The following is a 57671-nucleotide window of genomic DNA, read 5'->3' as shown; positions in this document are numbered from 1 at the left end:
TTCAGAAAAAGGTGCTGACCTTTGAGTTCCCATACGCCCTGATACCCACACTGTGCCTGGTTTTTCAACTTCAGACGCAGTTCATCAGCAGCATAGAGTTTTTCCAGTGGGCTACTATCTACGTCATGGGGTACACCATCGACAATAAACTGATCCGCTTTTTGCACAGCCGCCAGACTGACAGTGCTAAAGCACAACAACAGACTCAAACAAAAATAATGCATGAAAACTCCCCTGTGGCTCTGATTCGACACTGCGGTTGTAAAAACAGGCACGATCTAGTTGTAGCCTTAATTCTGCACCAGTTGCAACCTCAGTTCTGTTATTTATTTTTAATCTTTACGCCTTATTTCAGTTTAGGGTTCACGGATAGATTGCACCTTGTTGTGCCACTGGTTTAGAGTGAACTAATGAACTATGCGGAGTATCTGATTTTTGAGTCAGTCCCTAAGCACTTCCACAACTGAGCTAAAGCGTCAGCTCAGCGCTATCAGGCACAAGTTTACTAACTCGTTGTGGCGTAGCTTTGCCCTGATTGCGCTGATTGGTGTCCCTCTGTCTGTTGTCCGCTCGTTAAATACCGGTTGGCTACCGGTTTATACCGTTCATGCGTTAGTCGGCCTGGCTTTAGTCGTAGGGGCTTTTGCCTGTCATAAAATGCCGCTGCATCCGAAAGGGGTATTGCTGATCCTGGTATTTTGGCTGATAGGCTTACCCGGTGCTTTAACTTTTGGTTTTGCTTCTCCCGGCGTTTGGTGGCTGGTGTTAAGTTGTGTAGTCGGCTACGTGCTTTACAACGCCAAAGTCGCCATGGCGCTGGCGTTAGCCACCTTATTCAGCCTGATTGGCACAGCTATGGGGTTTATGCTGGGTTATCTGCAAATTCCGGTCAGCGTGACCCGTTATATGGCAGATCCAGCCTCTTGGGCGACTTATCTGATCGTAAACTTTATCGCTTTTTTTGTCGTGATCCGTACTTTTATCACTTACACCGAATCTTTACAGGCCACTACTCAACACAAGTTCCGGCAGTGGATAGATGATTTGCCAATGGGTGTGGTGGTAACGGGGAAAGATCAACAGCCCTATTACAGCAATAAAGCTGCTGAAGAATTATTGGGGCCGGCACCGGCACAGCCTCTGGCTTTTGTTGCAGGTACAGACAACATTTATCCAGCCGCGCAAATGCCTGCAGCTAAGGCTTTGGCTGGGGAAACTTGTCAGTCAGACGATATGGAAATCGAACAGGATGGAGTTCGTCGTCATATGCAGGCCTGGGGGCGGCCCGGCTACAACGAACATGGTGAACTGACCTTCGGTATCGCAGTGTACGAGGATATCAGCGCCCGTAAACAGCTGGATTTGCTGAAAAACCGTTTTGTTTCTACCGTCAGCCACGAACTGCGTACGCCTTTAACCTCTATCCACGGCGCTTTGGGCTTAATTTTGGGTAATGCTTTGGGCGAACCCAACGCTAAAATACGCGCCATGCTGGAACTTGCAGAGCAAAATAGTCAGCGTTTGATCCGGCTGATTAACGACATTCTGGACATGCAAAAAATTGAAGCAGGCCAGATGAGTTTCAGTTTACGAAAGTCCAACTCGCTCCCCTGCTACGCTGTGCCGTTAACCAAATGGCGGCTTATGCTCAGCAGCATAAAGTGAGTCTAGAATTGGAGCCTGTATCTGAAGACTTGTGGGTATGGGCAGACAGCAATCGTCTGATACAAGTGCTGGCCAATTTGTTATCCAATGCTGCTAAGTTTTCTTTTGCTGACTCTGTAGTTCAGTTACAGGTACAGCAGCAGGAGCAACTGATTCGAATCACGATCACCGATCAGGGTCCAGGTATAGACGAAGCATTTAAAGCGGTAATATTCCGACCTTTCAGCCAATCGGACACCTCAGACGTGCGCAACTTTGGTGGCACAGGTTTAGGCTTGAGTATCAGCAAATCTATTGTGGAAAGACATGGTGGCACCTTAACTTTTGACAGCACCGCAGGTGTTGGCAGCAGTTTTTATATCGACTTGCCGGGGTCAGAGTCTTGACTCTGCCCCCTATATTGATTGCTTAATCAGACTAAATCTCTGCACAAGCCTGATCAAAGGGTCGGAGCCAAAGCTCCGACCCTTTTTTTAGTTTTGCCAGATTTGCAGCTGATGTGCATTCAGCTCTGGGGTTTCACCTTCCTGCCAAGTCACTGTCATGCCTGCAGGTACTAAATCAGCGGGTACGGCCAGAGTCTCAGCCGACAAGTTCAGCAGCATCAGGCTTTGTTTATCGCCTTTGGATCGGACTATTTTCAGTAACTTACCTTCGGCTAAAAACTCTGCTTTGTAATCACCCGCTATACCAAACTCAGCACGATCGGCCTTTTGCTGGATCAGGAATTTATACAAAGACCAGACCGACTTCGCATCTGCCTGCTGTGCTGCGACGTTGTTCGGCCCTTGTTGCTGAGCCGCTAAAAACGGTGCCCACCAGCTGCTTTCGGCCTGAGGTGGGAATAAATCATCCCGTTGCACCCAGACTTTTTCGGCCGTACTAAAGCCAGCCTGAGCACTGTTATCCCAGAACATAGGCGAGCGGCGGTGTAAGTGCTCTTTGTCCGACGCCTGGGTCAACGCAATTTCTTCGCCGTAATAGATGTAGGTCGTGCCCGGTGAGCTAAACAGCAAAGCCGCAGCCAGCTTAGCTTTGTTAAAATCCTGACCTATTTGCCAGCTTAAACGCGGCTGATCATGATTAGTCAGGAAAGGGCTGAAAAACTCCATAGGCGCAGAGGTGGTTTTGCGTTGTTGCAGGTTCGCCATCAGCAGATTGTCTGTGGATGAAGCGCTTTGCTGCATAGTGCCAAACTCGGCGTTTTGTTTGCCAGCGTTTAGCAGCTCTAGCACTTTGTAACCAAATTCAAAATCGAAACCCGCATCCAGCCCTTTACCATCCCCCCAGTATTTAGCTGCTACAGGCAAGTCAACCCAGGCTTCGGCCACCAGATAAGCGTCCGGCTTTACGCTTTTGACATACTGGGTAAAGTCGACCCAATAGTCGATCGTGCCCTGGGTATCAGCCCTTTGTTGTGGGCCATCTTCCTGCACATAACGCACAGCGTCTAAACGGAAGCCCGCGACTCCTTTGTCCAGCCAGAATTTAGCCATTTTTTTCATTTCAGCAATGACATCAGGGTGTTTTAAATTCAGATCCGGTTGTGAGGCACCAAAAGCAGCATAGTAATAGGCCTTGCGCTCCTCGTTATAATGCCAAACCGCTTCAGGTTTTACTTCAGTACTCCAGGCCGGTCCCCAGCCATCGCTCGGCAATTCGTCACGCCAGACAAAATAATCTTTATAAGGGGCTTCGCCTTTGGCTGAACGTTGAAACCATTCATGTTTGTCAGAGATATGGTTAATGACTAAATCGAGGATAATATTAATATTTTTAGCTTTGGCTGCCTGCACCAACTGCTCAAAATCCTGCATAGAACCGTAATCTTGTTCTACCTGATAAAATTCGGTGAAGTCGTAACCATGGTAAGAAGGAGCTTCGAACATAGGCGTGAGCCAAATGGCGTTAATACCTAAATCCTGTAAGTAAGGCAGCTTGGCTTCAATACCTTTGAAATCACCAGTGCCATCGCCGTTGGTGTCATAAAAACTGCGGGGCCAGATTTGATAAAACACAGCATCCTGCCACCAGGGATTTGTCGCTTGCGCAAGCTGGGTCACAGCGGCCTGAGTTTCAACGGAAGCGGTGTTGGTGGTTTGTTCCGGCGCTTTGCCACAACCAGTTAAAGCTAAGGCTAACGCCAGCGTAAGCAATGATTTATTCAGCATTCGAAGATCCCTGTTTTTTGAGTTTGACCCAGCTTAGTCAAATTCCGGCCACAGGACCAGACTGCATACGAATGCACCCCACTGGTGCATTCAATTTAGTACTGAATAGGCTTACTGGTTGGTTAAACGCTTGCCAAAAGAGATGGCGTAAGCAGGTGAACGCATTTGTAACACTCTGTCGCCGCTTGCACGCAGACCGCTGCTCAAGACATTGGGGTCAAAATTAACACCGGTGCAGGCTTCGCCACCTTGCTCTGTGATAGACAATAAGCCTATATCCAGAGTTTTACGCTCTTTAGGCCATAACACCGAAGGATCAGTTTCGGTATCGCCTGCTTCCCCCAGCACCAGCTGCATGGTCCACTGAGTTGGGCCTTTGGCTAAACGCTCCGCCAGACGCTGTTGCAAAAACTCTGTTGGCGGTGCTTTGATTTCAGCTTCAGTTAAACCTTTCACACCATCTTTAGGTACAAATTGCCAACGTACTTTTTGCTCCACACCACTATTGTCTTTGATAAAGAAAGTGTGAATACCAAAATATGGCGTAGTGGCGTAGCTCCAGGGTGGAGAGTTTTTCGCTAAATACTCAGCCTGAGGTTGAGTATCCGGATGAGCCGCACGGAAGGCCTGAATTTTAGCCATGTCAGGCTTGCCAGTGGCCGGGTCTGGAATTTGAGTTTGCAACAGGCCTAAAAAGTTTTCCGGATCTTTAGCGCCAAACACAGGTGTGGTTAACATAGCAAAATGCTGGATTTGACCATTGGCTGTTTTTAGCTGCAAACCTAAACCCCGGGGAGAGCGAGCATTTTCCGGCGCTTTAGGATTACCACCCGCCATAGAGAAACGCGCAGTCACAGGCACAGTTTCACCTGATAACCAGGCCACTGAACTGAAGTTTTTTGCATCAGGTAAAGCCTGAAAACTGCCAACAGCACAAAAACCTTTGGCATGACCTTTACGCTCGCCTTTATGTTCACCAAAAATTTTGGCAAACACATCGATAAATTGATTCGGTGTGGCCTGTTCAGCGGCAGACAAAGCCGGGCTCAACGCCAGTAATAGCGACAAAGTAATTTTGTTCATGGACCATCCTTTTTGGATCAGTGACTAGATACTATGGACAAAGACAGGGCGAGCAAGCAAAAACTTTCAAAAAGAAAATAAAAAAAGATTTTTGAACATAGCAGCAATGCGACTATGGCCTGAAGGCTGCACTGCAAGACAGCAGAGCATAAAAAATGGCCACCGAGGACTACAAAACAGTGGCCACTGGGAAATCAAAGTAGTTAGAACATTGCAGCGGCGTTGACTGCAAGAACGACGGGTTAAAGGATGCCAGAGATTGAGCGCATCAAACCTTTAACCAGTTCTGGTTCAGCTTCGGCGTATTCCATATTGACCTGATTGGCTGTCGATAAAATACGGGTCTGGTAACGTTTCCACTCCGTCTCTTCAGTGGAGCTGACATTTTTATAGCCACTGTTACCTTGTTTTAAGCTGGCTTTATTTTCTTCCAGTACCACCACGCCTTTTTTCGCGCGCTCAGAAATTTGCAGGTCAGTGATGATGCTGTAATGCACATCTTTTACCAGCGCATCAGCAGCTAAACCTATTAAAGCGCCACCAACAGTTGCTGCGGCACGACCACTGCCACTACCAAACTGGTTACCTATAGCACCACCGACTAAAGCTCCACCAAAACCACCACCTAAGAGTTCATTCTGGCTACGTAAATCAGTTTCACCGGCTTGTAACACGTTAGCCTGTAATAAGAAGTTAGCTTGCTCAGGGTCACGCACTACGCGGTAACCTTTAGCCTGAACTGCTTCGATGATCTGAGGCTCAATAGATAAACCTTGTTGATCCGAAGTATTACGCACCTGGATAAACACGGTACGTTTGTCATCTGCAACAGGGTCTAAAAAGATGGTGTCACTCATCTTGGTCTGAACTTGCAAATTCCTTTTGCTGATCGCCGTATGAGTGGCCGAACAGCCTGACAACATCAAAGCACCAATAGCTAAAGCAGCAACAGCGATTTTCATTTTTGACATACAAACTCCATAACACGAAGTGAAATTAGACCTGCGTAGTTTAACGGACAGCACGCTGCAGACCAAGGCGAAGTGTTCATACATCAGGTTAAAAGTTGTAACAGACTATGCCGTTTTATGCTTCTGCTGCCGTATCGATAGGAAGTATAGGCCGAAAGACTGAATTGCAGATGAACTAACAGGGACAGCTCACATTTTAAATTGATTGAGTTAAAGTACAGCCATAAAGTTCAAGCAAAGAGCCGTACAAGTGACACTAGACAACCTTCCCTATTGGCGCCTATCCAGCTTTTACTTTTTTAACTGCGTTGCTTTAGGTTTGATGCTGCCCTTTTGGGGCCTTTATATGCACTCTCTTGGTTATCATGCTGCAGAAATAGGTTTTGTCACCTCTCTGTTGATGATTACTAATATTTTTTCACCGCCACTCTGGGGCTGGTGGGCGGATAAAACAGGTCATCGTCTGGCCTTAATCCGCTGGGGAGCTGCGGCCAGTGTGTTGTGCTTTGCCTGGCTGCTGAAAGACTTTGGCCTGGCGGGGATGACTCTGGCCATTATTGCCTGTGGAATTTGTTGGCAAGGTATTAACGCTCAGTTTGAAACTATTACTCTGGATTATTTACGTGAGAACAGCAGGGATTACAGCAGGATCAGACTGTGGGGCTCAGTAGGCTTCGTTTGCGCGGTGAGTGGCGGCGGCTGGTTATTTGATCGGGTTCAGCTGAGCCTGCTGCCCACATTGATAGTCTTCGCTTTAGCCTTGATGTGGGGCAGCACCCTCACGATCAGGGAAGCTACTAAAACGACAAAACTTCGGCCTCAAACCCAAAGTCTGTGGCGACGTATTCGCCAACCTGCACTAATCACGCTATTGCTAGGCCTCATGCTGGCCTATTTTAGTCACGGTAGTTATTACAGTTTTTATAGTATTTATCTGGAGCAACTAAAACACGATAAAACTACTATGGGTTTACTCTGGTCTTTAGCTGTTCTGGCTGAACTGCTGGTTTTTGCTCTGATGCCTTTGTTACTAAAGCGTTTTTCAGTGGCGACCATTTTACTTGTCAGCGTGTGCGCAACCTCCTTGCGTTGGCTGGGTATAGCGTTTGGCGCAGACTGGATAGGTATCCTGGTGTTTTGCCAGTTGTTGCACGGACTGAGTTTCAGCGCTGTACACGCCTGCGCCATTGAGTTGCTTTATCGCTACTTTGGCAATGATTACCAAGGCCGCGGTCAGGCTTTGTATTACTCCCTTTGTGTCGGCGCAGGGCAAGCAACTGGTGCACTTGTCAGTGGCTGGCTATGGGAGTTAAATCCAACAACCAGCTTTGTTGTATCAGCCTCTGCTGCGGGTATCGCTGCAATGCTGATTCTTGCTGCTTTGTATCAACCTTCCTTGTCATTACTTAGGCGCAGGCCCGGTACTGGCGCGAATGAGCAACTGGTGAGGCAAGATATGAACTAATTTTTCTGGCTGCTTACCTTCAATCAGGTCGATTAATAAGGTAGCACAATACTCGCCAATCAGAGTTAAAGGTTGAGCTACTGTGGTTAAAGGCGGAGCGCTGTATTGCGACAGTGCAATACCATCTACACCTATCACCGAAACATCTTCAGGCACCCTGTACCCCAACTCACGCAAGGCGTGCAAAGCACCAATGGCAACCTGATCGCCAAAACAGAAAAATGCGGTAGGCCGATCTTTCAGTTGCATAATAGCCTGCACTCCTGCCACCCCAGATTCACAGGAATAGTCCCCCTGATACAGCAACTTTTCGTCAAAATGCACTTTTGCCTGCTGTAATGCTGTTCTGAAGCCCCTTTCCCTTTGCTGACTGCTCAGAATATGTGATGTTCCTGTGATCATTGCGATACGGCTATGACCAAAACTCAACAAATGTTCAGCTGCATCTTTGCCTATAGCCACATTATCGACCCCAACTTTAGGTATGCCCTCTAAGTCGCAAAACTCAGACGCATTCACTATTGGCGGTAATTGCTCGTGTAAAGGCAGCTTTGGATCAACATCAAAAGGGATACGCTGCGAGTTGGTAATGATGCCATCCACTTGTCGGGTCTTTACCATTTCAGCAAAAGATCGCTCCAGCACAGGATCGTCCTGAGTATCTTTCAGAATGACGGAATAACCTCTGGCCAGCGAAATTTGCTCTATGGTCCGGACTATAGGTGAAAAATAGGGATTGGTAATATCAGGCAACATAATGGCGATATTGCGTGAACGCCCTTGTCGTAAACTGGCAGCCAGACGATTAGGGATATACCCCATATCTTCAACAACTTTCATCACCAGATCACGGGTTTTCTCTGAAACCCGATCAGGATTGTTTAATGTACGGGATACTGTAGCCATGCAAACGCCGGCTTTTTTGGCGATGTCTCCCATAGCCAAATGTTTAAACTGATTGTTCGACATAAACTAACAACCCCTTGGTCATATCCACTGCATCAACTCTACATGCAGCGCCAAAGCCTGATAACAAGCTCACTTAAACTCATGATTTTTATAATTCTTAAGCGTTTTAACTGCATTGGAAATCGTTTTCACAAATGCTTTCTAAATTCATAAAAATGCGCTAAAAAACAGCCTTTACAGCGAAAACATCTCATTTTTCCAGGATTTTTTCTGTCAGAAATGTAACCCATTGCGGCACAACATCCTAGAAAAATATACCTCGGAAATTTACTGTATAGGTATATGTACTCAAATTTATTGTGTAACAAATAATCAAAAGCAATTTTCATTTTGCAAAAACAATCTCAAAAATACACTTAAACCACTGTTATATATAAAATATAAGCAGATTTCATATAAAATAAACAGGCTTGACACCTTGAAAACAAAAAGTTATTTTTTAAACAATTAAGAATTCAGGTGGTTGCTGCATACCATCGAGAAATTGGAAAAATGTCCGTTCAGGATATTTTTTTAGCACTAAATGGAAATCGATTTCCAACACATAACAAAATAAAACCAAAGCAGTAGCGGGCGCGCAAATACGCACTCAACAGGGATAAGACGATGAAAAATAAAACACACTGGTTCCGGCGCAATGCGCTGTCTTTTGCTGTTGCCAGCACTTTATTAGGCGGCGTGGTACCTGCCGCTTTTGCTCAGATAGAAGGCTCGACTATAGCGGGTAAAGTGATCCAACAAAGCGCAGAGCGCAAAGCTGGCGGAGTAACAGTTACAGCCACAGACAAAGACAGGGGCTACAGTAAAACGACTCAAACCCGCGAAGATGGTTCTTATGTCTTCGTTGGCCTGAAACCCGGTATTTATCTGATCAAAGTAGGTGATAACGCGACAGAACCAGTAGAGCTGCGGATTGGTCAAAAAGCGACTGTGGACATCACATTAGAAGCGCCCAGTGACGATAACATCGAACGCATAGCTGTGAGTGGCGTGCGTATTGAAAGCTTTTCCGGGGGCGAAGTGGGCACCAACATTACCCCGGAAATGATTGCCCGCCTGCCACAAAACAACAGAAATTTCTTATCTTTTGCCGATCTTGCGCCTGGCGTGCAACTCAATACCGATGGTCAGGGTAACGTGAGTATCCGCGGTGGTGCTCAGCACCAGCGTAATGTGAACGTGTTCCTCGATGGGGTCAGCCAAAAAGATTATGTCCTCAAAGGCGGTGTGACAGGTCAGGATTCCAGTCGTGGTAATCCCTTCCCACAAAATGCTATTGGTGAATACAAAGTCATTACCCAGAATTACAAGGCAGAATTTGACCAGGTTGGCAGTGTGGCCATTACAGCAGTCACCCGCTCCGGCACAAACGAATTTGAAGGCGATGTTTTTGTAGACTACACCAATGAAAGTTTGCGTGAAGCTGAACCTAACGAGCAAAACGGTAAAACTGAGTCACTGACCCGCCATGCTGGTATGTTGTTGTCGGGCCCTATTGTGACAGACAAGCTGCATTTTTTAATGTCGTATGAACGTAAAGAAATTCAGGAGCCTGTGGATATCCCTGGCGGCGCCGGTGTGAATCTGGTGACTCTGCCCGCTGAGCTGGAAGCCATGTTGGGCCGGGAAACCTCAGGTTTTGACGAAGATTTATTTTTTGGCAAACTGGACTGGGCGATCAACGATGACAACTCGCTGGAAGCTTCCGTCAAATTAAGAGATGAAAGCGATGTTGCCGATTTCGGTGGTGCCAATACGCTGAGTTATGGGGTAAACCGCGAAGTCAAAGACCACAGATACAACGTCAAGCATGTGTACTATATGGATCATGGTCAGAACGAATTCCGCCTGACTTACGAAGACGCCAGCTGGAACCCAAAACCTTATACAGATGGCCCTGGTATTGTGCTGCAAACTGCAACCCGTCAATCCATTTTGAATATGGGAGGCGGCCGTAATTTTCAGGACAAAGGCCAAAAAGGTTGGGCAGTGCAAAATGACTACACTCTGCTGGATTTAGAATGGCAGGGTAACCATGTAATTAAAGCTGGTATTAAATACAAGGAGATCACCCTCAACACCCTGCAACAGCAACCCTACAACCCGCAATATTTTTATAATGTTGAAATAAATGGTCCAGGCACTTTTGCGATAGATCAGCCTTACATGGTGGAATGGGGTGTGCCTGCCACCGGCTCAGTGGGCGGTAATGTGGAATCCGAAAATACCCAGCTAGGCTTGTTTATTCAGGACGATTGGGAAGTGACAGACCGATTAACACTGAACCCTGGTGTACGCTGGGATTATGAAGAAACGCCAAGCTATAAAAACTACCAGACGCCACCAGAATTGGTAGCGGCATTACGTGGTTGGTCTAATCTGGACAACGCTAATTACAACATTGAAGACTACATCAGCACAGGCAAAGAACGCAGTTATTTCAAAGGTGCATGGCAACCAAGATTTGGTTTTAGCTATGTGATGGACGATAGCCGCAGCCATACAGTATTTGGTGGCTATGGCCGATCTTACGACCGTCAGCAATTCGATTTTGTGCAGTTGGAAGAAAGCAGGGGCTCCTTTGCACAGGTCAGTTATCTGTTTAACGGTGATCCAGCGAATCCATGTGGCCCGACTGCAACAAACTGTACCAGTTGGGACCCTGCGTATTTAACTCAGGCTGGTCTGGATAGCTTATTGTCGAGCATTGATGTGAAAGGTGAACGTTTCCTGCTGAATAATGATCTGAAAACCCCTTATTCCGATCAATTTAGCGTGGGACTGCGCAGCAACTGGGATGAATGGAACACCGAAGTCAGTATTGCGCATACCGAGTCCAAAGACGGTTTTAACTGGCTGCTCGGTAACAGGAGACCGGATGGCAAATTCCTGCAGGATGGTACCACTTGGGGTCAGCCCTGGGCCTTTGGCGTTCCAGGCTGGGGTAACCTAATACTGTCATCTAATGATGGTCAGACCCGCATCAAAAATATCTTCGTGAAGATTGATCGGCCACACAGAGATTACTGGGGAATTAACCTGGCTTATACCTTCAGCGATGCTGAAGAAAACCGGGTATTCAGTGAAGTTTTTGCGCTGGATTATGAAAGCGTAGCCGACTATGGCTGGAAGAAATCTGTAGGCGTACCAGAACACCGTATTGTGTTATCAGGTAGTTACGATCTGCCATGGGAAATGTTTGCTGCCTTTAAATACACCTGGGCTTCAAAAACCACCTATGAATATCTGGACTGCAGACAAGGCGGCAGTGCCTGCTTCTTTGACCGTACCGATCCTGCGAAAAGTGATTACCAACGTTTTGACCTGTCGTTAAGCAAAGAGTTGGTAGCAGCTATCTGGTCGATGGATCTAAGTTCAGAGTTCGCTTCGATATCCAGAATCTGTTTAACCAAAATAATTACAACAACTTCAACTTAAACCCTGACTCAGCAGAATTTGCTATGCCGAACGCCTTTACCTCCACCAACGGCGGTAAGCGTCAGCTAAAACTTTCTGCGGGCTGGAGCTTCTAGAGCATGTTGATGACTGTGCCTGAAATTTTCGGGCACAGTTTTTTGTTGTAATGGAGAATCTGATGTTATTCGCAAAGTTACTGAACACTTTACTGCTGAGTTCTGCAGTTTTATTGGTTAGTGTTGGCTGCCAGGCTGCAGCTTTTAACGCAACCGGCTACGACAGTCATGTTGAATTGCAGTGTATTGAGTTATGTAAAGCAGAGCAAAAGTACCAGCTCAAGGTATCCATCAATAATGGTGCATGGCAAAACCGGGGAGAGTTCCAGGGTCAGTCACAATTAGACTTTACCAGGGACTTAGGTCGTAATTTAACATTGCGTTATCAGCTATTGTCGGCTGATCAAAAAGAAGTGCTGGCAAGCGCTCAGACCCAAACCAGAGACTTTTCTGACGACGAGTTACTGGAAATGGTGCAGCGTTACACCTTCCGTTATTTCTGGGATCATGCGGATCCAATCACAGGCTGGGCCAAAGAACGCATGCCGAACCCACGCGATGGTGACATTATTACTAGTGGTGGAACAGGCTTTGGTATAGCCGCTTTAATCACTGCCTCAGAACGTGGTTGGGTCAGTCGCGAAGCCGCTGTGGATCGTATGCTGAAAATCACTGCTGCTTCGCAACAGTTAGAGCGTTTCCACGGTATGTGGGCTCACTGGTACAATCCGACGACCGGCAAAGTGCATAACTTTAGTAAATACGACGATGGTGGAGACATAGTTGAATCCGCTTTTCTGGCACAGGGGTTGCTGACAGCCCGGCAATATTTCAATCAAGCCAATGCAAAAGAGCAACAGCTGCGACAAGACATCGGCCGTCTGTGGCAAACCATGGAGTGGAGCTGGTACACCAAAGGCGAAAACATTCTGTACTGGCACTGGTCAAAACGTCACGGCTGGGCCATGAATCATCCGATTAAAGGCTACAACGAGGCCCTTATTGTCTATGTATTAGCCGCAGCCTCTCCGACTCATTCCATCAGCGACGCTCCCTACCACAAGGGCTGGGCGGCAAGCACGGTACACACCTTCCGTAACGGCGACGATTATTATGGCATGAGTCTGCCTTTGGGCGATAAAAGTCAAAAAGGTGGTCCGCTGTTTTTTGCGCATTACTCTTTTATGGGGCTTGACCCACGAGGTTTGCAGGACAGATACGCCAACTACTGGCAACAGAATGTGCGTCATACCCTGATTAACAGAGCCTATAGCATAGACAACCCTTTTGGCTGGAAAGGTTATGGCGAGGATTTATGGGGCCTGACGGCAGGTGATCACGTCCCGGATGGTTATGGTGCTCATGCTCCGGGCATGTACAGCGACAGAGGAACCATAGCGCCCACCGCAGCTTTATCTTCGATGCCTTACACACCAGAACATTCCATGCGGGTGCTGAAGAACCTGTACTACAACCATGGAAAAAATCTGTTTGGCCCTGCCGGTTTTTACGATGCCATAAACCTCAGCGCCAGTTCGGATCCGGTCAAACAGGTGCGCCGGACTTATCTGGCCATCGATCAAGGCCCTATTGTTGGCATGATTGAAAATTACAGAACAGCCTTGTTGTGGAACTACTTTATGCAAGACCCGGATGTGCGCAATGGACTGCATAAACTTGGCTTCACTCTTTATGGAAAACCCATTCAACAGCTCCAGATTGAATCTCAGCCCGCGGCAAAGTCAAAGGAATAAAAGATGACATTGATCACCTATTCAAAAATCGCCAGTGCTGTGGTTCTGGCATTAGCTCTGAGCGCTTGTAATCCGAGCACAATGCAGCAAACAACAGGCTCAGCTCAGCAACAAGCCAAGGGCTCTTCAGCTGCGGTTTCTTCAGAACAAAAGACTATGGATCAGTTTATCAATGAGCTGATCAGCAAAATGACCATTGAGGAAAAAGTCGGCCAGCTGAATTTACTCAGCAGTGATTGGGATAAAACTGGCCCAACCTTGTCCGCCGATTATCAGCAGCAGATAAAAGCGGGCAAAGTAGGAGCTGTATTTAATGCCTATACAGCAAGCTTTACCCGTGACCTGCAGAAGTTAGCAGTAGAACAAACCCGCCTCGGCATTCCTTTGCTTTTTGGTTATGACGTTATTCATGGCCACCGCACTATTTTTCCTATTTCTTTAGGTGAAGCCGCGTCCTGGGATCTGGCCTCTGTGAAAGCAAGTGCCAGAGTTGCGGCAACCGAAGCTTCTGCTGAAGGTTTACACTGGACTTTTGCACCCATGGTCGATATCAGCCGCGACCCGCGTTGGGGCCGGATCTCTGAAGGTTCAGGTGAAGATGTGTTTCTCGCTACCGAATTGGCTAAAGCCAGAGTTCATGGTTTTCAGGGCGACGATTTAAAAGCGACAGACACAGTGCTGGCCTGCGCCAAACATTATGCCGCTTATGGTCAGGCTCAGGCTGGTCGCGATTACCACTCGACAGATATGTCGGAACGTGAACTCTGGGAAACTTATCTGCCGCCTTTTAAAGCCACGGTAGATGCAGGGGTCGCTAGTTTTATGACAGCTTTTAACGATTTGAATGGTGTGCCAGCGACCGCAAATCAGTATCTCATCAAGGATATCCTGAAACATCGTTGGGGTTTTGATGGTTTTGTGGTGACGGATTACACCTCCATCAATGAACTGGTGCCTCATGGTATAGCGGAAAATTTAGCTCAGGCAGGGCAATTAGCGATCAACGCCGGTGTAGATATGGACATGCAAGGCGCTGTGTACAGCCAACACCTGCCGGAACTATTGGCACAGGGAAAAGTATCAGAAGCACAACTGGATCAGGCTGTACGTCGTATTCTGGAAATGAAATACAAACTAGGCTTGTTTGAAGACCCCTACCGTTATTCGGATGAGCAACGTCAGGCAAACCAGGTCTACAAAGCTGAACATCTGGAGGCAGCCCGTGATGGCGCCCGTAAATCTTTTGTATTGCTGAAAAATGAAAACAAAGTTCTGCCTTTATCAGCCAAACAATCTATAGCCTTGATAGGACCTCTGGCCGATTCTAAGGCCGATATGATTGGCTCCTGGTCCGCAGCAGGTGACCGTGCCACTAAACCCGTGACTTTACGTGAAGCCTTAGTCGAGCGATTAGGGCCTGATACCCCTATCCATTATGCCAAGGGTGCAGGTTACGAATTTACTGATACAGACCAGTCTGGTTTTGCTGAAGCTATAGCTGCAGCTAAAAAAGCGGATGTCATCATTCTGGCTATGGGCGAAAAGTGGGATATGACAGGAGAAGCGGCTAGCCGGGTTGAACTGGGCTTCCCTGGCACTCAGGATGCCCTGATGAAAGAGCTGAAAAAGCTTGGTAAACCCATTGTCTTAGTCTTGATGAGTGGCCGTCCTATGACCATCAACTGGGCGAACGACAATCTCGATTCAATACTACACACCTGGTATGCGGGAACTCAGGGCGGTCATGCTATTGCAGACGTGCTTTACGGCGACTATAACCCTGCAGGTAAGTTACCTGTTACTTTCCCACGTCACGTGGGGCAAATCCCTATTTATTACAATATGAAAAACACCGGACGGCCTTACGAACCTGAAGGTCCGGAACAAAAGTACCGCTCCCGTTACCTGGATTCGTCTAATCAGCCACTTTACCCTTTTGGCTTTGGTTTAAGTTATACCAGTTTTAGTTACTCCGCTGTGACTTTGAACTCAGCACAACTGACCCCAACTGGAGAAATAACGGCATCAGTCAATGTGACTAATACAGGTGACAGGGCGGGTGAAGAAGTGGTGCAGCTGTATATCCAGGATAAAACAGCCTCTGTTACCCGCCCTGTGCGCGAGCTGAAAGGTTTCCAAAAAGTAATGCTCGATAAGGGGGAAAGTAAAACTGTGCAATTCAGTATCAAAGCCGCAGATTTAGCCTTTTACAATCTGGATATGGCGTATGTCGCAGAAGCCGGAGAATTTAATCTATTTATTGGCACGGATTCAACCGCATCAAATCAGGCAACATTTCGCCTGACCGACACAGTGCAGTTGCAATCTGCTATGGTCCGCCCCTAGCTCAATAACAGAGTAGCCCTCGTTGGAATTGGGGCTACTCTGTTTATTGCTTACACTAACTCAACGAAACAAAGCGACTTCTTCGTCAGTTAAATAACGGTACTCACCTTCCTCTAAATCCGGGTCCAGTGGCAGAGCGCCGATTTGTTCGCGGTGCAGCTTCTCTACTTTATTGCCGATAGCAGCAAACATGCGCTTGACCTGATGGTAACGCCCCTCGCTAATGGTCAACAACGCCTGATGTGGCTCGACAATCACCAACTCTGCTGGCTTGGTTAAGTCTTTTTCACCACGCAGCATAATACCTTCTGCAAACTGTGCTATCGCAGATTCAGGCACAGGATCGGCCAGCCAGACACGATAGGTTTTAGCACAATGATGTTTAGGCGAACTGATTTTATGCGACCACTGACCATCGTCTGTGATCAGCACCATACCTGTGGTATCCAAATCCAGACGGCCTACTGTATGTAAGCGCTCCATTAAAGGTTCATCCATTAAGGCAAATACAGTATCGTGGTCTGGATCGTCGGTTGAGCAAATATAACCTGCAGGCTTGTGCATCATGATGTAACGCAGCCCAATCAGCTCTAACTCTTCGCCATCCAAAGAGACTTTGTCAGTAGTTTTCAGTTGCAAGGCTGGCTGTTTGGCCAGTTCGCCATTGACTGTCACCAGTTTTTGCCGTATTACCTTGCCGGCCTGACTGCGGGTCAGACCGGTGCAATCACAAATAAACTTATCTAAACGCATATTGAATTTCCTGGATTTTCTATTTCCAGTGTAACCAGATCAGGGGGCAGACTCCAGTTTTGCCGTTGCAGGTACTAGTACTTCAGTTAACTTTTGATCCTTCAGGTGCCAGCGTACTATTCTGTTATTATTCGTGTCCGCTATATAAAGTTCACCGTTAAACACAGCCAAACCACCCGGCTCGTTCAGTTCAGTGCCTATACTTAAGGTCATGACTTGCTGCTCGTCTAAATCCAGCAATCTGATTTTATGGTTGTAGGTATCGGCGACAGCAGAGTATGTTTATCCAACACCACTACGTCTTTATTGTGTTGCAGCAACGCCCTTTTAAAACCACCATCTTTTAAACCAAACTCGAACAACCCCTGCCCGACCAGAGTCTCGACTTTGCCAGAACTTAAATCAATTTGTCGGATGGCACTGGCTTCGGCATCGGCTACCCATAATTTATCACCTCGTAAAGCTAAACCACTGGGCTGGTTAAAAGCGGCATCAACGCGTTTGCCATCCAGCAGCGCTTCTTGTCCGGTACCGGCGAAAGCTTTTAGTTGTGAGCTTTGCAAATCCAGAGTCCAGATTTGATGGCTGCCTGCCATAGCGATATATAACGTGGTTTTATCCAAAGCTAAATCCCAGGGGGAACGCAGCGATGCTTCAGTTGGTGTTGAACCTGGCACTAAACGGCCCTGCGCCAGTTCGCCATTACCTGCAATAGTCGTCACCAGAAAACTGGTTAAATCGATACGACGAATAGCGTGGTTGCCAGTATCAGCCACATACAAAGCATTTTCGGTCAGCACTAACCCCTGAGGCGATGAAAAAGCACTGCTGTCGCTGTGACCATCTTTGAGTTCAGCTATGCCAGAGCCTAAACGTTTCACCAGTTTGCCCTGATGATCCAGCAGCACAATTTGGTTATGCAGCGTATCGCTGATCGCTATATAACGCTCATCCACTGTCAAACTGCCCGGCGCGGCTAATACAGTGTTAAGCGGATCTAACAGCTTGACAGGTAATGGTTTGAGGTTAGGCTCACCTTTAAACTCAGCCAGCAACTGCTCTATCGCCTGATCCAACACGTCATAACGGCCTTCGCCTGAGGTTTGGCCCACGTATTTACCATCAGGGCCTATCAGCACAAAAGTAGGCCATGCCCGCACCGCATAAGCACGCCATAGCTGAAAATCAACGTCATTGACCACGGCGTGCTGCATACCATAACGGCGCACTATGGAGGTCAGAGTGCTTAGCTGCTTTTCGTTGTCAAACTTTGGAGAATGCACAGAAATAACAGCCAGCTTATTGCCATATTTCTGTTCCAGCTTGTGCAGGTCGGGAATGACATGAATACAGTTGACGCAACCGTAAGTCCAAAAATCCAGTAACACCACCTTGCCTTTTAATTGCTGCATGGTGAGTGGTTCAGTCACATTTAACCAGGGTAAACCCGCAGGAAACTCAACGCTATTGGTGCGGGCAGAGGCTTTGGCGAGGCCAAAAGTTAAACTACAGGCCATGATGAAAATCCAGAATAATAGTTTAAAACGCATTAGTGACTCCCGGTCAAACTGCTCTTACTTACTATAGAACGGTCTATCCGTCATTTTCGTTCAATGTTTTACTTGAGTTTAACGATAGATTAATGACAGCGACGGATTTTTGGTTGCTTTTTGACACAGATTTCCTCTATCTTGCTGCACACCAAGGTGTAACTTCTGTGACTTCCGGACTAGAGCTGTCTGTATCTATAGGTCTGCAGAGATAAAAAGCAAAAACTATAACTAAATAAGAGATAAGCATGACTAACTCTACAACACGCGGCAGCTGGGGTTCGCGTATCGGCTTTATATTAGCGGCAGCGGGCTCGGCAGTCGGCCTTGGCGCTATCTGGAAATTCCCTTATGTTGCAGGAGCCAACGGCGGCGGCGTATTTTTATTAGTGTATCTGGCTTGTGTGTTTTCAGTGGGCGTGGTGATGTTACTGGCCGAAATGATGATAGGCCGCACCGCTAAAAAATCTGCTACTTCTGCGTATCGGGCTTTAGGTAAAGGTTACTGGCATGTGGCCGGATGGCTCTCTGTACTCGGAGTGTTTTTAATTCTGGGCTTCTACTGTGTAGTCGGAGGCTGGACCATCGCCTATATTGTGCAAACCATACAAGGCACAGTACTGACCACTGATGCCAAAGTATTAAGTGATACTTTTACTCACTTTATTGCCAACCCAACCTCCTCACTTATTTATACTGCTTTATTTATGATGATCACCGCAGTGATCGTGATTGCAGGGGTACAGGCTGGTATTGAACGTATTTGTAAAATTCTGATGCCTGCTTTGTTTGCACTGATGCTGGTGATGGTGTGGCGCAGTTTGACTTTACCTGGCGCTATCGAAGGCGTGATGTATTTTATTACCCCGGACTGGAGCAAACTCAGTATTAAAATGGTGCTGGACGCTTTGGGGTTAGCCGTATTTTCGTTGTCTGTAGGCGCTGGCTTAATGGTGGCTTATGGCTCCTATTTAAGTCCTGAAACTAAAGTAGTGAACGCAGGTTTATGGATTGCGGGTTTAGCTACTATGGCTTCAGTCTTAGCCGGTTTAATGATTTTACCTGCCGTCTTTGCCTTTGACGTCGACCCTGCTGCAGGTCCTGGTTTAACCTTTATTACTATGCCGGCACTTTTTGCCCAAATGGCGGGTGGTCAGGTGTTAGCGCTCATTTTCTTCTGTTTACTATTGTTTGCAGCTGTGACCTCTTCCATTTCAATTCTGGAACCTGTTGTGGCTTTCCTGATTGATGAATATGGCATGGATCGCAAAATTGCCACTATTCTGGTAGCTATAGTGAACTATATAGTGCTGGGTATTCCTGCGGCTCTGTCTTTTGGTGGCGGCATGGAAAGCTTTACAATTTTCGGAAAAACTCCTTTTGATGCAATGGACTTTATGGCATCCAATGTGCTGATGCCATTAGGTGGTATGTTTGCTGCTACTTTTGTTGGCTGGCGCGTCTGGCCACAAATTAAGACTATACTGGCAGGCGAAGTACCAGGCGCAGTGCAAAAAGTGTACTGGTTACTGGCGGCCATAGTCTCCCCTGTACTGATTGCCATAGTGGCGGTGATGACAATTAAAGGTAGTTAATCCCAGATACGCGATACCGGCCTCGCTAGACCGAAGTGCCGGTTTTGCTGTAGTTTTAAGCATGTAATCACGGAAAAACACGGCTTAGCTTGCCAAAGCATGCTGTGAATGTTGAGATATACCTTTAGAATCAGCAGCTGCAGCTTTGTTAACGGCCAGCTCCTGCAAGAAACGTCATGGTTGTGTTGCCTCTTTCGCCGCAACGCGAAAACAAGCGATCAGACAAGGATAGAAATGATGATAAAAAAAGACTACTTCTGGCCGCTGTTAGGTTTGGCCGCTGTAGCATTTTCAGTCTATGTGCTGCTTGAGCAGCTCAAAGATATCTCCTATGACGACGTAGTGCTCAGCCTGGAAGCCATTTCTCTGCATGGCTGGCTGATGGCCGCGTTGGCGACCGTTTTTGCTTATGTCGCCTTAGCGGGTTACGACCGGCTGGCTTTATCTCACCTGCACAAGAAAGTATCCTGGACCTTTATTTCTGTTGCCTCTTTCACTGCTTACGCCATAGGTCACAACCTGGGTGCGTCGGTATTTTCCGGTGCCGTAGTGCGTTATCGTGCTTACCGTTCTCAGGGCTTAACGGCAGGCGAAGTGGGTATTCTGGTAGCGTTTTGTTCCTTCACTTTCGCCCTGGGCACTATCTTGCTTGGTGGTGTTGTTTTACTGGTTGAACCCAGTTTGCCAGCTCACTTCCACAGCGCTTTGCCCGAATGGGTGGCAGTATTGCTTGGTGTCGGGATGTTGTCTTTAGTTGCTCTGTATTTGTGGGGCAGCTTTATGAAAAGACGTTGCATTGATTTATGGAAACTAAAGCTGGAATACCCACGTTTCTCGCTGATTTGCCGTCAGTTAGTGGTAGCGCCGCTGGAGTTATTAGCTGCAGCCGCCATTATTTATTACGCCCTGCCAGAGCAAAGTAACCCGGGTTATTTTATGGTGTTGGGTATATTCCTGGCGTCTTTTTCTGCGGCCTTGTTATCGCATGCGCCGGGTGGGTTAGGTGTGCTGGAGGTAATGTTTTTGCTGGCTTTACCCGATGTCAATCCGGCCGATGTGATTGCTGCTTTATTGGTATTCCGCTTGTTTTATCTGCTGATCCCTTTTGCACTATCACTGATTATTGTGGTGTGGTTTGAGCAGGACCAGTTGCTGAAAAAGTTCAGAAGTTCAAAGAGTTGATTGCTACGGCTAAGACTCGTAATCCGGTAGTTTTTTCGTTTTCTCCGCTTTAGGCTGAAAAGAGCTTGGCAACACTTCAATGCCCAGCTTACGGCCCAGTTTAATCAGAATAGGAATAGTAATGGGGGCAAATGGCAGCACAGCAAAGATGCCTAAGCCAGTTGCTCTTAATACATCCACCAGTTGATGATTAGCAAACCTGAGTTCCGCTTGTGTCGCTTTGCCTTGTAACGAACGCTGATAAATCACCAGCATGCGTCTGGTTTCATCGGTTTCCTGCGACAAAGCCATGCGAAGCCGGATCATGCTAAAGCGAATACGCGACATACTTTTACGCCGTTGTAATCGCAACACCCGGATCGGCGCCTTATGCAACCGACTTAACAGATTCATACCCACCTCAGAAGCCTATATACCCAAGTAACCTGCAGATCCAGCTGTAGGAGGGCGGGTCTTGTACCCGCCCGTCTATTGACACCGCGATTCAGATGACTGGCACACACATTATCGGCTGCTTTGGTGAGACAGAACAGTGTTATTTTGTAGTATTTAGCTTAACTCACTGAACTATAAGGCACTGACCAGGAAATTCGGGTTTTTCAGCTGCTCTCTGTGATAAGCCGGATTTTCTATGCCCTGATATTCAATATGAGCCCCGGCCACTTTGGCAATCACATGACCTGCGCCTGTATCCCACAGCATAGTAGGACCAAAACGTGGGTATAAATGCGCACTGCCTTCGGCCACTAAGCAAAACTTCAGCGAGCTGCCAACGGCTATCAGTTCGTGTTTGGGGAAGCGACTTAAATAGTCCTCAACATCAGCGCTGTAGTGGCTGCGACTGCCTACAACTTTGACTACTTCGCCCGCTGCGGGCGTGACAGCGACTCGGATCGTTTCGGTTAAATCATGTTGCTGCCGGGTGACACCTAAACCTTCAGCTGCGGCATAGGTTTTATCCAGCACTGGTGCGTGAATAACCCCCAACACAGGCTCACCTTGTTGAATAAGAGCGATGTTCACAGTGAATTCACCGTTGCGTTTAATAAACTCTTTGGTGCCATCTAAAGGGTCCACCAGCCAGTATTCTGTCCAGCGCTGCGTTCTGACCAGGGAATATCTGCCGCCTCTTCGGATAACACAGGCACAGCAGGCGTTAACTTCGTCAGTTCAGACAAAATCAGATGATGGGCTGCTAAATCGGCCTCAGTTAAAGGCGAATCATCGTCTTTTTGCTCAACGCTAAAATCGCGCTGATACACAGCCAATATCGCCTCGCCAGCAGCAATGGCAATGGCTTTTACTTGTTCAAGTAAATCCTGTGTCAGTGGCAACATCAGCTCAGCACTCCTTTTTCCGTCAGTAAGGCAATCAGTTGTTCGACACTTTGTTCCAGACTTTGTTGCGCCGTATCTATGGTTAAATCCGGTTGGTCCGGTGCTTCATAAGGGTCAGAAATACCAGTGAAATGGCTGATTTCACCCCGTCTGGCTTTTTGATACAAACCTTTGACGTCACGCTGCTCGCACACATCTAAAGAAGTTGCGATATAAATCTCTAAAAACTTGCCCTCCGGCAGGCTATTTTTTATCGCCTGGCGTTGTGCTCGGTAAGGTGAAATAAAGGCACTGAGCACCACTAAACCAGCGTCGAGCATTAAACCTGCGACTGCACCTACCCTGCGGATATTTTCAGTACGGTCAGCTTCGCTAAAGCCTAAATCAGCACAGAGACCATGACGCACATTGTCACCATCCAGCAAATAGCTATGTACTTTACGTTTTACCAGTTCCTGCTCTAATGCGTTGGCCACTGTCGATTTTCCTGCGCCACTTAATCCGGTAAACCACACTACAACACCCTGATGACCGTTTTGTTGCTCACGATCGGCGCGGCTGATTTGATAGTTTTGCCAAACGACCTGACTCATAAAAATTCCTTACAGCGACTGAAAAGGGAAAAACAGAGGTATTAATGCCAATACGGCTATCGAATAGGCCAGTGCCATGGGCAAACCTACTTTGACATACTGGCTTAATTTGTAGTTACCCACTGTATACACCAGCAGGTTGGTTTGATAACCCCAGGGCGAGATAAAGCTGGCACTGGCACCAAACAACACCGCCATAATCAAAGGCGTAGGATCTATCCCAAAGGCTTTGGCCAAACTGATAGCCAAAGGACAAGCCAAAGCAGCGGCTGCGTTATTGGACATCAGCTCAGTCAGTATCAGGGTGAAAAAATACAAAGCAGCTAAAGCCCAGAATAAATGATAGCCGGTAAAGACCTGCAATAAGCCCTGTCCCAAGAGCTCGGATACGCCAGTATTCTCCATAGCCTGTGATAGCACCAGCGCACCACCGACAATCAACACTATATCCAACGGAAAACGTCGCCTGACTTCCTGCAAGCTGATGATGCCTGTTGCCATTAAACCTATCAGCAATAACACCAGCCCTTTGAGCAATGGCAATTCGCCTGTCATGGATAAACCAATGACAGCGACAAAAGCAGATAATACGCCCCAGCTACGACGCAAAGATAAACGGGTGGCAGAATCCACGCCATTCACCAGCAAAAACTCTTTAGTGAGTTTACTGTTTTGATGAAAACTCTTGCCCGGCACCAGCAATAAAGTATCGCCGGTTTGTAACACAATAGAACCTAAACCACCTTGTAAGCGCTCCTGACCACGTTTGACAGCCACTACTACGGCATCAAATTCCTCGCGGAATTTGGCGTCTTTTAGTGATACGCCATTTAAACTGGACGAGTGGCTGATAATAGCCTCCACCAGCGCCTGACCATTCATGCTGTGATGACCATATAAGGTCAGGCCCTGAATTTCCTGCAATAAAGCCACGGACTCCATATCACCGGCGAAGAGTAAGACGTCGCCTTGTTGTAGCCTGTCTTCCGGACAAACAGGGGCTATATTTTGTTCACCCCGCACTATTTCAGCTAAAAATAGCTTACGTAAATGCCGAAGCCCAGCCTCCCCTATAGTCTTGCCAATCAACACTGAATCAGCACTGATACGAGCTTCCAAAAAGTAAGGTAGATCCGCTTCGTCTGCTGCTTTTTCAGTGACAGGCAGGCGGTTAGCAATCAGCCACATCATCAGCATACCGGCAACCACTACACCAGCACCAACAGCCGTGGTGGTAAAAAACTCGAGTAAGGGCAAGCCCGCTTTATCCAGGAAGCTGTTGACCACTAAGTTGGTCGAGGTACCAATCAAAGTGAGAGTGCCCCCAAAAGTAGCAGCAAACGCCATAGGCAACATCAGTTTGCTAGGCGCAAACTTCTGACTGCGTTTAATAGCACCAATTAAACTGGCCACTACAGCGGTATTGGCAGTGAAAGATGAAAGTAGTGCTGTCGATACCCAAAGCCGGGTCAGCACAGTACGTAAGCCGCCATTATTCAGTTGCTGCCCGACCCAACTGATCAACCGGGTTTTCTCCAACGCTATAGACACGAGCAATAACAACACCAGGGTTAATAACGAGGAATCGGTAAAGCTGGCGGCAAACTGTTGAACGTCCAGTAAATCCGTCAGATAAGTCAGTACGGCCACTGCTCCAAAGACCCAAGCGGCAGAGAGCCGAGTTAGGGTCAGCAGGGCAATCAACCCTGCCAGAATAGCGAATACGCCGTACTGTTCCAGACTCATGCTCAGCCTTTGTTCAACTGGCTTAAATCCAGTGCCTGCCAGTGTGGGAAATGTTTACGCACTAAGGCATTCAATTCCAGCTCAAACTCACTGAATTCAGCTTTGCTGCTAACGCTAGCCAAAGCGCTGTCAACCATACCAGCACCGACCGTGATATTGCTGATACGGTCGATAAAGATAAATCCACCTGTATCGCGGTTTTGCGCATAGGGGTCAAATACCACAGCTTCGGTCAGTTCCAGCTCGACCAGCGCTATGCTGTTCAGCTCCAGCTTGTCGGCCTGATGTTCTGCCAGGGTATTTACATCAATGCCGTGAGCAATAGCTGTGACTTTACCGCTGACCTTTTTTGTCGCCAGTTTGATGTTGTAGCTTTTGCCAATCAGCAGTGGCTCTTCATGCATCCAGACCACTTTGGCCAGAATACGGTTAGATACCGCCGCATGATGCACAGCAGGCACTATCACATCACCCCGGCTGATATCTATTTCATCATTGATGGTGATAGTAACTGCCTGACCAGCCACTGCTTCTTGCCATTCGCCATCAAAAGTGACGATAGACTTAATAGTCGAGCCTTTGCCTGAAGGTAAAGCCACAATAGCATCACCCACTTTAAAACTGCCGCTGGCGATAGTCCCGGCAAAACCACGGAAGTTCAGGTTAGGGCGGCTGACATACTGCACTGGCAAACGGGCTTCAGCTTGCCAGTTAAAACCTGTGACAGGGGCCTTTTCTAATAAACTCAGTAAAGGACCGTCCTGATACCAGGGCGTTTGGGTCGAGCTATGCACCACGTTGTCGCCATTCAGCGCTGACAGTGGCACAAACTGAATAGAAGGCACGTTCAGCTGCGCAGCAAACTGCAAGTACTCTTGTTTAATTTGCTCAAACCGCTGCTGGTCAAAACCTAATAAATCCATTTTATTGATAGCGACGACAAACTGCTTAATGCCCAATAAAGAACAGATAAAACTATGACGACGGGTCTGGGTTTGCACGCCATAACGGGCGTCCACCAGAATAATAGCCAGGTCGCAGTTCGAGGCGCCTGTGGCCATATTGCGGGTGTACTGTTCATGGCCTGGGGTGTCGGCAATAATAAACTTACGTTTATCGGTGGAGAAATAGCGATAAGCCACATCTATGGTAATGCCCTGCTCGCGCTCCGCCTGTAGACCATCCACCAGTAAGGCTAAATCAACAGCTTCGCCTGTAGTACCATGGCTTTTACTGTCTTTGTGTAACGCAGCCAGTTGATCTTCATAAATCTGCTGACTGTCATGCAATAAACGGCCGATCAGCGTACTTTTACCGTCATCGACTGAACCACAGGTTAAAAACTTCAGCAGCGATTTATGCTGTTGCTGCTCTAAATACTGCTCAATACCGATTTCTGCTAATTCATTGGCGACTGACATCAGAAATACCCCTCACGTTTTTTCTTTTCCATCGAACCACTGGAATCGTGGTCAATCACCCGGCCTTGTCGCTCACTGGAGGTCGACAACAGCATCTCTTCAATAATACCGGTCAGGCTGTCGGCTGAAGACTCGATAGCACCGGTCAGTGGGTAACAGCCTAAAGTGCGGAAACGCACCAGCTTTTGCTCTGGCACTTCACCAGGATTCAGTGGCATACGTTCATCATCCACCATAATTAGCGTACCGTTGCGTTCCACTACAGGACGCACAGCGGCAAAATACAGCGGTACTATGTCGATTTTTTCCTGATAGATGTATTGCCAGATATCCAGCTCAGTCCAGTTTGACAGCGGGAATACGCGGATACTTTCGCCTTTATTGACCTGACCGTTGTAAGTATGCCACAGCTCAGGACGCTGATTTTTTGGATCCCATCTGTGATGTTGGTCGCGGAAGGAATAGACTCGCTCTTTGGCACGGGATTTTTCTTCGTCACGGCGCGCACCACCAAAAGCTGCATCAAAACCGTACTGATCCAGTGCTTGTTTTAAGCCCTGAGTTTTCATTACGTCTGTGTGTTTGGAGCTACCATAAGTGAAAGGATTCATATCCATGGCCACACCTTCCGGATTGATATGCACCAGCAAATCAAAGCCATATTGTTTCGCCACTTTGTCACGGAACTCGATCATCTCGCGGAATTTCCAACGGGTATCGACATGCAACAGTGGAAAGGGAATTTTGCCCGGATAAAAAGCTTTGCGCGCTAAATGCAGCAGCACAGAGGAATCTTTACCTATGGAATACAACATCACCGGATTATCAAATTCGGCCGCGACTTCGCGGAAAATCTGGATACTTTCAGCTTCCAGTTGTTGTAAGTGTGTCAGAGGTTTCACTGGCTGGCCCATAGGGTCTGCTCCCATTAAGTCTTTAAAAAAGAGTTCTAAAACAAAAAGTTTCTAAATTCTGTTGGTTAAAGGCTGTTGAGCCTGCTGATCAGGCCTGTCGCCAAACCAGTTTAATTTTTGCTGTAAGGCCACCACTTCACCAATAATCAGCAAAGCCGGTGACTGCACCTGATGCTGGGCTACTAAACTGGCCAGTTCGCTGAGCTTGCCGGTAAATACCCGCTGATCGGCTCTGGTACCGTTTTCAATCACAGCTACAGGAATAGTTGCAGCACGGCCAGCGGCCAATAGCTGCTGCTGAATGTGCTCCACTTTCATCAGGCCCATATAAATCACCAGCGTCTGGTTTGGCCGGCTTAAACTTTGCCAGTCCGGCTCCACGCCATCTTTACGGCAATGACCCGTAACAAACTGCACAGCCTGGGCATAATCTCTGTGAGTTAAAGCAATACCTGCATAAGCGGCGCACCCTGCGGCAGCAGTAATGCCCGGCACCACCTGAAATGGGATGCCATGAGGCAATAGTACTTCTATTTCTTCGGCACCCCGGCCAAAAATAAAAGGATCACCGCCTTTGAGTCTGCATACTTTTTTACCTGATAAAGCTAAAGAAACCAATAAGTTATTTGTTTCTTCCTGAGCAACCGAATGGGCGCCAGCTTTTTTACCTACACAGACGAGTTCGGCGTCACGGCGCACCAGTTGTAGAATAGGCTCTGAGACTAAATAGTCGTACACCACCACATCCGCTTGTTGCATCAATTGCAAAGCTTTTAAGGTCAGAAGTTCCGGATCACCAGGACCAGAGCCGACTAAATAGACTTCGCCCTGAGTGGGTATTTCCCGCTCTAATAAGTCTTCTAATTGCTGCTGAGCGACATCCAGCCGGTTGGCTTGCACTTCACGCACAATGGAGGAATCAAATACCCGCTCCCAAAACTGACGACGACCGGCAAAACCATCAATCTTTTGTTTTACTTTGTCGCGAAAAGCCCCAACTAACTGGGCCAGAGGACCCAAATGAGCAGGCAAAATAGCTTCGAGTTTTTCGCGTAAACGCCGAGCTAACACAGGTGCAGTACCAGCGCTGGAAATGGCAATCAGAATAGGACTACGGTCGATAATGGCAGGGAAAATAAAACTACAGTTGGGCTGGTCATCCACAGTATTGACCAGAATATTACGCAGATCGGCAGCTTCAAACACAGACTGGTTAACCGCATCATCATCAGTCGCTGCGACTACCAGTACATGGCCGTCGATATGATGAGCTTCAAAACGGCTTTCAATTAAAGTGGCTTTGCCTTGTTGCTGCCACTCGATGAATTCATCGGCAAAGTAAGTCGCCACTACCGTCAGACGGCGCCCGCTTTGAGTAAAGTACCGGCCTTGCGCAATGCCACATGACCAGCGCCCACCAGCAACACAGGGCGATTTTTCAATTGGGCAAAAATAGGCAAATACTGCACTTGGGGCTCCTGCTGTACGGACAGCACTTTGACATAAACAGCACTTTGATTTGGTTAGAGTGGATACCTCAATCAAAGCTTTTTCATCTGAGCCTGCATATTAGACGTCTAAACGTCTTTTTTACAATAATGGATATCGATCTCTTATAACTAAAAGGAATAGGGGCAGAAGTAAAAACGGGCGGGCGGAAACTCAGATGGGGTCCGGCCTTTGGCCTGACCCCATTTTTATAATCAGACTTTTTGGCTTTGGCAAACAGCCGCAGTAAAGACCACGTCAGTCGAACTATTCAGAGCGGTTTCAGCGCTGTCCTGAATGACACCAATAATAAAGCCAGTCGCCACCACCTGCATGGCCACTTCGTTGGGGATACCAAATAAGCTACAAGCCAGAGGGATCAGTAATAACGAACCACCAGCCACGCCTGACGCACCACAAGCAGAAACTGCTGCCAGCATACTTAGCAAAATAGCGCTGGCAAAATCCACTTCTATGCCTAGCGTATTTACAGTGGCTAACGTCAGTACTGTGATGGTGATAGCAGCACCGGCCATATTAATGGTCGCGCCCAGCGGTATGGAAACACCATATATTTCCTCATTTAACTTCAGCTTTTCACAGAGCTGTAAATTCACCGGAATATTGGCAGCTGAGCTACGGGTAAAAAAGGCGGTCACGCCACTTTCACGCAAACAGGTAAAGACCAACGGATAAGGATTAGAGCCTGTTTTCAAGAACACTAACAAAGGGTTCACGACAAAAGCGATAATCGCCATAGCACCTAACAACACAGCTATCAACTGACCATAACTGGCTAAAGCTGTAAAACCTGTGGTTGCTATGGTATCGGCCACCAAACCCAAAATACCAAAAGGTGCCAGACGAATAATAAAACGCACTAAAGAGGAGACACCGTGCGACAAATCAAAGAACACCAGCTTGGTGCTTTTGCTGGCATGCTGTAAGGCCAGACCTAAACCTACGGCCCAAGCTAAAACGCCGATGTAGTTGCCGGTAATCAGAGCATTAATAGGGTTATCCACCACCTGCAGTAACAAGGCTTTTAATACTTCACTAATACCTTCAGGTGCCACAATAGCCTCTGGCACTGCGGTCAGCACTAAGGTGGTAGGAAACAGAAAACTCAGCAGTACAGCGACCACTGCGGCTAAAAAAGTACCGAATAAATACAGCACTAACACTGGCTTAATGCCACCACTTTCAGAGGCTTGTTTATTGGCAATAGCTGAAGCCACCAGCACAAACACCAGCAAAGGCGCTATAGCTTTTAAAGCTTTGACAAATAAGGTACCTAACAAGGACAGATTTTTTGCCAGTTCAGGCGAAACAACCGCCACCAGCACACCTAACAAAATACCAATAATAATTTGGGGTACTAAACCGAGTTGCAGAAGTTTTTGCCATGGACGGGATACAGTGGATGTCATACGGACTCTCTGTTGCTGCTGTGGTGCGCGCCACAGTTATAGGAATAAGTGCCCGATTTTGCCTTGAATCCTTCATTGGGGCAAGTCGGAGCAGCAGCAGATCCTCTCAGGCTATCGCTATTTCGACGCTGTTTCAGTCACTTTGTTATAGAACCTGTGCTTGGGATAACCAGACAGAAACTAAACGACGTCTCCTTATGCTAATCCTGGTGCGGTCAGTTTTGATGTTGCAACGCTGGAATAGTGACGGAGCTTAAGTGAGGCGACAATAGATTTTCCCAATACAAGGCGGGGGCTGGCCTGCCAAATAAATAGCCTTGCATCAACTGACACCCCAGGCTTTGCAAGAAACGGCGCTGAATATCGTTTTCGACCCCTTCGGCGACTATCTGCAGATTCAAGGCTTTAGCCAATTGAATAGTGGTATGCAAAATACGCACTGTACGGCTGTCTTGTGGGATACAACTGACAAAACGTCTGTCGATTTTTATCGTATCAGCCGGGCAATCAACCAGTTGACTTAAAGAGGAGTGGCCTGTACCAAAATCATCAATAGAAATACTGAAACCATACTGGTTCAGTGCCTTTAACCGCTTATGTAATAAAGGTTGCTGCACGGCAATATTGGTTTCAGTGATTTCCAGTTGCAGGTAGCGCGTAAGCCAGGGATGGTCAGCACTCAAGCTCATCAGCTCTGCAAAAAAGCTGTCATCCAAAAGTTCTGGTCCTCCGAGGTTAATAGCTATGGGGTATAACAGGCCTTGCTGCTGCCAGCTTTGTAAGATACCGACACTTTGCTGCAGAACTAAACGCGAAAACATGGTCATTAAACCATGGCGTTCTGCCATTAATACAAAGCTATCAGGAGCTATCGCCTGCCCATCAATAAACCAGCGGCTTAAGGCTTCAAAGCTTTGAATTTGACCTTGTGGGTCGACCTTAGGTTGTAGCCATAACTCCAGGTGTTTTTGCCGTATTGCATCACGAAAAGCATTTAACAGCTGGTAATCCTGCTCCAATTGCTGAGCTTGTTGTTGATCATAAAAACCGACCACCTGATTCGGATCAGAAAGCTCCAAAGCCAGCTCACACTGTTCAATCAGTTGTTGGGCATTGTAATTGTCGCGTCGCTCAGTGAAACTGACACCAAACTGATAACTCATACGAGCAGTGTAAGGCCCAACCGTCAGTTCAACCGGTAACTGACTGGCGATAGCCTGAGCTAATTGTTTGGGGTCCACCACATTGAGATCACCTTTGAGCCACAGAGCAAATTTCACCCCCCGCACCCGCGCTAATACCGCATCTGAAGGCAAAGCCGCTTTCGCTACTTTGGAGAAATGTTGCAATAACTGACTGCCAAACTCATAACCGTACTGTTGATTCAGAGTCTTCACATGACGCAGTCTGATAATAGCCACCAGAGCAAACTCATGCGGCGCTAACTGCTCTTGTTTGTAGTTTGCCAGCTCGGTAAAACCAGCGATATTAGGTAAACAGGTTAAACTGTCGTAATGCAGCCAACTGTCCTGTACTTTCTGACTTTGTTTCAACTGTTGTTGCAACTGCCGTAAAGCGCTGATTTCCTGCAAACTGACCACATGATGACCGGAGCGGGTTAACATCACATGTTTTAACACTAAGCTGGAATCAGGACGACTTTTGACCTTGCATTCCACTTTGCCTTTCAGCCAATGCCCTTGTAACTGACCGTCCTGCATAAAATTCAGTAAAGACAATAAATTAGCTTGTTGCCCTACCTCCAGTCCTAACACCTCACAGGCCAGACTATTCGACTTAATAATATCGCCGGACGCCGTTACCAGCACAGTGGCTGAACCATTGTGCTCAAACAACTCTTCGTAATAATTGTGGCTTTGTGCCAGATTCTGATTCAGTTCAGAAAGCTGGCCCGCACTGCGTTTTAACGTGCTGAAAATACGGGCCGCAGCCAGTGGTAAACATAAGTTAAAAAACAAAAACAACAAGCCATGTAAGTAGCTATGAGTCGCAGGCAGAGTAATGGATAAACCGAATAAATTATTCGGAGCCTGATTTTGAAGCAGATAAATAAAGGGAATAAAATTTAACGACATAAAAACTAATGCCGTTCTGAAACCAAAAAACATCAGGCTGATCATCGGCAAGGTATAAATAAAAATGATACCCAGCTTGCCCATTTCAAAATCGTCATTAAACAGCAGAATACAAAGCCCTGCCATCACCACAATCAGCAGCAAAGCCACAGCACTTTTCTTTGTATGTTGTTTGGAGAGAAATAGCGCAAAAACTAAAGCAGCGTAAAATAACGAGCTGATGATGATGACGTGATAAGCGCCTAATTGCCATGCTTGCCAGGAACTGTGGAACACGATAACAGACACCAGACACAAACCAGACAACATAATGATGCGCAGCACACTTTGTTGCCAAAAGGCTGTATCAGCATTGCCTAAATCCTGAGTCCTCAGCCGCAAATAACGACTCAACCACCCCACATCCAGCTCCCTAGTTCCCTTTGATCAGGCCAGCTCGGGGCGCTGATAACTCAAACCTGCTACAGGTTTTTCACCGATGGAAATGTAATAGGTCAGCTTGTTAACTACAAGTTATTTTTCCGCACTTAGGGGACAAAGACGATAACTGGTATTATTTGCCAGTTCAGTGACAGGCAGAACAACAGTGAGAACGGGATGATTTAGATACCATCCCCATCCAAATGAATGCCACATTCACGACCGAAACCATTAAAACGGGTCTCCTCTTCAGTCATACCCAGCTCGAGTTTACGGGTTGAGTGTACATCACCCACTGAAACATAACCTTGTTCCCACAGCGGATGATACGGCAAATCGTGTTGTTTTAAATAATAAAATACGTCTTTATTGCTCCACTCAATAATAGGCTGCACTTTGACTGTGCCACGGCTGATTTCGATGATATTTTTATCAGCACGCGTGCTGGACTGACTGCGGCGTAAACCACTAAACCAGGTGCCTACATTGAGCTCTTTTAATGCACGCTGCAGAGGCTCCACTTTATTCATATGGTTGTATTGCTTAATACCCGCCTCGTTTTCCCATAACTTGCCAAAACGCGCTTCCTGCCAGGCCTGGCTTAAGTGGGCACGATAGACTTTCAGATTCAGCTGTAACCGCTCTTTTAGCTCATCAATAAACTGATAAGTTTCCGGGAACAGATAACCCGTGTCTGTTAATACGACTGGAATATCAGGTCGCTCAGTCGTCACCAGATGCAGCATCACAGCGGACTGAATACCAAAACTAGAACTTAAGATCTGCTGATCCGGCAAATGTTCAAGCGCCCACCTGACGCGCTCTGCAGCTGTAAAAGGTAGTAACAGCTGATTGGCTTCTGCCAACAGGTGTTGCTGTTGTTCTGTGTCCAGCTGTAGTAGCTGTTTATACTGACTCATGACCAGCACCTCACATAAATATCATCAGGCATGAAAGTCGGTTTTAGATACTTTCACTTCGGCCACAACGCCAACACGCACGACAAAATCACCAAAACATTCACCGCTTTGGCGCTCAAGCACCCAACGTCCAATCAGGCCGTCCAGCGCCTGCAGAATTTCAGCTTCAGCCACGTTATCTAAGTACAGCTTTGGAATACGAGTGCCCTGGGTATTACCACCTAAATACAAGTTGTATTTACCAGGACCACGGCCGACTAAACCGGCTTCAGCCAGCATGGCGCGGCCACAACCGTTCGGGCAACCCACCACCCGTAAGATAATATGATCATCAGGCACACCGTGCTTTGTCAGCAGCCCTTCGACATGAGTGACCAAGGTTGGTAAATAGCGTTCGGCTTCAGCCATCGCCAGTGGACAAGTCGGTAAGGACACACAAGCCATAGAGTTCTTACGCTGCTCAGTGACTGAGTCGTTAATCAGACCGTGTTGACGGGCTAAAGCTTCAATCCGGGTTTTATCTTCAGCCGCCACACCAGCGATGATCAGGTTCTGATTCGCTGTCATGCGGAAATCGCCTTTATGAATACGGGCAATTTCAGCGACACCGGTTTTTAAGGTTTTGCCCGGATAATCCAGGATACGGCCGTTCTCGATAAATACCGTCAGGTGGTGTTTACCGTCTATACCCTCGACCCAACCAAAACGGTCGCCACGGCCAGTGAATTCATAAGGGCGGCTTGATTGAAACTTCACACCCGCCCGTTTTTCCACTTCAGCTTTAAAAGTCTCAACACCGATGCGGTCTATGGTGTATTTGGTTTTGGCGTTTTTACGATTGACCCTGTCGCCATAATCGCGCTGCACTGTCACTACGTGTTCAGCCACAGCCAATACATGCTCCAGACCAATAAAACCAAAGTCTTCGGCTTTACGTGGGTAAGTGCCTTTGTCACCGTGCGTCATGGCTAAGCCACCGCCCACCAACACGTTAAAACCGATCAACTGGCCATTTTCGGCAATAGCGACAAAGTTTAAGTCGTTCGCATGCACGTCGACGTCGTTTTGTGGTGGGATCACCACTGTGGTCTTAAACTTACGTGGCAGATAAGTTTCGCCCAGTACAGGTTCCACTTCTGTGGTTTCGACCTTTTCTTCATCCAGCCAGATTTCGGCGTAAGCTTTGGTTTTTGGCAACAAATGTTCAGAAATCTTCGCAGCCCATTCATAGGCTTGCTGATGCAACACAGACTCCACCGGGTTCGATGTACACAACACGTTACGGTTGACGTCCCCTGCTGTAGCAATAGAGTCGATGCCGATGCTGTTCAGCATCTGGTGCATACCTTTGATCTTGGGTTTTAACACACCATGAAACTGAAAAGTCTGGCGGGTAGTTAAACGAATGCTGCCATAGAGAGTGTTATCCGCCGCAAACTCGTCAATCGCCAGCCACTGTTCTGGCTTGATAATACCGCCCGGCATACGGGCACGTAACATGACGTTATGCAGAGGCTCCAGTTTTTGCTGAGCACGTTCAGGGCGAATATCACGATCATCCTGCTGATACATGCCATGGAAACGGATCAACATAAAGTTGTCGCCGTTAAAGCCGCCGGTGATTTCGTCTTTTAAATCTTTGGTGATAGTGCCACGTAATAAATGGCTGTCTTTTTTCAGCCGCTCGTTATCAGACAGCTGACCTTGCACCTGTAAATCCGGGTTAATTGGCTGAGTCATTAATAAACATCCTTCTGATAACGTTTGGCTTGACGTAAATCGTCAAAATACTGTTCTGCTTGTTCTGCACTAAAGCCACCTTGTTGCTGGGCGATGTCGAGCAAAGCCTGATGCACATCTTTGGCCATTTTATTGCCATCACCACAGATATACAGGTAAGCGCCTTGTTGTAACCAGGTCCAGATCTCTTCGGCTTTTACGCGTAATTTGTCCTGCACATAAACCTTTTGCGCCTGATCGCGACTAAAGGCCACATCTAGTTTGCTCAGCACGCCACGTTTTAGATAGTCCTGCAGCTCGACCTGATACAGGAAGTCCTGAGTAAAGTGTGGATTACCAAAAAACAGCCAGTTTTGACCTGTAGCTCCAGCCTGATCCCGCTCCTGCAGGAAAGCGCGGAACGGCGCTATGCCTGTGCCAGGACCTATCATAATAACCGGAGTGTCATGGTCCGGCAGGCGGAAGTTGTCGTTGTGTTCAACAAAGACCTTGACCTGCGAGCCTTCTTCCAATCGCTCGGCCAAAAAGCCTGAAGCACCACCTAAATGCGTTTCACCAAAGGCGTCGTAACGCACCACACCTAACGTTAAGTGCACTTCATCCCCTACTTCAGCCTGAGAAGAGGCAATAGAGTACAAACGAGGTTGCTGTTTACGCAGCGAATCAACCAGCTGCTGAGCGGTTAAAGGTGCAGGGTTTTGCAAAATCACATCCAGCGTCTGGCGGCTGTCCAGATACTGCCGCAAAGCCGCTTTATCTTTGACTAGCTCCAGCAATTCGCTGTTGGCTGTAGCTTGTGCGTATTTTTCGACAAAGCTTGGGTAAGACTGAGTCAGCTCTAACTGTTCAGTTAAGGCCGTCTTCAAAGCCAGTGTTTGGCCGGCAAGCTGCACTTCAGTTGTGCCATCCAAACCTGTTGCAGTCAAAATAGCGTCAACCGCTTTAGTATCATTGAGGAAATACACACCTAACGCATCTCCAGGCTGATAGGTAATACCTGAATCGGCCAGAGAAATTTCAATATGACGTACATCTTTGGTCGAATCACGGCCAGTGATTTTTTGATTCACTGACAACTCTGCACTGTATGGAGTTTCTTTGGTGTAGGCGCTGTCGTGACTTGCCGTGGCCGTAGCTCCTGGCCAGGCAATAACCTGGGCAGAACCCGTCGCCTGTTTTAACTCAGGTGCAAAAGCCAACACTGCAGCTTCAGTCCAACTGGCCGCTTGTGCCGCATAATCCACATCCAGATCAGCCCTTGCATGCAAACGTTTGGCACCTAAAGCCGCTAATTGCTCGTCGAAATCGATGGCGGTTTTACAGAAGAATTCGTAACTGGTATCGCCCAAACCCAAGACAGCATATTTCAGGCCATCCAGTTTCGGGGCTTTTTTGCTGAATAAAAATTTGTGGAAAGCCACTGCACTTTCTGGTGGCTCACCTTCACCATAAGTAGAAGTGACAATCAGCAAGTATTTTTCTTTTGCCAAAGCCGTGGTTTTATAGCTGCCAATATCGGCCAGCTTCACCGCTATACCTTGTTGCTCAGCCGCTGCTTTGACCTTAGTAGCTACCGCTTTGGCGTTGCCAGTTTGTGAGCCATACAGAATAGTCAGTACCGCACTTTCATTGGTCTGCTGCACAGGTGCCGCAGAAAGACCGCCAGCCAGCTGGGCAGCTGCTGCCAGATAACCACTGACCCAAGCCTGCTGTATAGGATTCAGTTGACTCACCAGCGACTGTAAATCCTTGATTTGTTGAGCAGACAAAGGACTGGCCTGAGCAGCTAAAGAGGCTAATAGCATAAAAACACCACGAATAAGCTAAGTTAACGCCATTTTAGCCGTCTAAATGGATAAACCTAAATAACCCTTCTCTCTGCTTTATACCTTTTAGTTATTAAAATAACTTTTTTGGTTTATAACCATTAAATCAGATGACGCCTTGCTCTAATCAGAACTGGTTGTTAGCATGGATTGAAGGTATTCAAGGAGTTGTATAGTGGCCGTTAAGCTGCTTTCTCTATGGTTGGGTCTGGTATTGCTTGTACCTGCGATGGCGCAAAGTCAGCAACAGGTGGAAGTATCCACTGCTGCTGAGCGTCAGCAATTGCAACAGCAACTGGAGCAAAGTAGGACTTTGGAGCAGCAGCTTGATCTCTTGGTCAGGCTAACCGAAGTCTTTGTGACTCAAGACCCGGCGCTCAGTCTGACGTATGCCAGACAGTGGCTGGATAGCAGCACAGACAGAGAAAGTACTCTTTATCACAGAATACTGCTGCAGCAAACGACAGCTTTTATGCTGCAGGGAAACTACCAACAGGCCTACCACACCAGTCTTGAAATTGAACGTTTAGCCCGCATCCAGAAAGATACCAAACAATTATTTAATGCATTGAGGCGACAAGCCGACAACCTGAATCGTTTAGGTCAGGCCGATAAAGCGCTGCCCAAAGCGCTGGAAGCTATGCAAATAGCTGTAGACGCGAATAATGCTGTGCCACTGCAAATCATTCGTTACGATCTGGCGCATATTTACATGAATCTGTATGCCTACCCACAGGCGATTCAGATTGCCAGTGATGGCTTAACTCTGGCGATGACGGGAGAGGACACAAATCGTCAGGCTAATTTTTTACACCTTCTGGCAGAAGCCAGCCGCCTCTATCAGCAGTATCAGAGTGCAGAAGATTTTGCCCGCAAAGCGCTGGAGTTAAGACTGGCGCGACAGGAACAGGCCCTGATAGCCCAATACCATTTGAGCTTGGGTCGCACTTTGTTGGCCCAGCACAAATATCAGGAAAGTGAACAGCAGTTACAATTCGCCTTGTCAGCCGCACAGCAGGTGAGCAATAGATAGAACAAGCGGATGCTCTGCAAAGTCTGGCTTGGCTGGATTTACATTCTGACCGTGTTGAACAAGCGAATAGCAAATATCAACAGATCACTGAGTTACTGCACCAGGATGAATACAAAAGTAATTTCCAAAGATTTAGCTTACGCCATCTGAGTGCTTTACTGGAGTTTTCGCTGCCAGACCAAGCGGCAGCTTTGTATACAAAGTTGGCTCTACAATCTGCTGATTTTGCCGAGCCACAACTTCTGCTGGATTTTTGGTTGGTCACAGCGAAGGTCGCCAGATTTAAGCAAGATGATCGACGCGCCTATGAAGCACTGGAGCAAGTGCGTCAGTTGCAGCAATCCCTCTTTGATGATCAAACCCATAAACAAGCTCTGGTGATCGCCAGCGAGCAACACAAAAACTTACTTGAAGTTGAGTTGCAACAGTCCGCGCAGCAAAGCCAACTGGATGTACTGAAACATCAGCATCAAAAAAACATGCTGTTGCTGTTATCCGTGGGCGCTTGCTTAGCTTTAGCCTTGTTGTTGTCCCTTTTTTATCACAAATCAAGACGTAACAGACTACTGCTACAAAAACAGCAGGAAATGGCGCAACAAAAAATTGCAGTTAAAAATGAATTTATCGCCACTTTAGGCCATGAAATCCGTACCCCATTACAGGGTATTGATGCCGTCCTGGCTCAGTTGTTACCTCAAATCGAACATCCCGAAGGTCAACAAAAAATTCTATTGGCACGTCGTTCAGTCTGGTCACTAGATAATATTATCAACAACATTCTGACCACTAGCAGACTGGATTATGGGGTTTATCAACCCGTGGATCAGCAAGTGGTGCTGACAGAACTACTGGCACGCTTACACGACTTACTGGAGCCTTTGGCGAGCAATAAAGGATTGCGATTAAGTAGTTCCGTAGCGACCAATGTACCCGATTTGCTGTTGCTTGATGAAAATCTGCTGACTCAATTACTAACGAATCTGATCTCAAATGCGGTGAAGTACACTCAGCAAGGCGAAATTGAGGTCAGGGTCGAGTTAGTGAGCCGACAGGATGCAACTCTGAACCTGTGCTTTAAAGTACGGGATACCGGCGTAGGTTTAACGACACTGCAAATCCATCAATTATTAAGTGGCGAGCGTTTAAGCCAGCAACGCGCATTGCAGGCAGGTCCGGGTCTTGGCATGCTAGTGTGCCAAAAACTGCTGCGTCAGTTGGGGTCAGCTTTGGAAATCCAGTCGGTACCTGGGCTTGGTACTGAAGTCAGCTTTGTGCTGAAATGTCAGGTGTCTGAGTTATTAGCGCCCCTCCAGTCCACGACTGCAGCAGCAACAGCGTTAGTGGTTGAAGACGATGAATTATGTCGGGTTAGCCTGGAACAGGTGTTAACCCAGTCAGGCTTTGAGGTAACTGCCGTTAGCAGTCTGCAGCAGGTGACACAGTTACCGCAGCGACTCTGGTCTTGGGTGTTTTTAGATGGACAGCTGCAAGATGCGGATGCACATCAGACGATAAGACAACTGCAGTTACAGCAGCAGGTCGATGAGAATTCCCGTTTTATTCTGGTTACGGGTTCAGCACACAAAGAAAACGCAGCACAGATCAGTGCTGTGCTGCTTAAACCCTGGCGACGTGAACAACTGCAGGCACTGATTGCACAACTGGCACAGTTACCACCATTGAGCCCTCTTTATCAAATGGATTATATGCAGCAAACCTTACAGGCATTAACTGCTGAACAGCGTCAGGCGCTGAGTGCAAAGGTGCAGGAACAGTTGTGCACTCTGCAGCAGGCGTTAAGTCAGGCAGAGCCCGACTCTAAACTGTTCCATCGTATGATTGGGAGCATGGGGCAGTTAGGATTATTACGTTTAAGTCAATTATGCCGACTGACTGAACACCAACTGCAGCAACAGCAGAAGCTCGACCCTTTGCTTGCTGGTCAGTTACAACTTTGTTTGCAGCAAACGAAACGGGCGATTGAACTGCTGTTTGCCCCCAGCACTCCAACCAGCTGAGTCAGGAACAAAAAATGAAGACAAAAAAGCTGTAGTGGCAAGGCCGAACAGTGATTCAGTGATGATTCATAGCCAGTCTTGCAGCATAGCTTTTTTCACCTTATTGAGGTTGTTATGAAGTATATCTGTACAAGTGCAATGCTACTGGCGAGTGGTCTGAGCTACGCCAGCGATCAATGTGCTTTAACACTGCAGGATGATTTGAAAGTCAGTCCGTCAGTCGTCAGCATTCAACGTGGTGAGCAGGAGCTTTGGCGCATCGATACCAAAGGACAATTGTGGCTGGCTCAGCAAAAAACTACTCATAGTGCCGAAACCCAACAACATTTGAAGGCTTATCAACAAGGTATTCGTACTCAGGTGACGGCCTCTGCAGCATTGATGGATGACAGTTTGCAACTGGCACGTTCTGTGTTGGACCAAAATGTACAAACAGCCACAGGCATGAGCCTTGCCGAAAACCCTGAATTGCAGGAGCCTGTCGAGCAATTGGAACTGCAATTGAATCAGCTGGTGCAACGACAAGGTGATACGATTTACGTCTTTGGCAGTCAGCTGCGCTCAGCGGATAAAAATCTGGCGAAAGAGGCTGAACAAAAAATTCAGCAGGCTGTTGCCAGGATCAGTGGACAAATGATGCTGACCTTGGGCCAAAATGCGCTGCAAAGCCCGGGTTCCGCTACAGAAAAAATGCAAAGTTTTCGTAGTAAAATGCAAACCTTCGGTAGCCAGCTAAAAACCGATATGCAAAAGAACAGTAAAAATTTACAGCAACGCGGCCAGCAGATTTGTCAGCAGTTAAAAACGCTGGATCAGCTGGAACAACAAATACAACAACAGATCCCGGCTATGTCAGCTTATGACCTGATAGATGGTCAAAGTGAAGGCTATAAACCCGTGATCTAAGCTAAGGAAAATTGATGATCCAACGTATACAACCAGGCAAAAGATATAGCGAAGCCGTTATAGCCAATGGCTTAGTGTTTTTATCCGGCATGGTGCCGGATAATTTGGATGCGGATGCAACAGCACAGACAACGAATGTGCTGGCGCAAATTGACACGCTGTTAGCCGAATTAGGTATGACTAAAAGCCGTATTGTCGACGCCACTATTTATCTGGCTGATATGGCGGATTACAACGCAATGAATACAGCCTGGGATCTCTGGGTAGAAGAAGATCAGGCTCCTGCCCGGGCCACTGTGGAAGCTCGTTTGGCAAACCCGGAGTGGAAAGTAGAAATTAAAGTGACAGCAGCACTCTAATCCCGACTAGCCTGCTGTTTAGCCTGAATATCTTCTGCCAGTTGCTGTAGTTTTTCGCTCTGGCCAAAAACTGCAGCAAACTGCGCTACCGTCATTTTTTCTTTGTCTGTCACAGGAGTCTTCGCATCCACTGATTTGTCTTCCTTACAGTCAATAGGATACAGAATTTTTCCTATAGTCCATTCGGCTTTTACTATGGCTCCCATCATAGCGGTATGACCACGTTTATCGCGTAAGCAGGCGTCTGCCCCTTGTTGCAGTAATAATTCAACAGCTTGCTGCTGACCGGCATAAGTCGCCACCATCAACGCGGTATAACTTTGACTATTGCGCTGATCAACCGGAAACCCCTGCTTTAAAAACTCATTCAAAACGACAACATCACCAGTGCGGGCAGCTGCAAAGAAGTAAGACGTGAGTTGTTCCAATGGATCAGAGGCTTGTTCTTCAGAGCTCAGCATAGTACTTAACAGCATCAGACTCAGTAGTAATAATCGCATCAGATAAATGCCTCAAATATAGAGCTATAGATTCCCTAAAGCACTCAGAGTTACAGCAAGACGATGTTGTAGGGGTTGGTTTACCCTGCTCGTCTCGTGTTCAACAAAGCTAAGGCTTCAAGTACAAAAGGTAATAAGTGCCTGCGAAACTCACCCTGGGTGCAGGACAGAGCATACGAGTTTCGCAGGGCTTCAAAAAAAGGTCAGTTGGCAGGGATGAAACCAACTGACCTGCACCAAAGGTTGGGTTACAAAGACAAAGCGATTTGCTGCACTTGTTTTAAGTCGCCGTTAACCGCTTTAGTTAAGCGAGTGCCATACTCGCTGTCCGCTTTGTAAAAATGCGCCAGCATTTTGTGTTTGGTTACAGCATCTTTTACCTGACCTAAATCACCTGCCAGGTTGCGAATTAGATTGGCTTGTTGCTGTTTATCAAAGCTGCGGTATAAAGCACCAGCCTGACTGAAGTTGTCTTGTTTACTGATGGCTTTTTGCATCACTGTGCCATCTAACTTTGTTTCGACAACGCGGGCAGCTGTTACCACAGCTTTAGGTTCAATCCGGCTTGGTTCGTAATTGACATTGGACTTGCTGTTACCCAAATTCATAGCGCCATCCTGATTGTGGTTATCCACCATCACTTTGGCTTTATTGATGGGCAACTGGCTGTGATTTGCACCTAAACGATACAACTGAGTATCTGAATAAGAGAAAATACGACCTTGCAATAAACGGTCTTCTGATGGCTCTATTCCCGGGATCAGATTGGCTGGCGCAAAAGCTGATTGCTCAGTTTCTTCAAAGAAGTTATCCGGCATACGGTTCAGCGTCATGGTACCGACTTTACGTTCTTTCACACCAGGCCAGGTTTTAGTGGCATCCAGCGGGTTAAAGTCAAAATCATCGAGTTGATCCGGTGTAATCACCTGCACATACAAATCCCACTTCGGATTATTGCCTGCATTGATGTTCTGATATAAATCACGGGTCAGGTGGTTAAAATCCATGCCCTGAGTTTTAGTCACAGCGTCTGCGTCCAGAGATTTCACCCCCTGCTGGCTCTTCCAGTTGAACTTAACATAGTGCACCTTTCCTTGGTCATTAATGAACTTGTATGCATGCACACCAAAACCATCCATTTCACGGTAGCTGGCGGGCGTACCTAAGTCTGAGTAGACAAAAGTCAGCATCTGGGTAGAGCCAGGTTCGTGCGACATAAAGTCGAACACACGATTCGGGTCCTGCATATTGTCGATTGGGGAAGGTTTTAATGAATGCACCATGTCCGGAAATTTAATTGCATCACGAATAAAAAATACCGGCAGGTTGTTGCCCACTAAGTCCCAGTTGCCCTGATCAGAATAAAACTTGACGGCGAAACCACGGGGATCTCGCAACGTCTCAGGGCTGTGATTACCATGAATAACGGTGGAGAAACGCACAAAAACCGGTGTCTTTTTCCCCTGGTCAGCGAAAGGCGCAGCTATGGTTAAATCGGATAAATCGTCAGTCGCAACAAACTCGCCATGAGCACCAGTACCGCGAGCATGCACAACACGTTCAGGAATACGCTCACGGGCAAAACGTTGTAATTTCTGGATCAGGTGCACGTCCTGCAGTAACACACTGCCATTCGCACCTGCTGTAGTGGAATTCTGATTATCCCCAACCGGAGCACCATTGTCTCTGGTTAAAGTGTTTGCTTGCACAGCTAAAGACAAACCTAAAGCTACGACTAAGGCTGATTTTTGAAACATTGTTATGACCCTCTTTGGAGTTCGCTCTATCCTGCCAACACAGAATAAGCGGGGGCCTTCATTTCAAAAAATGAAATAAACAAATACACTCAATCGATTAAAGGGATTAGTTAGCCGTTATTAAGCTGGCTGGATACAAGCTTTGCAGTAAGTCATCGATTAATGGCCGCCAGTTATCCCAGTCATGACCATAACGTACTTCTATAAAATGGGTTTGATAGCACTTGGCCTTCAGTACACGGTGAAACTTGCGGTTAGCCCCCAGATTGTCATTCTTTGTGCCCACCGAGTGAAAAAACTTCAGCTCAGAAAACGAGCTTTTTTTATACATTTGAGTCAGTACGTTCAAATGCTGGCTGGACGCAGGTGAATGCATCCCTATTTTTGAAAACAGATCAGGTAAAAGCAAGCCAAAACATGCAGCATTGGTTCCCCCAAAAGATAAGCCCATAATCCCTCTCTGAGCTCTGTCCTGCAGACTTTTGTATTGTCTCTCCACAGCTGGAACCAACTCTTCTTTATAAAAAGAAGCGTACTGTGAATTACACATAAACTCCTGGTTTCTTCTATTGTTCCTCAGATTGTCAGGGTCACGGCTATCGACAAAAATCATATGCAGAGGCTGAATTCTGCCCTGTTTAATTTCGTTATCCAGTATTTGCTCCATCTGCCCTGCCGCCAGGTAAGCAGCACCGTCAGTAACATATAACGAAGGTAATGCAGATGCAGCGTCCTGTTCAGGCGTATAAACCCAGTATTGCAGTTCATAACCAAGATGATTTGAGTCAATGCGCTGTGCTGGCGATAATTTTGCAACTGCCGGAGCTGCGGCAAGTGAAATTGTCGCCATAAAAAATAAGCCGATGAGCAAAGTCATCGGCTTATTATTAAATTTTACAGGCACCGCTGGCGCAGTCATCCGAATCATCCTGCAACTGAGCTTGCTCAGCTGCTGCAGCTTCGGCGGCTTTTTGTTTCAGCTCAGAGTTCTTTTCTGCGCTGTCAAAATCCAGATGGTCTAAATCAAAATCAAATTCACTCATTGTTACCTCCGCTTTCTATCTGGAGCTACTTTACTGAGTTTTCAAGTCAGTACCCAGAGCGAAAGTGACAAACGGGTGAAATTATCCGTAGATCTGTGTCAAAGCCATCAAACGCTCTTTGTCTGACATGGCTTTTAATTGCTGGATCAACGAAGCAGGCAATTTACGGGCTGAACCACGAGAGAAAGAACGGATTTGTCCCTCTGCATCTTTAACCTGTACCAAGGCAGTTGCAGGACGTAACAATTGGCTGCACTCTGTATAGGAAGGTTTCACGCCTAACTTTTTACTATACGCGCTCAGTAAAGCAGATTGCGCCTTATCATTAGCTAACTCGCAGTATTCTGTATTGGAATACAGATAACTGGCTTGTGCTTGTGCAGCTACAAAGGCTAAAGTCAGAGCTACAGCAGTGAATATTTTCATCAGGTCTTTCCCGTTATCAGTCATTAAACTGGGTATAATTATTCAGTAAGGTCATGACAGGACTGTGTAAGAAAGACGAGAAAAAGTGTGACAGTAGCATTAGAATATCTAATGCTACTACTGAAGGTTTTATAACACTTGTTGGCCTGACTTCACCACCTTTACGGGTTGTTCCAGAGTTTTGATTTGTTGCAACGGGTCTGCAGACAAGGCGACTAAATCAGCAAAAGCTCCAACTTCCAGCACACCGACATTTTGTTGGCCTTGCTCATTTTTCCAGTTCAACAAAGTACCAGCATTGACTGTAGCGGCCTGAATCGCCTGCAAAGGCGTCATGCCCCACTGCACCATATAAGCAAACTGACGGCCGTTTAAACCATGAGTGTAGACTCCGGCGTCGGTACCGTAGGCCATTTTCACACCGGCTTTGACCGCTTTTTGGAAGTTTTGCCGTTGCAGTAAACCTACTTTTTTCTCTTTGGCTAAAGACTCAGGCAAAATGCCGGCTTTTTCACCTTCACTTAAGATAAAGTCGCTGACGTACACATCCATGACTAAATAAGTGCCGTGTTTTTTCGCCAGTTTAATGGCTTCATCATCAATAAAACTGCCGTGTTCAATCGAGTCGACGCCGGCTTCAATCGCGCGTTTAATCCCTTGTAAACCGTGAGCATGGGCTGCCACTATCCTGCCCCTGTCATGAGCTTCGTCTATTAAGGCTTTCATTTCTTCGAGGTTATACTGACTGGCATTCACATCAGTGTTTTTCGATAACACACCACCAGTGGCTGCAAACTTAATTACATCAGCGCCGTATTTGATGTTTTCCCGCACTTTAGCGCGCACTTCATCCGGACCATTAGCTACACCAGCACTGCGTGCGTTGTAGATATGGGGCAGCAAATTATTATCACAGTGCCCTCCTGTGATACAGATGGTATTAGCCGCCACCCGCATCCGAGGTCCCTGAATTTCGCCCTCTTCAATAGCATCACGAAGCGACACATCGGCATAACCTGATGCTCCCAGATTACGCACTGTGGTAAAACCTGCTTTTAAGGTCGCCTTGGCCGCGCTGACTCCAAAGATGGCTTCACGGGTTGGGGTTTCCACTAAACCACGGTAGCCATGTTTTTGCGGATCTGAAGTTAAATGTACGTGCATATCAATCAGGCCAGGCACTACATAATGGGTGGATAAATCAATTATCTGTACGTTTTTGGGAGCATCTTTTGCATCAACAATAGCGCTGATGCGACCTTCTTCAACCAGAATAGCTTTATTTTTCTGGTAGTTCCCTGTGCGCACATCCAGCAAATGCCCGACCTGGATCACCTGCTCAACCTGAGCTAAAACCACAGAGCTGAATAATCCAGCCAGCAGCACTGATACCTGACTTAACTTCATAACCGTCCTTATTTACTTCACTTTTTAGCTAGCTGACTCGTCTTTCGCCGATAATTCAGCCACACGACGTTCCAGTTCATCCAATTTGGCACGGGTTTTAACCAGCACCTGAGTTTGCACATCAAACTCTTCGCGGGAAACGAAATCCAGCTGGCTGAGTTTTTGTTGCAACACCTGCTTTACTTTGTTTTCAACATCGTCAGCCATCTCACGTACTTTAGGTGGGATCACAGCACCAATTTGTTTGGCAATTTCTTCAATCTTTTTTGGATCAATCATGGTCTAACTCCTCTAGCGTCGGTTTATTCTACGAGCCTTGAGGCTCAAGGTGGATCCATTCTGCCGCATATTTGCCGGACTTGCTCGTTTTGTGCAGAAATCAGCGCGCCTCTGCCCGGTCAATTTGAGTTAAACTAGCGTCCTTCTGTGAAAGGTGCCTGATGAAACTTAACTCTCAACAAAACGATGCGGTGCATTATATCAGCGGGCCTTGCCTGGTGCTGGCTGGCGCTGGCAGTGGCAAAACCCGGGTCATTACCAATAAAATTGCCTATTTAATTCAGCAATGTGGTGTGCCCGCTAAACATATAGCGGCCGTGACTTTTACCAATAAAGCCGCCCGCGAAATGAAAGAGCGGATTAAGCATCAGCTGGAACGCCCTTTGTTACGGGGTTTAACTGTTTCTACCTTTCACACCTTAGGTCTTGAGATCCTGAAAAAGGAATACCGCGCTATTGGGTATAAGCCGAACTTTACGCTGTTTGACGATCAGGACAGCATGGCGCTGCTCAAAGAGCTGACCGATACCGAACTGCAAGGTGATAAAGATTTACTGAAAGCGCTGCAAGGTAAAATATCCTCATGGAAAAACGATTTAACTTTACCAGGCCAAGCGCTGGCTCGCGCTACTGATGCGCAAAGCATCAGCTTTGCCAATTTCTACCAGCAATATGCCCAGCAACTGCGGGCCTATAATGCGCTGGATTTTGACGATTTAATTATGGTGCCTACCCTGCTGTTTGCTTCCAATGAACAAGTGCGGCAAAAATGGCAGCAAAAAATCCAGTATCTGTTGGTAGATGAATATCAGGATACCAATACCAGCCAGTACGAACTGGTGAAATGGCTGGTCGGTGAGCGTCAGCGTTTTACTGTGGTAGGAGACGACGACCAGTCGATTTATTCCTGGCGTGGCGCCAAACCGCAAAACCTGGTGCTCTTGGGCAAGGATTTTCCGAATTTAAAAGTCATTAAGCTGGAGCAAAACTACCGCTCGGCCGAACGCATTTTAAAAGCAGCCAATATTCTGATCGCCAATAACCCGCATGAGTACGATAAACGGCTGTTCAGTGAGCTGGGTTATGGCGTGCCTTTACGGGTGTTACCGACCCGCAATGAAGAAGATGAAGCCGAAAAAGTGGTGGCTGAGATTATTTCGCATCGCTTTATTAATCGTACTCAATACAAGGAATATGCGCTGCTGTATCGCGGCAACCATCAGGCACGGGTGTTTGAAAAAGCTCTGATGACCAACCGAATCCCCTACAAAGTCTCAGGGGGGACTTCGTTTTTTTCCCGCGCTGAAATTAAAGACATCATGGCCTATTTACGCTTATTGGTGAATCAGGACGATGACAATGCGTTTTTGCGTATTATCAACACGCCGAAACGTGAGATAGGTGCGGCAACGCTCGAGCGAATTGGCAGTCTGGCCAATGAAAAACATATCAGCTTATTTGCCGCCTGCTTCGAGCCTGAACTGGCAGAACGTTTGCCAGCACGCGGCCTGCAAGCCGTGCAGAACTTTGCCAACTGGATTAATCATGTCGCCGACAATGCACTGCGGTCTGATCCAAAGGAAGCAGTAAAAGATCTGATCCGGCAAAGTCAGTACGAAGCCTGGTTATTTGAAAGCAGCGCAAGCCCCAAAGCGGCGGAAATGGCACTGAATAATATCAATGAGCTGTATCGCTGGATCAGCGAAATGCTTGAAGGCAAAGACGATGAAGAGCCACTGAGTTTAAACGAAGTGGTCACTAAACTGACGCTACGGGATATGATGGAACGGCAGGAGCAGGAAGATGAGGCCGATCAGGTGCAACTGCTGACCTTACACGCTTCGAAAGGCCTGGAGTTTCCTTATGTCTTTATGGTCGGTATGGAAGAAGGTTTATTACCGCATCAAAGCAGCATAGACGAAGACAATGTCGAAGAAGAGCGCCGCTTGGCTTATGTAGGTATCACCAGAGCACAACGTGAGCTGATTTTTACTTATGCCCGCGAGCGTCGTCAGTACGGCGAAGTGATCAAACCAGAACCAAGCCGGTTTTTATATGAATTGCCTGCCGATGATTTGGAGTGGAGCAAAGCGGCACCTGTGAAAACAGAACAGCAGCGTCAGGAAACGGGTTTAGCGCATATCGATAGATTACGCCAGTTGCTGAAAAAGTCCTGATTGAGTTTCACTGACCGGGCTGCTATCGGCAAAATAGCAGCATCCCAGCTGAGTCAGATAAGAGCGGCTTTCGTCAGTTTCGGCCACAGCAGCGACCAGACGGTATTTGTGGGTCTGCGCCAAACTTAGCAAGACCTGCAGCAGCTGTTTACGCTGATCACTGCGCTGTAAACTGCGGCTAAAGGCGGTATCTAAGACAACAAAATCAAACGGATACTGTACAAGCAAACCTAGCGCAGCCACTTCAGCAGCAAACTGATCCAATAATAATCGGATCCCCAGTCTCTTAAGCTGATGCAAATTGGCCAGTTGAGTGGTGGTTAAACGTAACAATTCCGCTTCGTTAAAGCCAATACAAAGCTGATGTAATGGCAGTACGGAATGGCGCAACACATTGCAGAGCTTATCAAAAAGTAAGGTATTGTTCAGATGGCCACTGCTCAATGTCATGCTGAAGAGTTCTGTACTGGCATTTTTCTGACAAATCTGCCGCACCAGCTCCAGTTCAATGTCAGGCATTAAACCAGCCTGAGTCGCCTGACGACTTAATTCAGCTTTTTGTGCCGCATCGCCCTGTTGCCAGTTCAACAGTACTTGATAACCAAGCACGTCTTTATCCTGCACTAAAGGCCGGAATGCTGGAGCAAACTGTTGTTGATCAACAGCTTGTTGTAAGGCTTGTTCCTGCCCTAACTCTTGCAGCATTTGCTGACGCATCGAATCATTAAAAATCACAAAACGGTTTCGGCCAAACGACTTGGCCTGGTACATGGCCGCATCAGCATCACGTAACAATTCATCGGCGTTCTGATAGTCAGGCTGATAACAGGCAATACCTAAGCTGGCGCCTGAACAGACCTGCTGGCCTTCAAGCATCATCGGCTGACGCAACGATTCAATTAAACGCTCAGCTACTTCCTCAGCGTCAACATCGCTTTGGATCTGCCCCAATAAAATAACGAACTCATCACCACCTAAACGAGCGACTAAGTCATGTTCCCTTACAGTTTGCTGTAAACGCCGACTTACTTCGATTAAAAATAAATCGCCAATATGGTGACCTAAGGTATCGTTAATCAGCTTAAAACGGTCTAAATCGATAAATAACAACGCAAAACGTGGTGTGGCCTCACGATTACGGTAGGAAAAACGCTGGCGCAACTGCATTAAAAACATTTGCCTATTCGCCAAACCTGTTAAAGCATCATGGTTCGCTTCGTGGAACAGTTTTTCTTCGGCTTTTTTTCGCTCTTCAACCTGTAAACGCAAAAATAAATTGGTTTGCCGCAATTCGCGGGTGCGTTCAAAAATACGTTTTTCCAGCTCTTCATGCTGTTGCTTTTGTTGCTCTGTGTTTAACTTACGAGAAATAGCCACCGCTATATGCTGCGAAACAAAACGCAGAAGATTCAGCTCCTGTTCGCTATAGCTATAGGTATTGTCATAACATTGCAGTGCAATAACACCTAACACCTGCGGTCCCACTAACAAAGGCGCACCTAGCCAACTGGTGGACATAGAGCTGTGATTAAGACTGGATTGAACACGGTCAACTACACCCGTTTTGATAAGCTCTAACAACTGGGCCTGGCTGATTAATTTGGCTTCGCCAGAGCGGATCACATACTCAGTTAAGCCACTTTGCAAAGCACGCTCTCTGGGCGTTGGTGTGTACTGATCCAAATAAAACGGAAAATGTAAGCGATCACCGGCTTCGTTTAACAGAGCAATATAGCAGTTATCAGCTTTCATCAATTCAGACAAAATCTGGTGTACTTCATGATAAAAACTCATCATGTCGGTGCTTTTTGCTGTCATTTCTGAAATTTTATACAAAGCAGACTGCAACTGCTCTGCATTGGTCCGCTCACGGATTTCTTTTTCCAGCGACTGATTGGTATTGCGTAATTGTTGAGTACGTTCACGCACTGTTTGCTCTAACAGCTCCCGGCTTTTCACTCTGTCGATGGCTGTGACTGTATGAATCGCAATATTACTGATCAGCGCTAAATCGTGTTGATTATAACGACAGTCCGGGTCGTAGCTTTGAATCGCCATCACCCCAATCACTTTTTCACCACGACATAAAGGTACGCCCAACCAATACTGACTGGCGGTCCCCTGAGCCGTAATATCGCCTGTTTCTACCAGTCGGCGATACTCGTCCTGATCACACAACAGGGCTTGTTTAGTGCGAGCTACATATCCAGTCAAACCTGAAGCAAATGCATCCGATGGCGCATCTAACAAGGCTCGTTGATCTTTTTCATCTGCAAAATATTCCAACGAAAACTGTTGGTCCTGCTCACAGAGCACTACATAAAAATTATCGGCTTTGAGTTGCTGGTTAAGTAACCGGTGAATAGCGGGATAAAACTCACGCATGTCTTTAATGCCAGACGCTAATTCTGACAGTTTAAGTAAAGCGCCCTGAATGATATAAGCCTGTTTATAGCCTGCAGCCAGCTTACGCAAACGACGCAGCTGACTAACCACAAGGTGGTGGGCTTTGTTCAGAGTTGTTATATCCTTCAACTTTTTCTCTTATTCTTGTTTGAGGCGAGGCAGCCAAAACTGACTGATGTTTAAACATCTCTATTATGCACAAAGCTTAAGCAGATGGAAGGCAAAATGAGTCGGCTGGTCAGATCTTCTTATAAACGATCGAGCTATAAATACAATAACTGGATCTATTGGAGCAGTAGAAACAGAAAACGCTGCCAAGGCAGCGTTCTTCGCTAACAAAAAGTTTACACGCCTTCGGTCATAAATTTGATTGCTGCTTCAATTTCATCATCAGAACAATCACCACAGGTACCACGTGGAGGCATAGAGCGGATACCTTCAATGGCATGTTTCTTCAGTATATCCATGCCTTGGGCTAAACGTGGTTTCCAGGCTGCATCACCTTTTTTCGGCGCATCTAAAGCACCGGTACCATGACAAGCAAAACAGGCACCTTGGTATACTTGCTCACCCGTGCGTGGGCCTTTAGGTCCGGTATCTGCAGCAGCCTGAGCACCAGCCAGGTACACCTGACCTACGGGTTCAAGACGTTTTTTCAGAGCTTCGTTGTCAGCTTCCTGCGCAGCAACGTTGGCTATTGCAGCAGTTGCCATTAGCACTAAGGCGAAAGTGAATTTTTTCATCTGGATAATCCTGTCAATAAGCCATACAAAAGTTAAGGCATTATAACGCCGTGATGCTTCATAGTGGAAGCCCCTGTATTTGTTGGTATTTAACTTAGCCTATCTTGGATAAAATTTGCAGCCAAAAGTTGCTTATAACTGATCAATCTGACAGACATTTTTTTCAGTTAAAAAAAATTCAAAACAGGACTGTGCAAAGAAAATCTTTGTGGTAGTCTGTTTTCCCACTTTGATTGTCTTACGCTGTCGCCTTTTTCGACGGGTAACCAAAGTGAGATAATTTTCCACAAAATGGAATAATAAGAAAAACAATAAGGGAACCTGTAGTATCACCTTTTTTTTCTTTTAAATACATAAACTTAATCATCAAGCACCGGAATTTCTCTGCAGATCTTCTGGGTGTTTCCTATGGTCTGTCCACAAAGTTATCCACAGCTTTTTCGTATAAAAAAGTATCAACTGAGGCAAGAGCTTGCCATTAATAAAGCCGCAGCCTCAACGACTAAGGCGACAGAGCTACAGCTAGCTGATCCAGCACTGTTGTGGCATGCTTATGCAAAACATTTAGGGATCCTTATCATGGTTGTTATACCGGACAATCCTCTTATTTTGGTCGACGGTTCTTCTTATTTATTTCGTGCTTATCATTCGCCACCACATCTGACTAACTCCAAAGGAGAAGCCACAGGCGCTATTTATGGCGTGGTCAACATGCTGAAAAGTTTGTTACGCCAGTATAAACCCAGTCAAATGGTCGTGGTATTTGATGCGAAGGGACTAACTTTTCGCAATGAAATGTACAGCGAATACAAAGCCCATCGCCCACCCATGCCCGATGATTTGCGTAGTCAAATAGCGCCCTTGCATCAGATTATTGAAGCTATGGGCTTACCTCTGCTTTGTATCAGTGGTGTTGAAGCGGACGATGTTATTGGTACTTTGGCTGTGCAAGCCAGTCAGCAAGGTCGTCATGTATTGATATCTACTGGCGATAAAGATATGGCTCAATTGGTCGACCAACATGTCACCTTAATTAATACCATGACGGATACCATTTTAGATCCTGCTGGTGTTACTGAAAAATTTGGTGTGGGCCCTGAACTCATTATCGACTATTTAGCCCTGATGGGAGATAAAGCTGACAATATTCCTGGGTTACCTGGTGTAGGTGAAAAAACAGCTTTAGCATTACTGCAAGGCATAGGCTCAATAGATAAGCTTTACCAACAACTGGATCAAATCGCCACACTGAATTTCCGTGGTAGTAAAACCATAGCGGCAAAAATGCAAGAATTTAAAGAGCAACTGACCTTGTCATATCAGTTAGCCACCATCAAAACCGATGTTGAACTCTCTCTTGACCCAACAAGCTTAGATATCAAAACACCAGATCAGACCAAACTGGCGGAGCTTTATGCCGCCTGTGAATTTAGACGCTGGTTGAGTGAAGTGTTAGCAGGGAAAGATACAGCGACCGCGGTTACAACGGAAGCAGCAAAAACCAATGACGAACCAGCTGCAGAATCATCTGGCAGTGGCATTGACACCTCCAACTACCCATGTATTTTGACCGAAGCGGACTTTCAGCAGCTGTTAAAGCGTCTACCTGAAGTTGAACTGGTAGCTTTTGATACCGAAACCACCAGCCTAGATTATATGCAGGCCGATATAGTGGGTATTTCACTGGCCCTGGCAGCTGGTGATGCCTGTTACATTCCGTTGGCTCATGATTATGTAGGTGCACCTGAACAGCTGAGCCGTGACTGGGTATTAGCAGAACTGAAAAACTGGCTGGAAGATGAAAGCAAAGCCAAAGTGGGTCAAAACCTGAAGTACGATCAAAGTGTCCTCGCACGCCACGGTATCCAACTGCGCGGTATTCGTTTTGACACTATGCTCGAATCTTACATAGTCAACAGCGTAGCCTCGCGTCATGACATGGATTCTCTGGCACTGAAGTACCTGGGTCATAAAACGATCGGCTTTGAAGACATTGCAGGCAAAGGTGCCAAACAAATCACCTTTAACCAAATCGCACTGGAACAAGCTTCACCTTATGCTGCAGAAGATGCTGATGTCACTTTACGCTTGCATCAGCCTTATGGCCTATGCTGGAACAGCATTCTGGTTTACAAAAAGTCTTTCGCGATATCGAAATGCCGCTAGTTCCTATTTTATCCGCAATGGAACGTACCGGGGTTAAAATTGATGGCAACTTGCTGGCACAACAAAGTCTGGATTTAGCCAAACGGATCAGCGAGATAGAACAACAAGCTTATCAGATGGCCGGGAAAGAATTTAACCTGTCCTCACCTAAGCAATTACAGGAAATCTTATTTGAACAGATGGCTTACCTGTGTTGAAAAAAACGCCCACAGGCACGCCATCCACAGCAGAGGAAGTTCTGGCTGAACTGGCGCACGATTACGAGTTTCCAAAACTTATTACAGAACACCGGGGCCTGAGTAAGCTTAAATCGACCTACACCGATAAACTCCCGTTATCTGTTAATCCAGTCACAGGCCGGGTACATACTTCTTACCATCAGGCTGTGGCTGCTACGGGCCGCTTAAGCTCGACTGAGCCCAACTTGCAAAATATCCCCATCCGCAGCGAAGAAGGCCGTCGTATTCGTCAGGCGTTTATTGCAGAGCCTGGCAAAACTATTCTGGCCATCGACTATTCGCAAATTGAATTACGCATTATGGCGCATTTATCACGTGACCCTGCTCTGCTCAATGCTTTTGCTCAAGGTAAAGATATTCACAGAGCCACAGCTGCTGAAGTCTTTGGTGTAGCGCTGGACCAGGTCAGTGCAGAACAACGCCGTCGTGCTAAAGCGGTGAACTTCGGTCTGATTTATGGCATGTCAGCTTTTGGTCTGGCACGCCAGTTAGGTATCAGTCGGGGCGAAGCTCAGCAGTATGTTGACCTTTATTTTGAGCGTTTCCCTGGCGTGTTGGGTTATATGGAACGTACCCGTACCCAGGCGCACGAACAAGGTTATGTTGAAACTCTGTTTGGCCGTCGTTTGTATCTGCCGGAAATTAATGCCAAAAACATGGCGCGGAAAAAAGGCGCTGAGCGCGCCGCTATCAATGCGCCTATGCAAGGCACTGCGGCCGATATTATTAAGATGGCGATGATCAAAGTAGCAGCCTGGCAAGACAAACAACCTGAGGGTGTTGTTGCTATGATTATGCAGGTACACGATGAACTGGTGTTTGAAGTGAAAACCGAAGAGCTGGAGCGGGTCAGCAGGGAACTGGTTGAGATTATGCAAACTGCAGCATCACTTGATGTACCTTTGCTGGCAGAAGCTGGTTCTGGCCCGAACTGGGATCAAGCCCATTAAAAAAAATGGAATCCGGCTGAACTTAGTAAAAAACAGCCAGTCTTACTAAGTGTGTAAATGCCCATTCCTGGTAGTTTGATTTTTCGCCCAAACTTGTTTGGGGCTTTTTTATAACTATTTTTCATTTTGGAGTCGTGATCGATCAGATACAAAAAATAGCTAGAGCGCTCTTTCCTCAGCTATTCCCACCTGCAGTGCACAATTTTAGGATAAAAAGCCTCTCAAGCATTGGTAATTAAGCTACATTTTTTCAGATTAATGACGGTTTCACTAAATATTTGTAGTTTAATTACAGCTCTTCACTTGCTTTTTTAATCAACACTTGTAGAATCAATTTCGTAGGGTACAGAGGTAAGATGTTCTATCTTTCAGCACTAATCAGCTTAAATGCTTATTTAGCGACCAGAAAGAAAGGCTTATTTAGCCGCCCCACTGCTTGCAGTGGGGCGTTTTTTTTGTCTGCTGATCAGAAAAACTGAAATAAAATTAGATTTTTTAGAGCAAATACTTCAAACATTCATAATTTTATGTATAATGGCGTTGTCTTGTTAATCCAAGACACCCTGTTGATTTGAAATTATTGAATAGCTTCTCCCCGTTTGCTATGACCGGCCTCCTCAAAAAAGGCCGGTTTTCTTTTTTCAGGCCTACAAAAACCCATCACTCTACCCATCGAACAACCATTCTCACAATTTTTTTTCCTAATGCCTCCGAGGTCAGTTACCGTTACTGCAAGACCGTCGAAAATGGACAAAAAAAAGCAGAGACTATGCTCTGCTTTTCAGAAGTTCAGGATTTTTCTACAACTTATTCTTGTTCGGCACTAAACCACTGATCCAGTTTTTGTTCTAACTCAGGCAAACCTAATTTAGTCAGAGAACTGAATACCTGCACCGTCACGTCGCCCATAAAGGCCATCGAAGCTTCAGTCACTTCTAACAACACTTTTTTACGTGGCCCCGGACTTAATTTATCAGCTTTGGTCAACAGTAGCAGAACTTGCAAATTACTTTGCACTGCCCAATGAATTAAATCCTGGTCTAAGTCTTTCAATGGATGGCGTATATCCATTAAAACCACTATGCCTTTTAAACTCTGGCGTTTCATCAGGTATTCGCTCAGGCTTTTTGCCATTTTTCTTTCACAGCTAAAGGCACTTTAGCAAAACCATAACCAGGTAAATCGATCAGACGCTGGTTTTCAGCTAATGCAAAGGTGTTAATTAGCTGAGTACGACCAGGTGTTTTACTGGTACGGGCTAAACCATTTTGCCGCGTCAGCGTATTTAATGCACTGGACTTGCCGGCGTTTGAACGACCAGCAAAGGCAACTTCGATACCTGTATCTGCGGGCAGAGCCTTAATATCAGGGGCACTGGTCAGAAAAGTTGCTTTCTGATAATTGATGATCGCTTTGTACACTGTCAGCTCCGGCTGTAAATTTGGCTATAGTGTAACGGATCCTGAAGATCCACAGAAGCTTTACTGTGATTTATGGGATTCTATCTGCGCAAGATTCGTGTAAAATAGACATAAAATGTAGGGTTATTCAATTTGGTTGCCAGATCACTGGCGGTTCAACGCGGACAGAGACGGAAAAAAAATGAAAAAATTCGCACTTCCACTCACGCTCTTTTTAGGGTTAATCAGTACAGCTTATGCAGCCGATGGGGATGCTGAAGCAGGTAAAGCTAAATCCGTAACTTGTGCAGCCTGTCATGGCATGGACGGGAATAGCCCAACCGATTTATATCCAAAAATTGCTGGTCAACATGCTGGTTATATTTTTAAGCAATTAAAAGAGTTTAAGCTCGGCGCAGCTACAGGTGGTAAAGAAGGTCGTAACAATGCTGTGATGGCCGGTATGGTTGCTGCTCTGTCTGAGCAAGATATGAAAGATCTGGCTGCGTATTACTCCAGCCAAACCATGAAAGAAGGCAGCACGCCGGAAGATGTAGTAGCTAAAGGTGAGAAATTATTCCGCGGTGGTGATATGGAGCGAGGTGTTACAGCCTGTATCGCTTGTCATGGTCCACGGGGTGTTGGTCATAGCTTAGCTGGCTTTCCTAAAATCTCTTTCCAGCACGCGGCTTACGTAAAAACTCAGTTGGAGTCTTTCCGTAATGGCTCGCGCGCCAATGACATGAACGGCATGATGCGTGACGTTGCGAAGAAACTGACTGACGAAGATATTGAAGTTCTGTCTAAATATGTGGGTGGTTTACACTAACAGCTCTTTATCTTTTAGAACAAACCAGGCTTTATGCCTAATGCCAGTCAGTTAAGCTGACTGGCATTATTTTTTGTACGCATATTTGCTGGATTTCCTTTTGATTTGCCTTGGATAACTTCGCT

At 46.7% G+C, this 57671-nt stretch carries 42 protein-coding genes and 3 pseudogenes (1 of these 45 running past the window's edge); 15 read left to right on the top strand and 30 right to left on the bottom strand.

Translation table 11 applies throughout. The features are described 5' to 3' along the window. Positions 1-224 carry the 5' end (the start) of a hypothetical protein gene (locus tag WH43_RS02400; RefSeq protein ID WP_053423065.1) on the bottom strand. Its footprint begins 307 nt before the window's first position, so 224 of the gene's 531 nt are visible here — the first part of the coding sequence; its start codon is at positions 222-224; its stop codon lies off the left edge, out of view. 211 nt (positions 225-435) lie between these two features. Here WH43_RS02400 and WH43_RS02395 point away from each other — a divergent pair, with 211 nt between their 5' ends. Both WH43_RS02395 and WH43_RS02390 read left to right on the top strand, forming a co-directional pair. Then, on the top strand, positions 436-1665 hold the full coding sequence (locus WH43_RS02395; protein ID WP_152342766.1) for a sensor histidine kinase: 1230 nt from the start codon (positions 436-438) through the stop codon (positions 1663-1665). Next, a complete protein-coding gene (locus tag WH43_RS02390) occupies positions 1662-2051 on the top strand; it encodes a sensor histidine kinase (RefSeq protein ID WP_286049407.1) in 390 nt (129 codons plus the stop codon). The genes WH43_RS02395 and WH43_RS02390 overlap by 4 nt, the downstream gene beginning before the upstream one ends. Positions 2052-2138: 87 nt before the next feature. Here the strand turns inward: WH43_RS02390 and WH43_RS02385 are convergent, their stop codons facing one another. The 3 genes from WH43_RS02385 to WH43_RS02375 form a co-directional block, all read right to left on the bottom strand. Next, positions 2139-3836 carry an alpha-amylase family glycosyl hydrolase gene (locus WH43_RS02385; RefSeq protein WP_053423062.1) on the bottom strand — a complete coding sequence of 566 codons (1698 nt, stop codon included), beginning with the start codon at positions 3834-3836 and terminating at the stop codon, positions 2139-2141. A gap of 111 nt (positions 3837-3947) precedes the next feature. Further along, the gene (locus WH43_RS02380; RefSeq protein WP_053423061.1) at positions 3948-4919 is read right to left on the bottom strand and encodes a catalase family peroxidase; all 972 of its coding nucleotides are present in this window, start codon (positions 4917-4919) and stop codon (positions 3948-3950) included. Between the two features lie 242 nt (positions 4920-5161). Continuing rightward, on the bottom strand, positions 5162-5890 hold the full coding sequence (locus WH43_RS02375) for a complement resistance protein TraT (protein WP_053423060.1): 729 nt from the start codon (positions 5888-5890) through the stop codon (positions 5162-5164). Between the two features lie 250 nt (positions 5891-6140). Here WH43_RS02375 and WH43_RS02370 point away from each other — a divergent pair, with 250 nt between their 5' ends. Continuing rightward, complete coding sequence (locus tag WH43_RS02370) at positions 6141-7355, top strand: MFS transporter (protein WP_053423059.1); 1215 nt, start codon at positions 6141-6143, stop codon at positions 7353-7355. Here the strand turns inward: WH43_RS02370 and WH43_RS02365 are convergent. Further along, positions 7293-8324 carry a LacI family DNA-binding transcriptional regulator gene (locus WH43_RS02365; RefSeq protein ID WP_053423058.1) on the bottom strand — a complete coding sequence of 344 codons (1032 nt, stop codon included), beginning with the start codon at positions 8322-8324 and terminating at the stop codon, positions 7293-7295. The genes WH43_RS02370 and WH43_RS02365 overlap by 63 nt on opposite strands. A gap of 606 nt (positions 8325-8930) precedes the next feature. Between WH43_RS02365 and WH43_RS02360 the strand changes: the two genes are divergently transcribed. The 3 genes from WH43_RS02360 (at position 8931) to bglX (ending at position 15897) form a co-directional block, all read left to right on the top strand. Then, positions 8931-11762 carry a TonB-dependent receptor gene (locus tag WH43_RS02360; RefSeq protein ID WP_053423057.1) on the top strand — a complete coding sequence of 944 codons (2832 nt, stop codon included), beginning with the start codon at positions 8931-8933 and terminating at the stop codon, positions 11760-11762. Between the two features lie 157 nt (positions 11763-11919). Continuing rightward, a complete protein-coding gene (locus WH43_RS02355; protein ID WP_082335649.1) occupies positions 11920-13551 on the top strand; it encodes a glucoamylase family protein in 1632 nt (543 codons plus the stop codon). 3 nt (positions 13552-13554) lie between these two features. Beyond that, positions 13555-15897, top strand: a complete 2343-nt coding sequence (gene bglX, locus WH43_RS02350; RefSeq protein WP_152342765.1) for a beta-glucosidase BglX — start codon at positions 13555-13557, stop codon at positions 15895-15897. 60 nt (positions 15898-15957) lie between these two features. Here the strand turns inward: bglX and rsuA are convergent, their stop codons facing one another. From rsuA to WH43_RS02340, 3 genes are read right to left on the bottom strand one after another with little or no spacing between them, the layout of a single operon-like run. After that, the gene (rsuA, locus tag WH43_RS02345) at positions 15958-16650 is read right to left on the bottom strand and encodes a 16S rRNA pseudouridine(516) synthase RsuA (protein ID WP_053423056.1); all 693 of its coding nucleotides are present in this window, start codon (positions 16648-16650) and stop codon (positions 15958-15960) included. A 39-nt stretch (positions 16651-16689) separates the two neighbouring features. Then, positions 16690-16863 carry a hypothetical protein gene (locus tag WH43_RS20230; protein WP_286049406.1) on the bottom strand — a complete coding sequence of 58 codons (174 nt, stop codon included), beginning with the start codon at positions 16861-16863 and terminating at the stop codon, positions 16690-16692. A gap of 14 nt (positions 16864-16877) precedes the next feature. Further along, entirely contained in the window at positions 16878-18200 is a 1323-nt protein-coding gene (locus WH43_RS02340; RefSeq protein WP_286049405.1) for a thioredoxin-like domain-containing protein, read from the bottom strand. A gap of 248 nt (positions 18201-18448) precedes the next feature. Here WH43_RS02340 and WH43_RS02335 point away from each other — a divergent pair, with 248 nt between their 5' ends. Together WH43_RS02335 and WH43_RS02330 are read left to right on the top strand one after the other, a co-directional pair. After that, a complete protein-coding gene (locus tag WH43_RS02335; protein ID WP_053423055.1) occupies positions 18449-19795 on the top strand; it encodes a sodium-dependent transporter in 1347 nt (448 codons plus the stop codon). Between the two features lie 234 nt (positions 19796-20029). Further along, positions 20030-20977, top strand: a complete 948-nt coding sequence (locus WH43_RS02330; protein ID WP_229670319.1) for a lysylphosphatidylglycerol synthase domain-containing protein — start codon at positions 20030-20032, stop codon at positions 20975-20977. 9 nt (positions 20978-20986) lie between these two features. Here WH43_RS02330 and WH43_RS02325 read toward each other — a convergent pair whose 3' ends face one another. The 12 genes and pseudogenes from WH43_RS02325 to WH43_RS02270 form a co-directional block, all read right to left on the bottom strand. Further along, on the bottom strand, positions 20987-21370 hold the full coding sequence (locus WH43_RS02325; RefSeq protein WP_053423053.1) for a hypothetical protein: 384 nt from the start codon (positions 21368-21370) through the stop codon (positions 20987-20989). Between the two features lie 174 nt (positions 21371-21544). Beyond that, positions 21545-22314, bottom strand: a pseudogene (gene cysQ / locus WH43_RS02320) (3'(2'),5'-bisphosphate nucleotidase CysQ). Beyond that, positions 22314-22907: an adenylyl-sulfate kinase gene (cysC, locus tag WH43_RS02315; protein WP_053423052.1), complete on the bottom strand. Its 594-nt coding sequence runs from the start codon at positions 22905-22907 to the stop codon at positions 22314-22316. The pseudogene cysQ and the gene cysC overlap by 1 nt, the downstream one beginning before the upstream one ends. Positions 22908-22916: 9 nt before the next feature. Next, positions 22917-24653 (bottom strand): SLC13 family permease, encoded by a 1737-nt coding sequence (locus WH43_RS02310; RefSeq protein ID WP_053423051.1) that lies wholly within the window; start codon positions 24651-24653, stop codon positions 22917-22919. A 2-nt stretch (positions 24654-24655) separates the two neighbouring features. Further along, positions 24656-26074 (bottom strand): sulfate adenylyltransferase subunit CysN, encoded by a 1419-nt coding sequence (gene cysN / locus WH43_RS02305; RefSeq protein ID WP_053423050.1) that lies wholly within the window; start codon positions 26072-26074, stop codon positions 24656-24658. Next, positions 26074-26988 carry a sulfate adenylyltransferase subunit CysD gene (cysD, locus tag WH43_RS02300; protein WP_053423049.1) on the bottom strand — a complete coding sequence of 305 codons (915 nt, stop codon included), beginning with the start codon at positions 26986-26988 and terminating at the stop codon, positions 26074-26076. The genes cysN and cysD overlap by 1 nt, the downstream gene beginning before the upstream one ends. A 51-nt stretch (positions 26989-27039) precedes the next feature. Next, positions 27040-28533 carry a siroheme synthase CysG gene (gene cysG, locus WH43_RS02295; RefSeq protein WP_286049404.1) on the bottom strand — a complete coding sequence of 498 codons (1494 nt, stop codon included), beginning with the start codon at positions 28531-28533 and terminating at the stop codon, positions 27040-27042. Between the two features lie 158 nt (positions 28534-28691). Beyond that, a complete protein-coding gene (sstT, locus tag WH43_RS02290) occupies positions 28692-29906 on the bottom strand; it encodes a serine/threonine transporter SstT (RefSeq protein ID WP_053423048.1) in 1215 nt (404 codons plus the stop codon). A 215-nt stretch (positions 29907-30121) separates the two neighbouring features. After that, positions 30122-32404, bottom strand: coding sequence for a GGDEF domain-containing phosphodiesterase (locus WH43_RS02285; protein ID WP_152342764.1), 2283 nt, complete (start codon positions 32402-32404; stop codon positions 30122-30124). A gap of 200 nt (positions 32405-32604) precedes the next feature. Continuing rightward, positions 32605-33342 (bottom strand): phosphoadenylyl-sulfate reductase, encoded by a 738-nt coding sequence (locus WH43_RS02280; protein WP_053423046.1) that lies wholly within the window; start codon positions 33340-33342, stop codon positions 32605-32607. 24 nt (positions 33343-33366) lie between these two features. After that, positions 33367-35082 (bottom strand): assimilatory sulfite reductase (NADPH) hemoprotein subunit, encoded by a 1716-nt coding sequence (cysI, locus tag WH43_RS02275; protein WP_053423045.1) that lies wholly within the window; start codon positions 35080-35082, stop codon positions 33367-33369. Next, the gene (locus WH43_RS02270; RefSeq protein ID WP_053423044.1) at positions 35082-36887 is read right to left on the bottom strand and encodes an assimilatory sulfite reductase (NADPH) flavoprotein subunit; all 1806 of its coding nucleotides are present in this window, start codon (positions 36885-36887) and stop codon (positions 35082-35084) included. The genes cysI and WH43_RS02270 overlap by 1 nt, the downstream gene beginning before the upstream one ends. 196 nt (positions 36888-37083) lie before the next feature. Between WH43_RS02270 and WH43_RS02265 the strand changes: the two genes are divergently transcribed. The 4 genes from WH43_RS02265 (at position 37084) to WH43_RS02250 (ending at position 41224) form a co-directional block, all read left to right on the top strand. After that, positions 37084-37941 (top strand): tetratricopeptide repeat protein, encoded by an 858-nt coding sequence (locus WH43_RS02265; RefSeq protein ID WP_053423043.1) that lies wholly within the window; start codon positions 37084-37086, stop codon positions 37939-37941. Positions 37942-38144: 203 nt separating this feature from the next. Next, entirely contained in the window at positions 38145-39959 is a 1815-nt protein-coding gene (locus WH43_RS02260) for an ATP-binding protein (RefSeq protein ID WP_152342763.1), read from the top strand. A gap of 114 nt (positions 39960-40073) precedes the next feature. Continuing rightward, entirely contained in the window at positions 40074-40865 is a 792-nt protein-coding gene (locus WH43_RS02255; RefSeq protein WP_053423041.1) for a DUF2884 family protein, read from the top strand. Positions 40866-40879: 14 nt separating this feature from the next. Continuing rightward, entirely contained in the window at positions 40880-41224 is a 345-nt protein-coding gene (locus WH43_RS02250) for a RidA family protein (RefSeq protein WP_147903384.1), read from the top strand. Here WH43_RS02250 and WH43_RS02245 read toward each other — a convergent pair. The 7 genes from WH43_RS02245 to ubiK form a co-directional block, all read right to left on the bottom strand. Beyond that, entirely contained in the window at positions 41221-41724 is a 504-nt protein-coding gene (locus tag WH43_RS02245; protein ID WP_053423039.1) for an ankyrin repeat domain-containing protein, read from the bottom strand. The two genes, WH43_RS02250 and WH43_RS02245, sit on opposite strands and share 4 nt — an antisense overlap. A 248-nt stretch (positions 41725-41972) precedes the next feature. Then, complete coding sequence (locus tag WH43_RS02240) at positions 41973-43481, bottom strand: catalase (RefSeq protein WP_053423038.1); 1509 nt, start codon at positions 43479-43481, stop codon at positions 41973-41975. A gap of 106 nt (positions 43482-43587) precedes the next feature. Then, the gene (locus WH43_RS02235) at positions 43588-44400 is read right to left on the bottom strand and encodes an alpha/beta hydrolase (protein WP_053423037.1); all 813 of its coding nucleotides are present in this window, start codon (positions 44398-44400) and stop codon (positions 43588-43590) included. Beyond that, a complete protein-coding gene (locus WH43_RS20225; protein ID WP_185148548.1) occupies positions 44369-44524 on the bottom strand; it encodes a hypothetical protein in 156 nt (51 codons plus the stop codon). Before WH43_RS20225 ends, WH43_RS02235 begins: the two co-directional genes overlap by 32 nt. 81 nt (positions 44525-44605) lie before the next feature. Next, on the bottom strand, positions 44606-44950 hold the full coding sequence (locus WH43_RS02230; RefSeq protein WP_053423036.1) for a hypothetical protein: 345 nt from the start codon (positions 44948-44950) through the stop codon (positions 44606-44608). Positions 44951-45079: 129 nt separating this feature from the next. Beyond that, a complete protein-coding gene (locus tag WH43_RS02225) occupies positions 45080-46357 on the bottom strand; it encodes a Xaa-Pro dipeptidase (protein WP_053423035.1) in 1278 nt (425 codons plus the stop codon). Between the two features lie 24 nt (positions 46358-46381). Then, positions 46382-46636: a ubiquinone biosynthesis accessory factor UbiK gene (gene ubiK, locus WH43_RS02220; RefSeq protein ID WP_053423034.1), complete on the bottom strand. Its 255-nt coding sequence runs from the start codon at positions 46634-46636 to the stop codon at positions 46382-46384. Between the two features lie 161 nt (positions 46637-46797). Between ubiK and rep the strand changes: the two genes are divergently transcribed. Beyond that, positions 46798-48813: a DNA helicase Rep gene (gene rep / locus WH43_RS02215; protein WP_053423033.1), complete on the top strand. Its 2016-nt coding sequence runs from the start codon at positions 46798-46800 to the stop codon at positions 48811-48813. Here the strand turns inward: rep and WH43_RS02210 are convergent. Further along, positions 48787-51348 carry a diguanylate cyclase domain-containing protein gene (locus tag WH43_RS02210; RefSeq protein ID WP_053423032.1) on the bottom strand — a complete coding sequence of 854 codons (2562 nt, stop codon included), beginning with the start codon at positions 51346-51348 and terminating at the stop codon, positions 48787-48789. The genes rep and WH43_RS02210 overlap by 27 nt on opposite strands. Before the next feature lie 215 nt (positions 51349-51563). After that, positions 51564-51962, bottom strand: a complete 399-nt coding sequence (locus WH43_RS02205) for a c-type cytochrome (RefSeq protein WP_053423031.1) — start codon at positions 51960-51962, stop codon at positions 51564-51566. A gap of 579 nt (positions 51963-52541) precedes the next feature. On the opposite strand from WH43_RS02205, the pseudogene polA reads away from it, so the two are divergent. Then, positions 52542-55317: pseudogene (polA, locus tag WH43_RS02195) on the top strand (DNA polymerase I). Positions 55318-56124: 807 nt separating this feature from the next. Here polA and yihA read toward each other — a convergent pair. Beyond that, positions 56125-56738: pseudogene (gene yihA / locus WH43_RS02190) on the bottom strand (ribosome biogenesis GTP-binding protein YihA/YsxC). 181 nt (positions 56739-56919) lie between these two features. Here yihA and WH43_RS02185 point away from each other — a divergent pair. Continuing rightward, positions 56920-57546: a c-type cytochrome gene (locus tag WH43_RS02185; RefSeq protein WP_053423029.1), complete on the top strand. Its 627-nt coding sequence runs from the start codon at positions 56920-56922 to the stop codon at positions 57544-57546. Positions 57547-57671 lie beyond the last annotated feature (125 nt).

It is taken from the genome of Rheinheimera sp. KL1 (assembly GCF_001275035.1).
GTDB lineage: Bacteria > Pseudomonadota > Gammaproteobacteria > Enterobacterales > Alteromonadaceae > Pararheinheimera > Pararheinheimera tangshanensis.
Note: the sequence above shows the minus strand (reverse complement) of the source record. Positions and strands in the feature narration are given on the sequence as shown.

Excerpts from the sequence above, each read along its gene's own strand:
- WH43_RS02385 (WP_053423062.1), bottom strand. The coding sequence starts at position 3,836 with ATGCTGAATAAATCATTGCTTACGCTGGCGTTAGCCTTAGCTTTAACT.
- WH43_RS02380 (WP_053423061.1), bottom strand. The coding sequence starts at position 4,919 with ATGAACAAAATTACTTTGTCGCTATTACTGGCGTTGAGCCCGGCTTTG.
- WH43_RS02375 (WP_053423060.1), bottom strand. The coding sequence starts at position 5,890 with ATGTCAAAAATGAAAATCGCTGTTGCTGCTTTAGCTATTGGTGCTTTG.
- WH43_RS02365 (WP_053423058.1), bottom strand. The coding sequence starts at position 8,324 with ATGTCGAACAATCAGTTTAAACATTTGGCTATGGGAGACATCGCCAAA.
- WH43_RS02360 (WP_053423057.1), top strand. The coding sequence starts at position 8,931 with ATGAAAAATAAAACACACTGGTTCCGGCGCAATGCGCTGTCTTTTGCT.
- WH43_RS02355 (WP_082335649.1), top strand. The coding sequence starts at position 11,920 with ATGTTATTCGCAAAGTTACTGAACACTTTACTGCTGAGTTCTGCAGTT.
- bglX (WP_152342765.1), top strand. The coding sequence starts at position 13,555 with ATGACATTGATCACCTATTCAAAAATCGCCAGTGCTGTGGTTCTGGCA.
- rsuA (WP_053423056.1), bottom strand. The coding sequence starts at position 16,650 with ATGCGTTTAGATAAGTTTATTTGTGATTGCACCGGTCTGACCCGCAGT.
- WH43_RS20230 (WP_286049406.1), bottom strand. The coding sequence starts at position 16,863 with ATGACCTTAAGTATAGGCACTGAACTGAACGAGCCGGGTGGTTTGGCT.
- WH43_RS02340 (WP_286049405.1), bottom strand. The coding sequence starts at position 18,200 with ATGCGTTTTAAACTATTATTCTGGATTTTCATCATGGCCTGTAGTTTA.
- WH43_RS02335 (WP_053423055.1), top strand. The coding sequence starts at position 18,449 with ATGACTAACTCTACAACACGCGGCAGCTGGGGTTCGCGTATCGGCTTT.
- WH43_RS02330 (WP_229670319.1), top strand. The coding sequence starts at position 20,030 with ATGATGATAAAAAAAGACTACTTCTGGCCGCTGTTAGGTTTGGCCGCT.
- WH43_RS02325 (WP_053423053.1), bottom strand. The coding sequence starts at position 21,370 with ATGAATCTGTTAAGTCGGTTGCATAAGGCGCCGATCCGGGTGTTGCGA.
- cysC (WP_053423052.1), bottom strand. The coding sequence starts at position 22,907 with ATGAGTCAGGTCGTTTGGCAAAACTATCAAATCAGCCGCGCCGATCGT.
- WH43_RS02310 (WP_053423051.1), bottom strand. The coding sequence starts at position 24,653 with ATGAGTCTGGAACAGTACGGCGTATTCGCTATTCTGGCAGGGTTGATT.
- cysN (WP_053423050.1), bottom strand. The coding sequence starts at position 26,074 with ATGTCAGTCGCCAATGAATTAGCAGAAATCGGTATTGAGCAGTATTTA.
- cysD (WP_053423049.1), bottom strand. The coding sequence starts at position 26,988 with ATGGGCCAGCCAGTGAAACCTCTGACACACTTACAACAACTGGAAGCT.
- sstT (WP_053423048.1), bottom strand. The coding sequence starts at position 29,906 with ATGACATCCACTGTATCCCGTCCATGGCAAAAACTTCTGCAACTCGGT.
- WH43_RS02280 (WP_053423046.1), bottom strand. The coding sequence starts at position 33,342 with ATGAGTCAGTATAAACAGCTACTACAGCTGGACACAGAACAACAGCAA.
- cysI (WP_053423045.1), bottom strand. The coding sequence starts at position 35,082 with ATGACTCAGCCAATTAACCCGGATTTACAGGTGCAAGGTCAGCTGTCT.
- WH43_RS02270 (WP_053423044.1), bottom strand. The coding sequence starts at position 36,887 with ATGCTATTAGCCTCTTTAGCTGCTCAGGCCAGTCCTTTGTCTGCTCAA.
- WH43_RS02255 (WP_053423041.1), top strand. The coding sequence starts at position 40,074 with ATGAAGTATATCTGTACAAGTGCAATGCTACTGGCGAGTGGTCTGAGC.
- WH43_RS02250 (WP_147903384.1), top strand. The coding sequence starts at position 40,880 with ATGATCCAACGTATACAACCAGGCAAAAGATATAGCGAAGCCGTTATA.
- WH43_RS02245 (WP_053423039.1), bottom strand. The coding sequence starts at position 41,724 with ATGCGATTATTACTACTGAGTCTGATGCTGTTAAGTACTATGCTGAGC.
- WH43_RS02240 (WP_053423038.1), bottom strand. The coding sequence starts at position 43,481 with ATGTTTCAAAAATCAGCCTTAGTCGTAGCTTTAGGTTTGTCTTTAGCT.
- WH43_RS02235 (WP_053423037.1), bottom strand. The coding sequence starts at position 44,400 with ATGACTGCGCCAGCGGTGCCTGTAAAATTTAATAATAAGCCGATGACT.
- WH43_RS20225 (WP_185148548.1), bottom strand. The coding sequence starts at position 44,524 with ATGAGTGAATTTGATTTTGATTTAGACCATCTGGATTTTGACAGCGCA.
- WH43_RS02230 (WP_053423036.1), bottom strand. The coding sequence starts at position 44,950 with ATGAAAATATTCACTGCTGTAGCTCTGACTTTAGCCTTTGTAGCTGCA.
- WH43_RS02225 (WP_053423035.1), bottom strand. The coding sequence starts at position 46,357 with ATGAAGTTAAGTCAGGTATCAGTGCTGCTGGCTGGATTATTCAGCTCT.
- ubiK (WP_053423034.1), bottom strand. The coding sequence starts at position 46,636 with ATGATTGATCCAAAAAAGATTGAAGAAATTGCCAAACAAATTGGTGCT.
- rep (WP_053423033.1), top strand. The coding sequence starts at position 46,798 with ATGAAACTTAACTCTCAACAAAACGATGCGGTGCATTATATCAGCGGG.
- WH43_RS02205 (WP_053423031.1), bottom strand. The coding sequence starts at position 51,962 with ATGAAAAAATTCACTTTCGCCTTAGTGCTAATGGCAACTGCTGCAATA.
- WH43_RS02185 (WP_053423029.1), top strand. The coding sequence starts at position 56,920 with ATGAAAAAATTCGCACTTCCACTCACGCTCTTTTTAGGGTTAATCAGT.